This is a genomic window from Janthinobacterium sp. GW821-FHT03C10 (assembly GCF_059420865.1).
Map to the genome: position 1 here is coordinate 57,182 of NZ_JBWKUN010000012.1, position 52,691 is coordinate 109,872.

General features: G+C 62.9%; 48 protein-coding genes, 4 tRNA genes, 1 other RNA gene and 1 riboswitch (1 of these 54 cut by a window edge). Of the genes, 29 read left to right on the forward strand and 24 right to left on the reverse strand.

Annotation, left to right across the window (positions count from 1 at the left end; all coding sequences use genetic code 11):
- The 3 genes from AC07VH_RS28470 to AC07VH_RS28480 all read left to right on the forward strand — a co-directional run.
- Positions 1-669 carry the 3' portion of an efflux transporter outer membrane subunit gene (locus AC07VH_RS28470; protein ID WP_494789345.1) on the forward strand. It extends 810 nt beyond the left edge of the window, so the window shows 669 of its 1,479 coding nt (coding positions 811-1,479); the start codon falls outside the window, past its left edge; its stop codon occupies positions 667-669.
- Between the two features lie 73 nt (positions 670-742).
- A complete protein-coding gene (locus AC07VH_RS28475; protein WP_494789346.1) occupies positions 743-1,921 on the forward strand; it encodes an efflux RND transporter periplasmic adaptor subunit in 1,179 nt (392 codons plus the stop codon).
- 9 nt (positions 1,922-1,930) lie between these two features.
- Positions 1,931-4,990: an efflux RND transporter permease subunit gene (locus AC07VH_RS28480; RefSeq protein WP_494789347.1), complete on the forward strand. Its 3,060-nt coding sequence runs from the start codon at positions 1,931-1,933 to the stop codon at positions 4,988-4,990.
- Positions 4,991-5,112: 122 nt separating this feature from the next.
- Here AC07VH_RS28480 and AC07VH_RS28485 read toward each other — a convergent pair whose 3' ends face one another.
- The 6 genes from AC07VH_RS28485 to AC07VH_RS28510 form a co-directional block, all read right to left on the reverse strand.
- Positions 5,113-5,448, reverse strand: a complete 336-nt coding sequence (locus tag AC07VH_RS28485) for a hypothetical protein (protein ID WP_489628372.1) — start codon at positions 5,446-5,448, stop codon at positions 5,113-5,115.
- Positions 5,449-5,707: 259 nt separating this feature from the next.
- Complete coding sequence (locus tag AC07VH_RS28490) at positions 5,708-6,631, reverse strand: SAM hydrolase/SAM-dependent halogenase family protein (RefSeq protein WP_489628371.1); 924 nt, start codon at positions 6,629-6,631, stop codon at positions 5,708-5,710.
- Between the two features lie 18 nt (positions 6,632-6,649).
- Entirely contained in the window at positions 6,650-9,154 is a 2,505-nt protein-coding gene (locus tag AC07VH_RS28495) for a TonB-dependent receptor plug domain-containing protein (protein ID WP_494789348.1), read from the reverse strand.
- 131 nt (positions 9,155-9,285) lie between these two features.
- Positions 9,286-10,164 (reverse strand): NAD(P)H-hydrate dehydratase, encoded by an 879-nt coding sequence (locus AC07VH_RS28500; RefSeq protein ID WP_494789349.1) that lies wholly within the window; start codon positions 10,162-10,164, stop codon positions 9,286-9,288.
- A gap of 17 nt (positions 10,165-10,181) precedes the next feature.
- Entirely contained in the window at positions 10,182-10,946 is a 765-nt protein-coding gene (locus AC07VH_RS28505; protein WP_494789350.1) for a histidine phosphatase family protein, read from the reverse strand.
- A gap of 239 nt (positions 10,947-11,185) precedes the next feature.
- A complete protein-coding gene (locus tag AC07VH_RS28510; RefSeq protein ID WP_494789351.1) occupies positions 11,186-12,586 on the reverse strand; it encodes an L-cystine transporter in 1,401 nt (466 codons plus the stop codon).
- A gap of 257 nt (positions 12,587-12,843) precedes the next feature.
- On the opposite strand from AC07VH_RS28510, the gene AC07VH_RS28515 reads away from it, so the two are divergent.
- Both AC07VH_RS28515 and AC07VH_RS28520 read left to right on the forward strand, forming a co-directional pair.
- A complete protein-coding gene (locus AC07VH_RS28515; RefSeq protein ID WP_475416315.1) occupies positions 12,844-13,221 on the forward strand; it encodes a nuclear transport factor 2 family protein in 378 nt (125 codons plus the stop codon).
- Between the two features lie 13 nt (positions 13,222-13,234).
- Positions 13,235-13,624, forward strand: a complete 390-nt coding sequence (locus AC07VH_RS28520) for a hypothetical protein (protein WP_489628365.1) — start codon at positions 13,235-13,237, stop codon at positions 13,622-13,624.
- Positions 13,625-13,889: 265 nt separating this feature from the next.
- Here AC07VH_RS28520 and AC07VH_RS28525 read toward each other — a convergent pair whose 3' ends face one another.
- From AC07VH_RS28525 to AC07VH_RS28535, 3 genes are all read right to left on the reverse strand, one after another.
- On the reverse strand, positions 13,890-15,035 hold the full coding sequence (locus AC07VH_RS28525) for a YncE family protein (RefSeq protein WP_494789352.1): 1,146 nt from the start codon (positions 15,033-15,035) through the stop codon (positions 13,890-13,892).
- A gap of 884 nt (positions 15,036-15,919) precedes the next feature.
- On the reverse strand, positions 15,920-16,528 hold the full coding sequence (locus AC07VH_RS28530) for an IMPACT family protein (protein ID WP_494789353.1): 609 nt from the start codon (positions 16,526-16,528) through the stop codon (positions 15,920-15,922).
- Between the two features lie 66 nt (positions 16,529-16,594).
- Positions 16,595-16,852 (reverse strand): hypothetical protein, encoded by a 258-nt coding sequence (locus tag AC07VH_RS28535; protein WP_494789354.1) that lies wholly within the window; start codon positions 16,850-16,852, stop codon positions 16,595-16,597.
- Between the two features lie 123 nt (positions 16,853-16,975).
- Here AC07VH_RS28535 and AC07VH_RS28540 point away from each other — a divergent pair, with 123 nt between their 5' ends.
- Entirely contained in the window at positions 16,976-17,689 is a 714-nt protein-coding gene (locus tag AC07VH_RS28540) for an AraC family transcriptional regulator (protein WP_494804041.1), read from the forward strand.
- 168 nt (positions 17,690-17,857) lie between these two features.
- On the opposite strand, the gene AC07VH_RS28545 is transcribed toward AC07VH_RS28540, so the two are convergent.
- The 3 genes from AC07VH_RS28545 to AC07VH_RS28555 form a co-directional block, all read right to left on the reverse strand.
- The gene (locus tag AC07VH_RS28545; protein WP_494789356.1) at positions 17,858-18,784 is read right to left on the reverse strand and encodes a hypothetical protein; all 927 of its coding nucleotides are present in this window, start codon (positions 18,782-18,784) and stop codon (positions 17,858-17,860) included.
- A 172-nt stretch (positions 18,785-18,956) separates the two neighbouring features.
- Positions 18,957-19,032 (reverse strand) — tRNA-Lys (locus AC07VH_RS28550).
- 71 nt (positions 19,033-19,103) lie between these two features.
- Positions 19,104-19,179: transfer RNA gene (locus AC07VH_RS28555), tRNA-Lys, on the reverse strand.
- A gap of 130 nt (positions 19,180-19,309) precedes the next feature.
- Between AC07VH_RS28555 and AC07VH_RS28560 the strand changes: the two genes are divergently transcribed.
- Positions 19,310-19,768, forward strand: a complete 459-nt coding sequence (locus tag AC07VH_RS28560) for a MarR family winged helix-turn-helix transcriptional regulator (protein ID WP_494789357.1) — start codon at positions 19,310-19,312, stop codon at positions 19,766-19,768.
- Positions 19,765-21,264, forward strand: coding sequence for an MDR family MFS transporter (locus tag AC07VH_RS28565; protein WP_494789358.1), 1,500 nt, complete (start codon positions 19,765-19,767; stop codon positions 21,262-21,264). The genes AC07VH_RS28560 and AC07VH_RS28565 overlap by 4 nt, the downstream gene beginning before the upstream one ends.
- On the opposite strand, the gene AC07VH_RS28570 is transcribed toward AC07VH_RS28565, so the two are convergent.
- On the reverse strand, positions 21,258-22,346 hold the full coding sequence (locus AC07VH_RS28570; RefSeq protein WP_494789359.1) for an NADH:flavin oxidoreductase/NADH oxidase: 1,089 nt from the start codon (positions 22,344-22,346) through the stop codon (positions 21,258-21,260). The two genes, AC07VH_RS28565 and AC07VH_RS28570, sit on opposite strands and share 7 nt — an antisense overlap.
- A 106-nt stretch (positions 22,347-22,452) precedes the next feature.
- Between AC07VH_RS28570 and AC07VH_RS28575 the strand changes: the two genes are divergently transcribed.
- From AC07VH_RS28575 to AC07VH_RS28590, 4 genes are all read left to right on the forward strand, one after another.
- Positions 22,453-22,770, forward strand: coding sequence for an ArsR/SmtB family transcription factor (locus AC07VH_RS28575; protein WP_070224713.1), 318 nt, complete (start codon positions 22,453-22,455; stop codon positions 22,768-22,770).
- Positions 22,771-22,858: 88 nt separating this feature from the next.
- Positions 22,859-24,247 (forward strand): hypothetical protein, encoded by a 1,389-nt coding sequence (locus AC07VH_RS28580; protein WP_494789360.1) that lies wholly within the window; start codon positions 22,859-22,861, stop codon positions 24,245-24,247.
- 129 nt (positions 24,248-24,376) lie between these two features.
- Positions 24,377-25,507 carry an acyltransferase family protein gene (locus tag AC07VH_RS28585; protein WP_494789361.1) on the forward strand — a complete coding sequence of 377 codons (1,131 nt, stop codon included), beginning with the start codon at positions 24,377-24,379 and terminating at the stop codon, positions 25,505-25,507.
- Positions 25,508-25,626: 119 nt separating this feature from the next.
- Positions 25,627-25,926 carry a BrnA antitoxin family protein gene (locus tag AC07VH_RS28590; RefSeq protein WP_494789362.1) on the forward strand — a complete coding sequence of 100 codons (300 nt, stop codon included), beginning with the start codon at positions 25,627-25,629 and terminating at the stop codon, positions 25,924-25,926.
- Between the two features lie 45 nt (positions 25,927-25,971).
- On the opposite strand, the gene AC07VH_RS28595 is transcribed toward AC07VH_RS28590, so the two are convergent.
- From AC07VH_RS28595 to ybgC, 9 genes are all read right to left on the reverse strand, one after another.
- Positions 25,972-26,047, reverse strand: a tRNA-Lys gene (locus AC07VH_RS28595).
- Positions 26,048-26,136: 89 nt separating this feature from the next.
- Positions 26,137-26,212 (reverse strand) — tRNA-Lys (locus tag AC07VH_RS28600).
- Positions 26,213-26,279: 67 nt separating this feature from the next.
- The gene (gene ybgF, locus AC07VH_RS28605; RefSeq protein ID WP_489628350.1) at positions 26,280-27,038 is read right to left on the reverse strand and encodes a tol-pal system protein YbgF; all 759 of its coding nucleotides are present in this window, start codon (positions 27,036-27,038) and stop codon (positions 26,280-26,282) included.
- A 135-nt stretch (positions 27,039-27,173) separates the two neighbouring features.
- Positions 27,174-27,695: a peptidoglycan-associated lipoprotein Pal gene (pal, locus tag AC07VH_RS28610; RefSeq protein WP_034759187.1), complete on the reverse strand. Its 522-nt coding sequence runs from the start codon at positions 27,693-27,695 to the stop codon at positions 27,174-27,176.
- A 43-nt stretch (positions 27,696-27,738) separates the two neighbouring features.
- Positions 27,739-29,007, reverse strand: coding sequence for a Tol-Pal system beta propeller repeat protein TolB (tolB, locus tag AC07VH_RS28615; protein WP_475417593.1), 1,269 nt, complete (start codon positions 29,005-29,007; stop codon positions 27,739-27,741).
- A 5-nt stretch (positions 29,008-29,012) separates the two neighbouring features.
- Positions 29,013-30,032 carry a cell envelope integrity protein TolA gene (tolA, locus tag AC07VH_RS28620; protein WP_475417584.1) on the reverse strand — a complete coding sequence of 340 codons (1,020 nt, stop codon included), beginning with the start codon at positions 30,030-30,032 and terminating at the stop codon, positions 29,013-29,015.
- A 48-nt stretch (positions 30,033-30,080) separates the two neighbouring features.
- A complete protein-coding gene (locus AC07VH_RS28625) occupies positions 30,081-30,521 on the reverse strand; it encodes an ExbD/TolR family protein (protein ID WP_223278896.1) in 441 nt (146 codons plus the stop codon).
- Positions 30,522-30,536: 15 nt separating this feature from the next.
- Complete coding sequence (gene tolQ / locus AC07VH_RS28630) at positions 30,537-31,226, reverse strand: protein TolQ (RefSeq protein WP_475417583.1); 690 nt, start codon at positions 31,224-31,226, stop codon at positions 30,537-30,539.
- Positions 31,227-31,272: 46 nt separating this feature from the next.
- Positions 31,273-31,674, reverse strand: a complete 402-nt coding sequence (gene ybgC / locus AC07VH_RS28635) for a tol-pal system-associated acyl-CoA thioesterase (protein WP_326457785.1) — start codon at positions 31,672-31,674, stop codon at positions 31,273-31,275.
- A 311-nt stretch (positions 31,675-31,985) separates the two neighbouring features.
- Positions 31,986-32,110: riboswitch (ZMP/ZTP riboswitch) on the forward strand.
- Positions 32,111-32,221: 111 nt separating this feature from the next.
- Here ybgC and glyA point away from each other — a divergent pair.
- The 11 genes from glyA (at position 32,222) to AC07VH_RS28690 (ending at position 44,704) form a co-directional block, all read left to right on the forward strand.
- Positions 32,222-33,469: a serine hydroxymethyltransferase gene (glyA, locus tag AC07VH_RS28640; protein ID WP_058050318.1), complete on the forward strand. Its 1,248-nt coding sequence runs from the start codon at positions 32,222-32,224 to the stop codon at positions 33,467-33,469.
- A gap of 143 nt (positions 33,470-33,612) precedes the next feature.
- Positions 33,613-34,074, forward strand: coding sequence for a transcriptional regulator NrdR (nrdR, locus tag AC07VH_RS28645; RefSeq protein ID WP_034759169.1), 462 nt, complete (start codon positions 33,613-33,615; stop codon positions 34,072-34,074).
- Between the two features lie 221 nt (positions 34,075-34,295).
- A complete protein-coding gene (pilV, locus tag AC07VH_RS28650; protein WP_494789363.1) occupies positions 34,296-34,886 on the forward strand; it encodes a type IV pilus modification protein PilV in 591 nt (196 codons plus the stop codon).
- Positions 34,883-35,857: a PilW family protein gene (locus AC07VH_RS28655; RefSeq protein WP_494789364.1), complete on the forward strand. Its 975-nt coding sequence runs from the start codon at positions 34,883-34,885 to the stop codon at positions 35,855-35,857. The genes pilV and AC07VH_RS28655 overlap by 4 nt, the downstream gene beginning before the upstream one ends.
- Before the next feature lie 11 nt (positions 35,858-35,868).
- Complete coding sequence (locus tag AC07VH_RS28660) at positions 35,869-36,543, forward strand: pilus assembly PilX family protein (RefSeq protein ID WP_494789365.1); 675 nt, start codon at positions 35,869-35,871, stop codon at positions 36,541-36,543.
- Positions 36,540-40,421 (forward strand): pilus assembly protein, encoded by a 3,882-nt coding sequence (locus AC07VH_RS28665; protein ID WP_494789366.1) that lies wholly within the window; start codon positions 36,540-36,542, stop codon positions 40,419-40,421. Before AC07VH_RS28660 ends, AC07VH_RS28665 begins: the two co-directional genes overlap by 4 nt.
- An 89-nt stretch (positions 40,422-40,510) precedes the next feature.
- On the forward strand, positions 40,511-41,011 hold the full coding sequence (locus AC07VH_RS28670) for a type IV pilin protein (protein WP_494789367.1): 501 nt from the start codon (positions 40,511-40,513) through the stop codon (positions 41,009-41,011).
- A gap of 9 nt (positions 41,012-41,020) precedes the next feature.
- On the forward strand, positions 41,021-41,596 hold the full coding sequence (locus tag AC07VH_RS28675) for a GspH/FimT family pseudopilin (RefSeq protein WP_494789368.1): 576 nt from the start codon (positions 41,021-41,023) through the stop codon (positions 41,594-41,596).
- Positions 41,597-41,661: 65 nt separating this feature from the next.
- Positions 41,662-42,735, forward strand: a complete 1,074-nt coding sequence (gene ribD, locus AC07VH_RS28680; RefSeq protein WP_494789374.1) for a bifunctional diaminohydroxyphosphoribosylaminopyrimidine deaminase/5-amino-6-(5-phosphoribosylamino)uracil reductase RibD — start codon at positions 41,662-41,664, stop codon at positions 42,733-42,735.
- Positions 42,736-42,763: 28 nt separating this feature from the next.
- Complete coding sequence (locus AC07VH_RS28685) at positions 42,764-43,399, forward strand: riboflavin synthase (protein WP_230522560.1); 636 nt, start codon at positions 42,764-42,766, stop codon at positions 43,397-43,399.
- A 96-nt stretch (positions 43,400-43,495) separates the two neighbouring features.
- Entirely contained in the window at positions 43,496-44,704 is a 1,209-nt protein-coding gene (locus AC07VH_RS28690) for a hypothetical protein (RefSeq protein ID WP_494789369.1), read from the forward strand.
- On the opposite strand, the gene AC07VH_RS28695 is transcribed toward AC07VH_RS28690, so the two are convergent.
- Positions 44,701-45,126: an OsmC family protein gene (locus AC07VH_RS28695; RefSeq protein WP_489628339.1), complete on the reverse strand. Its 426-nt coding sequence runs from the start codon at positions 45,124-45,126 to the stop codon at positions 44,701-44,703. The genes AC07VH_RS28690 and AC07VH_RS28695 overlap by 4 nt on opposite strands.
- A gap of 296 nt (positions 45,127-45,422) precedes the next feature.
- Between AC07VH_RS28695 and ribBA the strand changes: the two genes are divergently transcribed.
- From ribBA to nusB, 3 genes are all read left to right on the forward strand, one after another.
- Positions 45,423-46,541 carry a bifunctional 3,4-dihydroxy-2-butanone-4-phosphate synthase/GTP cyclohydrolase II gene (ribBA, locus tag AC07VH_RS28700; protein WP_494789375.1) on the forward strand — a complete coding sequence of 373 codons (1,119 nt, stop codon included), beginning with the start codon at positions 45,423-45,425 and terminating at the stop codon, positions 46,539-46,541.
- Positions 46,542-46,719: 178 nt separating this feature from the next.
- Positions 46,720-47,202, forward strand: a complete 483-nt coding sequence (gene ribH / locus AC07VH_RS28705) for a 6,7-dimethyl-8-ribityllumazine synthase (RefSeq protein ID WP_099664961.1) — start codon at positions 46,720-46,722, stop codon at positions 47,200-47,202.
- A 202-nt stretch (positions 47,203-47,404) separates the two neighbouring features.
- On the forward strand, positions 47,405-47,875 hold the full coding sequence (gene nusB / locus AC07VH_RS28710) for a transcription antitermination factor NusB (RefSeq protein ID WP_152254358.1): 471 nt from the start codon (positions 47,405-47,407) through the stop codon (positions 47,873-47,875).
- A 120-nt stretch (positions 47,876-47,995) separates the two neighbouring features.
- Here nusB and AC07VH_RS28715 read toward each other — a convergent pair whose 3' ends face one another.
- Positions 47,996-48,916: a transglycosylase SLT domain-containing protein gene (locus tag AC07VH_RS28715; RefSeq protein WP_494789370.1), complete on the reverse strand. Its 921-nt coding sequence runs from the start codon at positions 48,914-48,916 to the stop codon at positions 47,996-47,998.
- Between the two features lie 478 nt (positions 48,917-49,394).
- On the opposite strand from AC07VH_RS28715, the gene ubiD reads away from it, so the two are divergent.
- The 3 genes from ubiD to dnaX all read left to right on the forward strand — a co-directional run.
- Positions 49,395-50,879 (forward strand): 4-hydroxy-3-polyprenylbenzoate decarboxylase, encoded by a 1,485-nt coding sequence (ubiD, locus tag AC07VH_RS28720; protein ID WP_071650179.1) that lies wholly within the window; start codon positions 49,395-49,397, stop codon positions 50,877-50,879.
- 196 nt (positions 50,880-51,075) lie between these two features.
- Positions 51,076-51,174: signal recognition particle sRNA small type (ffs, locus tag AC07VH_RS28725), an RNA gene on the forward strand.
- Between the two features lie 239 nt (positions 51,175-51,413).
- Positions 51,414-52,691, forward strand: a 1,278-nt coding sequence (gene dnaX, locus AC07VH_RS28730) for a DNA polymerase III subunit gamma/tau (protein ID WP_494804042.1), incomplete at its 3' end; no start/stop codon positions are given.

A 52,691-nucleotide genomic window follows, 5' to 3' on the forward strand; every position in this document is an offset into this window, starting at 1 on the left:
GAGCCCGGCATGCCCGAATTCGACCTGGCGTCGCTGCGCCTGCCGCAGGACTTGCCCGTTTCCCTGCCATCGGCCCTGGTGCGCCAGCGCCCCGACATCCGCGCCAGCGAAGCGCTGCTGCAGCAGGCCAGCGCGCAGATCGGCGTCGCCACGGCAGCCATGTATCCCCAATTTACCTTGACGGGCAACGTCGGCGCGCTGGCCACCAGCGTTCCCGCGCTGCTGCATGCCGGTTCTGCCGTGTGGGGCGTGGCGGCCGGGCTGGCCCAGCCCATTTTCAATGGCGGCGCGCTGCGCGCCGGGCGGCGTGCCGCCGTCGCCGCCTACGAGGGCGCGGCGGCCGATTACCGCGCCACCGTGCTGGGCGCTTTCCAGAATGTGGCGGACAGCCTGCGCGCCCTCGAAGCCGATGCGGCCGCCTTGCAGCAGCAAGCCGAGGTGGCGGCCATGGCCAGCGAATCGCTGGCGCTGAGTACGCAGCAATTCAAGCTGGGCGCCATCAGCTACCTGAGCCTGCTGGACGCCCAGCGCACTTACCAGCAGGCCAGGGTGGGCCTGGTACAGGCGCAGGCGGCCCGCTATGCCGATAGCGCCGCGCTGTTTCAGGCGCTGGGCGGCGGCTGGTGGAACCGTCCCGCACTGCAGGCCGTTTCCACGGCAGCGGACTGACGGGCCGGCACGGCAAGGCCTGGCAATACGGCACGCGCAATGGCAGCGGGACGCAATGACAAGGAGCGCATCCATGACGAAACGCACGAAACGCATGCTCATCATGCTGGGGGCGGTGGTGCTGTTGATTGCCCTGCTGGCGCTGGGATTTTTCCTGCACATCCGCCAGCTCATGGCCAGTTCCCCCAAGCCCACGCCGCAGACGGTATCGGCGACCATCATCCGCAAGGCCGAGTGGCAGCCGCACCTGGCGTCCGTGGGCACCCTGGTGGCCGTGCGCGGCGTCGACGTGACGAGCGAAATCGCCGGCCTCGTCAGGTCCATCCATTTCAAGTCCGGCCAGGAAGTGACGGCGGGGCAACTGTTGCTGCAGCTGAACGCCGATGCCGACCTGGCGCAGCTGCGCGCCCTGGAGGCGGCCGCCGAACTGGCCGCGTCCGTGCTGGCGCGCGACCGCCAGCAATTTGCCGTGCAGGCGATCAGCCAGGCGCAGGTCGACAACGATGTGGCCGACCTGAAAAGCCGCAAGGCGCTGGCGGCCCAGCAGGCGGCGCTGGTGGAGAAGAAGACCATCCGCGCGCCGTTTGCGGGAAAACTCGGCATCACCACCGTCAATCCGGGCCAGTACTTGAATCCCGGCGACAAGATCGTCACCTTGCAAACCATCGATCCCATCTATGTCGACTTCTATATTCCGCAAAAGCAGCTGGGCGGCCTGCAGGTGGGCCAGGTACTGAACCTGTCCAGCGATGCGCATGCGAACACGGTGTTTGCGGGCAAGATCAGCGCCATCAGTTCCAAGGTCGACCCCGCCACGCGCAATGTGCAGGTGGAAGCCACGGTGGCCAATCCCAAACGCCAGCTGTTGCCGGGCATGTTTGCCAACGTCCATGTGGAAGTGGGGGGGAAGAAGCAGTACCTGACCTTGCCGCAGACGGCGATCACCTACAACCCGTATGGTTCCACCGTCTTCGTCGTGCAGCCGGCCCCGGTCCCGGCGCCCAGGGACGCCGCGCCGGGCGGCGCCGCTCCCGCCGCCCCACCGCCGAAGACGGGCGACCTGGTGGTGCGGCAGGTGTTTGTCACGACGGGCGAGACGCGCGGCGACCAGGTGGCCGTGCTGACCGGGCTCACCGAGGGGCAGCAAGTCGTCACCAGCGGGCAGATCAAGCTCAAGAACGGTAGTCCCGTGGTGATCAGCAACGTCGTCGAGCCGCGCAACAATCCGCGGCCCACGCCGCAGGAACACTGAGGCGCCGCCATGAACTTCACCGATCTCTTTATCCGCCGGCCCGTGCTGGCCATGGTGGTGAGCCTGCTGCTGGTGGTGCTGGGCTTGCGCTCCCTGTTCAGCTTGCCCATCAACCAGTATCCGAAGACGCAGAACGCCGTCGTGACGATCTCCACCACCTATTACGGCGCCGACGCGCAGACGGTGGCCGGTTTCATTACGCAGCCACTGGAATCGGCCATTGCCCAGGCGCAGGGCATCGATTACCTGTCTTCGTCCAGCAGCAGCGGCGTGTCGACCATCACGGCCACCTTGCGCCTCAATTACGACGCGAACCGGGCTTTGACGGAAATCAACACCCAGGTCAGTTCCGTGAAGAACCAGTTACCGGCCCAGGCGCAAACGCCCGTGCTGACGGTGCAGATGGGGCAGACGACGGACGCCATGTACCTGGGCTTTTACAGTAATACCTTGCCGACGAATAATGTGACGGATTACCTGAGCCGCGTCGTCAAGCCCAAGCTCGACTCCGTCAGCGGCGTGCAGACGGCGGAACTGCTGGGCGCGCGCCAGTTCGCCCTGCGTGCCTGGCTGGACGCGGACAGGATGGCCGCGTTCGGCGTGACGGCGGCCGAGGTCAGTACGGCCCTGGGCAATAACAATTACCTGGCCGCGCTGGGGGCCAGCAAGGGCCAGATGGTGACCGTCCCCCTGACGGCCGGCACGGACCTGCATTCGGTCGAGGAATTCAGGAAGCTCGTCGTCAAGCGCAGCGGCGACTCCATCGTGCGGCTGGAAGACCTGGCCACCGTCGTGCTGGGTTCTGAAAACTATGATTTCAACGTGGCCTTCAGCGGCGTGCGCTCCGTCTTCATCGGCATCAAGGTGGCGCCGGAAGCCAATATCCTCGACGTGGCCAAGCGCGTGCGCGCCGTCTTCCCCGGCATCCAGTCCCAGCTGCCGGCCGGGCTGACGGGCGAAATCGTGTACGACTCGACCTTCTTCATCAATACCTCGATCAAGGAAGTCATCAAGACCCTGGCCGAGGCGCTGCTGATCGTCACCATCGTCATCTATCTGTTCCTGGGCAGCCTGCGGGCCGTGATCGTGCCCGTGATCGCCATGCCGCTGTCCCTGATCGGCACGTTTACGGCCATGCTGGCGCTCGGCTATTCCATCAACTTGCTGACCTTGCTGGCCATCGTGCTGGCCATCGGCCTGGTGGTCGACGACGCCATCATCGTGGTGGAAAACGTGGACCGCCACATGAAGCAGGGCCAGCCGCCGCTGGAAGCCAGCCTGCTGGCGGCGCGCGAACTGGGCAGCCCGATTCTGGCCATGACGGTGGTGCTCATCGCCGTGTACGTGCCCATCGGTTTCCAGGGCGGCCTGACGGGGGCGCTGTTCACGGAATTCGCCTTCACCCTGGCCGGCGCCGTGGCCGTGTCGGGCGTGGTGGCCCTGACCCTGTCGCCCATGATGTGTTCACGCTTTTTCCGTCCGGAACAGGACAGCGGCCGCTTCGTGCAAGCCATCGACCGCGTCTTCGGCAAGGTGCACGACACGTATCAACGCCTGCTGCATGCGCTGCTCGACACCTGGGTGGTGCTCATCGTCATGGCGGCGCTATTGATGGTGGTGCTGGGGCTGATGTTCAAGATGTCGCAGTCCGAGCTGGCGCCCGAGGAAGACCAGGGCGTCGTGCTGTCGCAGGTGGTGGGCGACCCGACGGCCACGTCGGACCAGATGCAAGTGTATGCGGAGCAAATCTACCAGGTGGCCAAGGCCATGCCCGAATACAGCCAGATGTTCCAGATCACGGGCGTGCCGACGGTCAACTCGGGTTTTGGCGGCATGCTGATGACGCCCTGGGACCAGCGCACGCGCAGCGCCCAGGAAGTGCAGCAAGACTTGCAGGCGGGCTGGAACAAGATCGCCGGCGCGCGCGTGGCCGCCTTCCAGTTTCCCGCCTTGCCCGGTTCCTCTGGCTTGCCCGTGCAATTCGTCATCGCTACCACGGAACCGTTTGAAAACCTCGATGCCATCGCGCAGCAGGTGCTGGAGAAGGCGCGCGCATCGGGCAAGTTCTATTTCATCGATACGGACTTGAAAATCGACAAGCCGCAAGCCACCGTGGCGGTCGACCGCGACAGCGTCGCCGCGCTGGGCATGACGCAGCAGGATGTGGGGCAGGCGCTGGGCGCGGCCTTGGGCGGCGGTTACGTCAATTACTTTTCCATCACCGGGCGTTCGTATAAAGTGATCCCGCAGGTGCTGCAGGTCGACCGCCTCAATCCGTCGGCCGTGCTGGATTTCCATATCAAGACGCCCAACGGCACGATGATACCGGCCAGTACCGTCGCGCATATCCAGTACGATGTCGTGCCCGAGTCGATCAACCGCTTCCAGCAGCTCAATTCCGTGACGCTTTCCGGCGTGTCCGGCGCCTCGCAGGGCGAGGTGCTGGGCTTCATGCGCGAGACGCTGGCCCAGGTGGCGCCCAGCGGCTACACGGCCGATTACGCGGGGCAGTCGCGCCAGTTCGTGCAGGAATCGGGCGGCTTCATCGTCACCATGCTGTTTGCCGTGGTGATCGTCTTCCTGGCGCTGGCGGCGCAGTTCGAGAGCTTCCGCGACCCCGTCGTGATCCTCGTTTCCGTGCCGCTGGCCCTGTTTGGCGCGACCATGTTCATCTTCCTCGGCTTTGCATCGGTCAATATCTACACGGAGGTGGGCCTGGTGACCCTGATGGGATTGATCAGCAAGCATGGCATCCTGATCGTGGAAGTGGCCAATCAGCTGCAAAAGACGGGCAAGAGCAAGCGCGAGGCGGTGGAAGAGGCCGCCGCCGTGCGCCTGCGTCCCATCCTGATGACGACGGCGGCCATGGTGTTTGGCGTGCTGCCGCTGGTGATCGCTTCGGGCGCGGGCGCTGCCGGGCGTCATGCGATGGGGTTGGTGATTTTTACGGGCCTGTCCATCGGCACCTTGTTTACCCTGTTCGTGGTGCCTGCCATGTATCTGTTCCTGGCGGCGGATCACCAGGCGCTGAGCGCCCGGGCGGCTGGCAAGGCGGTGCCGGCCCACTGACGCGCCGTGGCAGGGAGAATTGATGTGATGTGATGTGCAAGAAAAAGAGCCTTCGTCGGAAGGCTCTTTTTTGCGTATTGTGCTGAAGGCTTGCAGCCAGGTCGACCGCCGGGACGCGGTTGTTAGCTGCTGCGCGGCGGTGGCGTGGTGCCTGTCCCCGTTCCGGTTCCGGTACCCGGCGTGGTGCCATTGGCAGGCGGGGTGGTGGCCGGCGGCGTGGTCGTGCCGTCGGGATTGGTGGTCGTGCCCGGTGCTACGGATGGCGTGGTGGGCGTGGTGGTGTCCGGCGTGGTGGTGCCGCTGGTGCCCGAGGTGCCGCTGCCGCCCGTGCCGGGTGTGGCGGCCGGCGTGGCCGGGGCGGTGGTGGTCTCGTTGTGCTTGTTGCAGCCGCCCAGCAGCGCGCACACGATGGCGGTGCCGAGGACAAGCTTGCTGGTGCTAAGGAATGGAGCCGTCATGATTGTTCCTTTCTCGTTGGAAAGCTGTCGTGGGTAGTCATACCTCGCCAGTTGCCTGCCACGGTGCGGGCAGGCCGTCGTAGCAAGGCTGGCATCGCTTGCAAAAATTAGAGTGGGCAGGCGCGCGCAGGTTCACGGGATTTACAAATCAGTGGCCATCGGCAGCAGGATCGGCGATCCGTTTTGATATGGCGCAAACGCGCCACGTGAACGAGAAAGAAAGGGCCAGGACAGGACGTCCCGGCCGCGGGCAAGGGCCTTATTTGGCGGCAGGGACCTTGCTCACTTCCACTTCCCAATCCACGCCCGACGCGACGTGGTGTTTGGCGGCAAAGTCGCCCTGGCTGATGGCCACGGCCACGTCGAGCAGGCTGTTCAGGTAGACCAGCGGCTTGCCCTTGGCGACGCCGCCAAACGTGTGTTCGAACGGCGCCGTGACCTTGGCCACTTGCTTACCCTTGTGCAAGATGCGCACTTGCAGCGGATCGTGCAGTTTCACCTGCAATTCGTCGAGCAGGGACTTCGGGATATTCGTCCAGACATTGCCATATTTCACATCGAGCACGGGCACGATGCCACGGATGGTATTGCCGTCGCGCACAGGTTTTTGGTACGCGATCTTGACCACGGATTCGCTGGGCAATGGCGGGCCCACCTGTTCGTACGTGATGGCGCCCGACGCCAGGCGCGCGCCCACGTAGGCGTACACGTCGCGGCCATGGAAGGTGTACGACTCGGCGGAGCCCGCCAGGCGGTTGACCTGTTCATCGATTTCGCGCAGTTCCGCCACGCCGTCGCGCTCGGCGATCAGGGTGAACAGGCCGTTGTCCGGGCCCACGAAGTAGCGTCCGCCCTTGGTTTTCAGCACCACCGACTTGCGCGCCGTGCCTACGCCCGGGTCGATGACGGAGACGAACACGGTGCCTTGCGGCCAGTAATTGGCCGTCTGGTACAAACGGTAGGCGCCCAGCCAGATGTCGTAGTCGGGAATCTGGTGCGTCAGGTCCGAGATGGTGAGCTGGGGATCGACACCATAGGCGACGCCATGCATGGCGGACACGGCGCCGTCGGCCGTGCCGAAGTCCGTCATCAGCACCAGCGGCGCGGCGGCCTGGGCGCTGGACAACAGGAGGGCGCTCAGGCAGGCACCGGCGACGAGGTGGGAGATTCGTTTGATGATCATGATTTATCCTTGTCCGTGTCAGAACGTGTAGCTTAATTTAGCGTAAAAGTAGGCGCCATTGACGCCGATGGGGTTGATGAAATTGTAGGGCAGGGCGCCGCCATATGTGGCGTTGTTCGTTTCCCGCACGCGCTGCGGATAGCGGTCGAGGATATTGTTGCCGCCCACGCTCAGGGTCAGCTGCTTGCTCAGTTTTAACTGCCCTTCCAGGTCCAGCGACCAGACGGCACCGAAGCGCTGCGCGGGGATGCCGTCGATCAAGGGCGCATCGCTGTCGTAGGAAAAATCTTTCAGCTCGCCAAAGCGCGTGGCGCGCGCCTGCACGCCCCAGTCGGCCGCCTGCCAGTCGGCACCGAGGATCAATTTGCTGGCGGGTGACGCATGTTTGATGCGGAACAAACTCGTCTCCGTCAGCAGGGTCAGACTGGGATCGATGGCGGCCAGCGCGGTGGAACTTTGGCGCACCTTGTCGAGACTGGTCTTGTTCAGGTTCAGGGCCGCATTCAGGTTCAGCTTGCCTGACGTGAAGGCCAAGTCGTGGTTCAGCACCACGTCCAGGCCTTTTGTCCGCGTGTCGAGCAGGTTGGCCAGGTAGGCCACGGACTGGATATCGCCGCGGCCATTCGCGGCCAGGTAGGCCGTGACGGCGTCGCTTTGCAAGTCGCTCGAGCGCGTGATGCGGTCGCGGATGCGGATCACGTAGGCGTCCACCGTCACGCTGGTGGCGGCGGCCGGTTTCCAGGCCAGGCCCAGGGACAGGTTGGTGGATTTTTCCGGCTTCAGCTGTTGCGCGCCGAAGCTGCGCGCCAGCGGGTCGCTGGCCGGCAGCAGGGCCGCCGTTTGCAGGGCCGTGCCATCGGCGTTGAAGTTCAAGGTGGCGAAGCGGAACCCCGTCTGCACGAGGGCGGGTGCGCGGAAGCTGTTCGACAGCGAGCCGCGCACGAGGAAATTCTCCGTCACTTTATAGCGCGTGGACAACTTGCCCGTGCTGGCGCTGCCGAAGTCGCTGTAGCGGGAATGGCGGGCAGCGGCGCCCACCAGCAGGCGCGGCGTGAGATCGCTTTCCACGTCCGCATACACGGAGCGGATTTGCCGGCTGCCGTCATAGGCGTCCGATGGGCGCAGTCCGGGACCGGCCTGGGCGCCCGGTGGCGCATCGGTGAAGCTGCCGGCCGCATACGAAGCGGCGTCGCCAGCCGAGCTTTGGTAGGTTTCGCGCATCCATTCGGCGCCCACGGCCACGCTCAATGGGGCGGGCAAGCCGATGTCGAGGCTGCGCGTGGCATCAAGGTTCAGGGCGTTCTGGCGGAAGTCGAAGCCGGCCAGCTTGAAACGCGTGGGGCTGGCCGCGCCCAGCGAGGCGTTGACGGAGTGGCTCACGCCGTAGTCAAAACGGTCGCTGCCATGGCGTGCGCTGGCATCCCAGTTCCACTCGCCCGCGCTGCCGCGCACGCCGGCCACGATGCTGAGGTCGCGCTTGTCGCCGTTGGTGACGGGGCGGTAGCCGTGCGGATACAGGGCCAGTACATTCGACGGGTCGCCCGGATAGCGGAAGTAGGCGCTGCCGTCGGACTTGCGTTCGTTGAGCGTGGCAAACGAGTACAGGTCCAGGCCGTTGGCCAGGGTGAGCTGGGTGTTGTAGAACAGGTAGTTGTTGCGCTGGCGCGAGTCGCCCGACTTGAACAGCACCTTGCCGTCGAGCGCCTGGTCGGCCGGCGTGAAGTTGTAGGACGTCCAGCCGGCGTCGCTGGGGCCGGCCCGCTCCGTGGGCGAGCGGCGCCGCGTTTCCGCGCCGAAGCGGAAGAATCCCGCCTCGCCCAGCGGCACGCCGTAGTCGGCGTTGACGATGACGGTCTGGCCATCCGTCAGGGTTTGATCGGTGGGGGCGAAATGCGTGTGGTTGGCGCCATAGCTGACGGAAGCGGCGCCGCCCGTGCGCGCCTTTTTCAGCACGATGTTGATGACGCCCGCCACAGCGTCGCTGCCGTACTGGGCGCCCGCGCCGTCGCGCAGGATTTCGATGTGGTCGATAGCGTTCGGCGCAATGGCGTTGATGTCGACCGGCACGGTGCCGGCAAAGCTGCTTTCCGTGTCCAGCACGGCGCTCGTGTGACGGCGCTTGCCGTTGATCAGCACCAGCACCTGGTCGGGCGCCAGGCCCCGCAACTGGATGCCGCGCACGGAGTCCGACGCGCCGCTCGATTCGATGCGGGGGAAGTTGATCGACGGCGACAGGTTTTGCAGGGCCGCGCCCACGTCGCCCGTCGACAGGGCATTGCTCACTTCGCGCGCGCCGAAGCGGTCGATGGGCACGCTGCTGTCGAATACGGTGCGGTTGCGCGCGCGCGAACCGACGACGGTGACCTGGTCGATGCTGGCGCTGGCTGGCGTTGCAGTACTCATGGCCGTGTCATCAGCCTGAACCCAGGCGGGCGCGGCGCCCAGCATGGCGCAGGCCAGCACGATGGCGCGCAGCGGCGTGGCGGGAAGGGAGGGCGAGGCGTATGAATGGCGCGGATGCAAGGCGGTGTCCTTTAAACTTAGTCATCTGGAAACAGTTGAATGAGCTTAAGGGAGACCGTTGCCCAGGCTAACGATTCTTTCTGGATATGCTTATGCTGTTGTTTCCATGCTGCGCCGCTCAGGGCGCCAGCTCAGGGCGTCAGATTACGCAGCAGGGCGGGGATCTCGGCGGGGATTTCGCGCGCCAGGTAGCCGAGCATGCCGCAGCGCAGGGCCAGCTGTTCGCCCGCCAGCGCATGCAGGGCGATGCCCCAGGCGCACGCCTGCTCCAACGGTGCGCCGCGCGCGGCCAGGCCCGTGATGATGCCGGCCAGGGTGTCGCCGGAACCGGAGATGGCCAGGCCGATATTGCCGCCCGCGTGCGTCCACGTGCTGCCATCGGGCATGGCGATGACGGTCAGCGCGCCTTTCAGGGCGACGATGGCATGCCAGCGCCGCGCCGCTTCCACGGCGCAGCCATGCGGGTCGGCCAGCACGGCATCCTTCGACAGGCCCATCAGCTGGGCCAGCTCGCCCGCGTGCGGCGTCAGCAGCGCGGGCTGGTCGAAGCGGAAGTTGGCGGGCTGGCGCACGACCTGCATGGCGCAGGCGTCGAGGATCAGCCGGCTGCCGGCAAACAGGGGCAGCAGGTGGCGCATCAGTTCGCAGCTGGCGGCCGTGTCGCACATGCCTGGCCCGACGAGCACGGCATCGACCTTGCCGGCCAGCGGCGCCAGCTGGTGCCGCGCTTCGTGGCGAAAGCCGCCCTGCACCGTTTCATCGAGGCCGATGACCCGCGCCTCGGGCATGGCGACGGCCACCTGCGCCGCCACCGACGCGCCCGTCGCCAGGGTCAGCTTGCCCGCGCCCGCGCGCAGGGCGGCCGTGGCCGCCAGCACGATGGCGCCCGGCATTTCCTCGGAGCCGGCGACGATCAGCAGGTGGCCGCGCACTTCCTTGTCGCCGTCGGGCTGGGGCATGGGCAGGGGCCAGGAGCGCAGCAGGGAAGGCGTGATGTCGATGGCGTCCATGGATGACCTCCGAAAGATCAGGATTTCGGCGCCGCCGGCATGTCGGGCTGGGCCGTGACGGGTGTGCCGGCCGCTTCCAGCGGCGCGACGAAGTTGCACAGGTCCAGCTGCAGCTTGCCGTGCCTGCCCAGGGCGGGGTTGAAGGCATACGAGGTGATGCCGCAGTTGGGCACGTCGGCCGCCTTGTCGATGGCCAGGATGGCTTGCTCGTCACAGCGCTCGAGCAGGTAGCGGAAGCAATTGACGATGACCTGGTGGCCGACGATCAGCACGCGTTCGCCCCGGTATTCGCGGGTGATGGTGTCGAGCACGCTGCGCAGGCGCAGGATGACGTCGCACCAGCTTTCGCCGCCCGGCGGGCGGAAATAGAACTTGCCCACGTGCTGGCGCTGTTCGTACAGTTCCGGATATTTGCTGGCGATGCCGTGCACGGTCAGGCGGTCGAGGATGCCGAATTCCTTTTCGCGCAGGCGCTCGTCGGCCACCACGGCGCTCAAGCTGTCCGCATCGATGCGCGCCAGCACGGCTTGCGCCGTCTGGTGGGCGCGCACATACGGCGAGTACAGCACGACGGTCGGTTGTTGTTCAGGGGGGAGGGTGGCGAACCAGTCGCCGAGGGCGTGCGCCTGGCGCGCGCCAAGCTCGGAGAGGGGGACATCGACATCGCGCTCGGCGATGGCGATTAATAACTGTTTTTCCGCTTCGGCGGCATCGCGCGCCACGTTGCCGGCGCTTTGGCCGTGACGCACGATCCAGATTTGCTGCGGCCATTTCTGCTCCATCGCCTCGCGCCTTCCTCCATATTGATTGCGATCCAATATAGACGAAAGCGGCAGGGCGCGGCGCGCCGCTGGTGTGGCTGGACGCGCTTAAGAACGCTTAACAAAACCGTAGCGAGCGGAAGCGAGGCTCGGCGCCCCCGTTGGCTTGAGAAGCGGAACTGTGCGAAGGTACGGGGGCGCCGAGCCAGTGAGCATCGGAAACCGCAACCCGCGACGCGCAGTAGGTTTGGTTATGCGTTCTAGGCGGCGTGTTCCGCCTCATCCAGGTCAGGCGCGTCGTCGCTGTTGTAGACGGCCAGGTCGGTTTCGCCCATGACGCGGCTGGTGACGGTGCCGGCCGTAATCGAGCCGCTCACGTTCAGGGCCGTGCGGCCCATGTCGATCAGCGGTTCGACGGAGATCAGCAAGCCGGCCAGCGCGACGGGCAAGTCCATCGCCGACAGCACGATCAGGGCGGCAAACGTGGCGCCGCCGCCTACGCCGGCCACGCCGACGGAACCGATGGTGATGATGGCCAGCAGCGGCAGCAGGAAGCTGAGCGTAAATGGATCGACGCCGACTGTCGGGGCGATCATCACGGCCAGCATGGCAGGATAGATGCCGGCGCAGCCATTCTGGCCGATGGTCGAGCCGAACGAGGCGGCGAAGTTGGCGATGCCTTCCGGCGTGCCCAGGCGCTGGGTTTGCGTCTGCACGCTCATCGGGATCGAGCCGGCGCTGGTGCGCGAGGTGAAGGCGAAAGCCAGCACGGGGAAGACTTTCTTGACGAAGCGCAGCGGGTTCAGGCCCACGCCCGCGATGATGGCCAGGTGCACGAGGAACATCAATATCAGCGCGCTGTACGAGGCGACGACGAAGTTGATCAATTTCAAGATGTCCGTGTAGCTCGACGAGGCCACCACTTCAAACATCAGCGCGAACACGCCGTACGGCGTCAGGCGCAGCACCAGGGTGACCATGCGCATGACGATGGCGTGCGCCACTTTCATGAAGTGCTCGAAGGAGGCGAAGATTTCCGGCTTTTTCGCGGCGATGCCCGTGGCCGAGATGCCGATGAAGATCGAGAACACCACCACGGCGATGGTCGACGTCTTGCGCGCACCCGTCATGTCGAGGAAGGGATTGGTCGGCACGAAGCTGACCAGCAGTTTCGGCAGGGACAGGGCTTTTGCCGTTTCCAGCGAGCCTTGCAGCTGCACGCCGCGCGCCACTTCGGCCGCGCTCGACGTCAGGCCGATAGCCGTCAGGCCGAACAGCTTGGCCATCAGGATGCCGATCGCGGCGGCGATCGTGGTGGTGATGAGCAGGGTGCCGATGGTCAGCGCGCTGATCTTGCCCAGCGAACTGGCGTCCTTGAGCTTTAAAATGGCGGAAATGATGGACACCATGATCAGCGGCATGATGATCATCTGCAGCAGTTTGACATAGCCGCTGCCGACGATGTCGATATATTCATTGGTGCCCGCGATGATGGGCGAGCCGGCGCCGTAGACGGCCTGCACGGCCGCGCCCAGCAGCACACCCAGGCCCAGGCCCGTGAAGACGCGTACCGTGAACGTCGCGTGTTTGCGTTGCTGGTGGAACATGAAGGCGAAGACGACCAGCGCAACGAGCAGGTTCAGAATGATGTTAATTGCCATGTAGGGGCCTTATCTTGGTTTTATTCGAGACTGCGGAGAGCACTTTACTACAAGTCATTGCTGCCCCAGCCTGGGGCGAAAGGGCAAGCACTGTACAGTACTATGGGGGTGTTTTGCGCCATACCGCTGCGAATATTACGCTATATAAATATGCTCCACAGGCATAAGTCTTTCGGATGATTGTGAAATTGGCTATTTCGTGCCAGCATGGTTTTCCCGTTTGCTAATATGCGCCCGTTATTTTAATAAGGAAAAAGATGAATGCTTTAACGGAAGTACAGGTACTCGATGCGGAAGAACGCTTGCGCCTGGCCATGATGGCCTCCGACGTGGCCGTGCTGAACGATTTGCTGGCCGACGATTTGCTGTTTACCAATCACCTGGGCCATTTGCTGAGCAAGCATGCTGACCTGGCCGCGCATGAGCAGCGTCTGCTGACCATCACCGATCTGCGCGCTTCCGAGCGCCATGTGCGCATCAACGGCCACGTGGCCGTCGTCTCCGTGCGCATGCAGTTGACGGGCAGCTATCACGACGTGGAAACGCATGGCGACTTCCGTTTTACGCGCGTCTGGGCGCACAATGCGGCCGGCGCGCTGCAAGTGATCGCCGCCCATTCCGGCGTCGTGGCTTGAGGAGCATCATTTAGTGGATCATCGTTCCAAAGGGCAGCTGTTTGAAGCTGTCATCGCCGCCGGCCCGGCCACCCTGGCCATCACGGCCGGCTATCCCTTGCTGTTGTACAACCTGGTGCGCACCTGGGCCGACGCCCCCGGCACCAACGCGCTGGCCGCGCTGCTGCTGACGGGCGGCCTGTGGGCCTTGCTGGAATTCTGGCGCATCGCGCTGGCGACGGTGGCGCGCAAGGCCTATGCCTTCAACTGGCGCTTCTGGCTGGCCATCGCGAGTTTTCTTGCCTGCTTCGTGCGTTTCGTGCCGGACATGCCGGCCGGACTGATGCTGCTATTGCTGGTGCTGCCGGCGCTGGCGTGGACGCATTTCATCTTGCTGCAGATCAAGCGACCAGGCAGGACTTGATTGCTGGAAGTGTCGTAGCGGGAGCGATATATCATTATTGAAATCCAAAAACTGGGCGAGCAATTCCACGTGATAGCGTCGAAATCCGACTCTTTCATGGCGACTTATTCAGATGCCGTCAAACTGCGCGCGGCGCAAAAGCTGATTAAACATTGTTAGATGCGTGGAGGGAAAAACAGCTTGTGAAAAACCCATGAAATTGCTGGGAAGAGCGACGTTCATGGGCCAGCTAATGGCTATGATTCTGCATAGCCACGATATTTATTTAATTTGTCCGGGAACAAGAAGATGTTGGGTTCACAACGACTAATTCCGTATATGATGTCATCCAACTAGGGCGGGGGGCGTTATTTTTCCAGGCCGGAACAGTGACCGAAATAGTCTCGTTGCTGGGATCCATTGACAACAGCGGAAATTGACTTTCATTCATCATCCCAGCGCCAACTAAAACTCGATACCCATCTTTGCTCAATGCTATATTATTTATTAATCCCATGGATGGCGAGGTGATAGTTTTGGTGAGTATTGTATTTTCCGTATCAAACACGTATATAGCCCCCATGAGCCAGTTGGCCCTGCTAGCACCTGCAAGATAGAATTTTTTTCCATCCGGTGAAAAAGATGCGGCATAAATTGGAAACGCTCCATCGAGTGAAATGACATGGGAAATAGAATTGCTGCTTGCATCAATGATGACTAATTTCTTGATATAGTTACCTACTCCGTTAACTAGAAGATATGCCGATTTTCCATCGGGGCTAACTTTAAGTTGTTCAGGACTGCCGAGTGATTTTACATCGATAGTGGCGTAAACGCTGTCTGTTGCAGTGTCGATCACGCTTATCGATCCGTCGGAAAAATTAGGTACATACAGCCGCACACCGTCAGGCGAGATGGCAGAAGAAAATGGTGTTGCTCCAACTTTTATCACGCTCAAAACCTGACTCGCATTACCATCCATTACGACAACATTGTGTGATTCCGGTAATGGAATATAGAGTTTCTCCCCATTCGGCGTAAAAACAAATCCATAGATTCTGCCAGCTCGATCATTAGGCGAAAAACGATCATTGGGTAAGGAGAAACTTCTCTCGAAAGAATCTGTTTTTGCATTAAAAACAACAACATCATGCATGGCCGTGCCATCATTGGAAACAGTAGACCGAACTGCATAAATATGTTCGCCACTAGGATCTACCTCAAGTTTACTTAGGTATTCATTTTCCGGCACGGGAATGGTATTTATTATTTTCAAAGTTACCGCGTCAATTTTTTTGATTTCAGACGAGCCAAGCAGGTAGGAGTAAATAGCGCCTCCTGCAGGTATGTCAGCAAATGCAGCCGTGCATAAGGAGAAAAATAGAAAGAAAGAGAGGCTGATTTTTTGCAATGAAAATCGGAAGTATTTCATATTCTTTGTCGCCTTATGGTTTTAGTTGGGTGATGGTGTTTAATTTAAATGCAGTATTTTTATATATTATGTGCTGATGGGTAGGGGTGCCTATTCGTTGCGGGGCTAATTTTTTGCCCTATTGATAAATTTTTGGAATCTGCATCATTCGAAACATTATCTTGACACGCACGCGGATGAGGGTGATACCATAAATTCTCTTGCCAGTACGCGGAAAAATCAAGCTGCAGTACTATCCTGCGTAATATATTATGGGGGAATCAAGTGAAAATATTCTTTACGTGGAAACATGGCTATTCCCACGCTTTTGTACTCTACATGGGAATATTTTTATCGATATAGGAATACTCCTAAATGTATATATTTTCATGTGACCGAGTGCTGGTTTTCGGGGAAGTGACAGATGGTATGAGTAGCGTAGGCGCACTGGAAACTGCGATGGATGGTGCGTGCTCATGGCAATCTTGCGAATCAGCTTGTAAGGGTTGTCGGCGTTAGTCGATACCTTAGCCGGAGTGAGGTGTGCTGCACCTATTGCTCCAGTCTGCATTCATATCATTCTGGCAGAGGCCTTGACGTCTTTGCTTATCGACAGCTGAGGCGCTGGCACGATGCATGCGTTACCATCTGTCCACTGTGCGCGATGCGGTCGTGTTTGGAAAGCGGCTGAGTGACATTCGACTTAGGGTGGAGAAATCGATGTACAGATAGCCGCATCCAGGTCGTCAGGAAATTTTCTTGGCGGAATTTGGTGAAATTATTATTTCAAATAATGCAGTCCATGACTGGTGTTCAATTGAAAAAATAGAAATTTGTTGGATGTGTAGTGCCTGGATAAATGCTCGCTTGTTATCGGTGGCGCCCGGCAGCAATGCGCCTGTTGACTATGACTCGCCGTCGCTATCCTGCGCGTCCAGCCACTGTATCCGTCCATTGCCCGCCTCATGCAGATGGGCCAGCAGGGCGGTGGCCGCCGTTTCGGGCAGGCTGAAGTCGAACAGCACGGCGTCGCCGTGCTCCACGTTCAGCAAGGTGGCACCGGCGCCGTCGAGTTCGCGGCGCAGCATGCCTTCCATCGCATACGGCACCGTGCAGCGCAGGCTGCGCTGGCGCACGATGGCCGTTTTTTCCGCCTGCAACAACGCTTGCGCCACGCTGTCCGTGTAGGCGCGCACCAGGCCTCCCGCACCGAGCTTGATCCCGCCGAAGTAGCGCACGACGGTGGCCAGCACGCCTTCCAGGTCCTGGTGGCGCAGCACGTCGAGCATGGGCCGCCCGGCCGTGCCGCTCGGTTCGCCATCGTCGACGGCCGCCGACTGCCCGCCCGCCAGCAGCGCCCAGCACACATGGCAGGCGCCCGGATGCTGCGCCTTCAAGTCATTGACCACCTGCTGCGCGCTGGCGCGGTCCGTCATCGGCTGCACGCAACCGATGAAACGGCTTTTCTTGATGATCAGTTCGCTGTGGACGGGGGCGGCAATGGTAAACGGCATGGCGGGTGCGAAGGCGGGCAAAGCAGCATGATAGAGGAAATGCGCGCCGGGGACGAGTCACCCAGCTTACGCGGCGGACGCGGCCACCAGTTCGCGCAGCGCCGCATCGCGCACCTGCAGGATCTCGAACAGCCCCAGCGCATGCAGGGCGGGCAGGGCGTCGGCAATGTCGCGCTCGGCGATGGCCTTGTCGTCGATGCTGCTCGTATCGTCCAGCCATAGCCGGGCATTGGCGAGAAAGGCGCCCACCGTGCCCTTGCGCACGGTGACGCCATTGAACTGGCCCTGGTTTTGTTGATCCGGTAAGACGTCTTCTGCACGCATGGTGAACTCCTGAAGGTTGGAAAGACTTCACTGTATGATGGCCGGATTGTCTTGCCTGCGTTGTTTATGTCATTCGATACGTCAAATCCGCCAATCTTGCCGCCAGCACCGTTGCTGCGCGCCATGCGCATTGTCCAGCCGCAGGAAAGGGTGACGGCGGCGCACCGCCATGCCAGCGGCCAGCTGTTCGGCGCCATGCGGGGCTTGCTCTCCGTCACGGCCGACAGCGGCCAGTGGGTGGTGCCGGCCAGCCACTGCGTGTGGATGCCGCCCCATCATATGCACGCGCTGCGTTCGCACGGCCCGTTTGCTGGCTGGAGCGTGTATGTGGACGAGGCCAGCTGCGCCGGCTTGCCCGCCGCGCCGTGCGTGATGCGCGTCTCGGGCTTGCTGCGCGAGGCGGTGGGCCGCGCCAGCGCCTGGGACGATGGCGCGCTGGATGCGCGGCAGGCCCGGGTGGCGGGCGTGATCCTCGACGAGATCGCCACCGCGCCGCACGAATCCTTCGGCTTGCCCCTGCCCACGGACCCGCGCCTGCTGCGCGTGGCGCGCGCCGTGCTTGACGACCTCGCCGACGAGCGTGGCGTGGAAGCGCTGGCCGCCTGGGTCGGCGTGTCCCCGCGCACCCTGGCGCGCCGATTCACGATCGAGACGGGCTTTACGCCCTCCGCCTGGCGCCAGCGCGCCCGCATCCTGCGCGCCCTGGAACTCTTGGCCGCCGGCCAGCCCGTCACGACGATTGCGCTGGACCTGGGCTACGACAACGTCAGCGCCTTCATCGCCATGTTCAAGCGGGTGCTGGGGGTGACGCCGGGCAGGTATGGGGAAGGCAGCTAATCGAATAATATAGGTATTTGCTAAGGAGTAACTTGCTGTAGATAGAGATGGTCAAGGCTGAAATCGTGTACGAATGCCGGACTTGGCCCCAATCCTGACCCCTATCCCGCGATCCCAATAACGTCGTGCGTTGTATTGGCCGTCCTTTGGGAACGCTACTTCTTAACGCTACTTCTTTGATGGCCAAATCAGTTCCGTTGAAAGGCAGCAGATCAGTTGGTAATTGTCCATATGAAAAATGCTTGGGTCGGTAGGGTCCTGAGTGCCGACGAAGAAAACCCATCCTTTGATCTGCTTGTTATGCTTTGCTTGCTCGATGGCTTCTTCGCGAGTCGTGGTGAATTCGCGTAGCAACGTATTGCGACGGACCTTACTCCAACTTGCCCAGTTCACGCGCACTTTGCAAAGCGTCTTGTATCCCCCCGTTTCTTGGCTCCATTCACCTGCGTTAAGCGTCAGCTCGCAGTACTCTTCTGCTATCAGTGGCCTTGCTGTCCAGCGGATTGCAGCGTAATAAAGCCGGGTTGGAAGCTTGAATGGTTCTGGCTTTTTGCTACCCAGGTAAGTGAAGATTTTGGCATAGGTGTTGCCTGCGACACCAGGTATCTCGAGAGGCAGAAAGTCGCGGTCGTTTGGGAGCTGAATGAATGCACGGCATGCGGGTCGAATACTCTTTACTGAATGTCCGTGATACTTGCGTTGCGTGGCGGAATTTTTATCCGACGCGCTGCTTGTCCTTGTGCTGCCGGATAATCCTTGCGTAACGAGGTCTTTAGCTTCAACGGGACGGTTGTCGGTGAGTATCAATTTGCTGGGAAACGGTAGTGGAAACCCTTCCGGCGTGCCAACGCGCTCTTTCTTTGCGCGCTTGATGATCTTGTCCTCGCCGTCAATATCACAACCCGCCTGATGCTTGTTGCTCGGCCCTAGCGTGAAGTACGGACGCTTTTTGTTGTGCTCTTTATCGAACGACGCAGGAAATACCTGGGTGGTGCATCCACGGCAGATAAAACCGTTGCGATCCACTGTCTCCATGGTCCAAAGCTCCTCGCATTCGACCAAATCGAGGGTTCTTGTATCACGTGCCGTATCCATACATGGATTCCTGTGAGTGGTTTATCGGTGTTTGCCCGTGGAAGGTGGCGTTGTGTATTGGTTTTTCAATGAGAGTGGAGAGACTATTTTGTGGCGACGCCATGCGTAGCATGAGCATAGTGACAAAAAATGCAAAAAGCCAACCGCGAACGGTTGGCTTCTCTGAAGTATTTGGTAGGCCGTGCGGGATTCGAACCTGCGACCAACGGATTAAAAGTCCGCTGCTCTACCAGCTGAGCTAACGACCCAAAAACTTTTTACTACTACTGCGGTAACGCTGTGCCGTATCAACATGATTGCCATGATGACGGCTGAATCTTGGTAGGCCGTGCGGGATTCGAACCTGCGACCAACGGATTAAAAGTCCGCTGCTCTACCAGCTGAGCTAACGACCCAAGGGCGGCTATTATGACGGCCAATGGCGGTTTTGGGAAGGGCTGGACGGGGCAAGGACGGAAAAAAGCCTTGCGTGGCCCTCATGCACGGTCTAGTATAGGTAGATAGTCTACCTATTTAACTCATTCCATGCCCACTGCCGAAGACCTTCCCATCCCCGAGCGCGCGCTGGCGCTGTCCGATGACCTGCGCGTGGCGTTCAAGCGCCTGTTGCGCTCCATGCAGCGCGAAGGGGGCGAGCTGGAGGGCGGCGTATCGATGATGCAGTACATGCTGCTGGCCCTGATCCACGAGCAGCCCGGCATCGGCGTGGCCGCGCTGGCGCGGCTGCAGAATGTGCGCGGGCCGACCGTCAGCGCCCAGGTCAAGTCGCTCGAAGAGGCGGGTCTCGTCGAGCGCAGCGCGCCCGATCCGCAGGACCGCCGGCGTTCGGGTCTGCACGTGTCCGCGCAAGGTCTGGCGATCCTCGACACCTTGCGCGCGCGGCGCCGCGATGCGCTGGCGCGGCGCATCGCCCGCTTGTCGCCGCAGCAGGTCGATGCGCTGGAAGCCGCCATGCAGCCGCTGCTTGAGATCGGCCAGGCATGAGCGGCCACGATCGCACCGCAGGCGCAGACAAAGACGCCGCGAAACCCGTCACCGAGCGAGAAGTGCGCGCCATCTATCTTGGCCTGATGGCCGTGCTGGGCCTCGGCGCGCTGGACCAGAGCATCGTCGCCACGGCCTTGCCGCGCATCGTCGACGACCTGGGCGGCATGGCGCATCTGTCGTGGGTGGTCACGGCGTATGTGCTGGCCTCGACGGCCACCATGCCCCTGTACGGCAAGCTGGCCGACCAGTACGGCCGCCGTCCCATGATCTTCACGGCCCTGCTGACCTTTTTGCTCGGTTCCGTGCTGTGCGGGCTGGCGCAGAACATGACGGAGCTGATCATCTTCCGCGCCATCCAGGGCCTCGGTGCGGGCGGCTTCATGCCGCTGGCGCAAATCATCATCGGCGACATCGTGCCGCCGGCCGAGCGGGGCAAGCGGCAGGGCATGGTGCCCGTCGTGTTTGCCGTCACCAGCGTGCTGGGTCCGGTGCTGGGCGGCGTCATCACGGATGCCCTGTCGTGGCATTGGATTTTTTATGTCAACCTGCCCATCGGCGCGGCCGCCTTCGTCATCATCGCGCGCGCCATGCGCAAGCCGGCGCGCACGCATGCGCACAAGATCGACTACCTGGGTTCCGCCTTGCTGACGGGCGCCATCACGGCGGCCCTGCTGGTGCTGGCGCTGGGCGGTACCGAGTGGCCGTGGGACTCTCTCGCCATCAAGGTGTGCGGCGGCGTCGCCGTGCTGCTTGGTATCTGGCTGGCGGTGCACGTGGGCAGGGTGGACGAACCCGTGCTGCCGCCCGACCTGTTCGAGAACCGCACCTTCAATATCGCCAGCCTGGTGATGGCCATGACTTTCATGGGGCTGATGGGCGCCAGCGTCTTCTTCCCCCTGTTCTTCCAACTGGTGATGGGCACCAGCCCGGCGGAGTCCGGCGTGATGACGGTGGCGATGATGGTGGGGCTGGTGGCGTCGTCGATGTTCAACGGCCGGGTGCTGTCGCGCTCGGGCAAGTACAAGATGGTGCAGGTGGCGGGATTGGCCGTGGCGCTGCTGGCGTTTGCCGTGCTGGCCTGGGCCATGGAAACGTCGCGCGGTTACTGGATCATCGAGCCGGCCATCTTCCTGCTCGGTACGGGACTGGGACTGGTGATGCCGAACATGACGATCGCCGTGCAAAATGCCTTGCCCCTGGCACGCCGCGGCGTGGGCACGGCCATGCTGGCCTTTTTCCGCTCGCTGGGCGGCTTGCTGGGCGTGACGGCGTCCGGCGCCATCCTCGCGCACCAGCTGCACAAGCATGGCGTGGAAGCCGTGTCGGCGCTGGGCGCGCAGGCGGCGGTGCAGACGGTCGAGGTGTACCGTCATGCTATCGCCAGCGTGTTTGGCGCCGGCGCCGTGCTGCTGCTGGTGGGACTGGTCTTCCTGCTGTTCCTTCCGGAATTGCCCCTGGAGGGGCATCCGGCAACGGTGAAGGACGATCAGTAGCGCTCGAGCCAGTGCGCGTACGGCGCCGGCAGGGTCCACGAGGCGCGCTCCACGCCGAGTTCCTTGGCGGCAAAGTATGCCCAGTGCGGATTGGCCAGGTGCGCCTTGCCGACCATCACCACGTCCAGCTGTTCTTCCTTGATGACGCGCTCGGCGATGGCCGGCGTACCGAAGCCCCAGGCGGACGAGACGGGCACGCCCGCTCCGCGGCGCACGCGCTCGGCAATCGGTCCCATGAAGGCCGGGCCCCACGGAATCGACACGTCGGGAATGGTAAAGCCCATGCTGACGCTGATCATGTCCATGCCCGCATCCTTGAACTGGCGCACGAGGCCGATGGATTCGAGCAGGGTTTGCTCGTCGCGGCCGTCGAATTCCAGCACGCCGAAACGGATGGTCAGCGGCAGCTGCTCGGGCCACACTTCACGCACGGCTTTCAATGTTTCCAGCAGGAAGCGGCTGCGGTTTTCCACGCTGCCGCCATAGATGTCGTCGCGCTGGTTCGAGTGGGCGGAAAAGAAGCTTTGCGCCAGGTAGCCATGGGCGAAGTGCAGTTCCAGCCACTCGAAGCCCACTTCGCGGGCGCGGATGGCCGCGTCGACGAAGTTTTGTTTCACGCGGGCGATATCGTCGAGGTCCATGGCGCGCGGCACTTTCGGCAGGCCGCCGCCGAAGGCGATGGCGGACGGGGCGATGGTTTGCCAGCCGCGCGCGTCGCCTTCAGCAATGTGGTCGTCGCCTTCCCATGGGCGGTTGGCGCTGGCCTTGCGGCCCGCGTGGGCGATCTGGATGCCGGGCACGGAGCCGGCCGCCTTGATGGCTTTCACGACGGGCACGAAGGCTTGCGCCAGGTCATCGTTCCAGATCCCCGTGCAGCCTGGCGTGATGCGGCCTTCGGGCGCCACGGCCGTCGCTTCGACGATCACCAGCCCGGCGCCGCCACGGGCCATGCCCGCATAATGCGACAGATGCCAGTCGTTGGCCTGGCCATCGACGGCCATGTACTGGCACATGGGCGGCACGGCGATGCGGTTGCGCAAGGTGACGTTTTTGAGGGTGTAGGGTTGGAAGAGGGCGGACATGGTGGCCTTTGTGTTGGTTTTCAGAAAAGTAAGATTAAACTGATTCGGTAGTTCGTAAATATTCGAAGAATGGAATTAGTATAGCGCATGCTGTATGATTGTGCTCATGCGCCCACACAAACATCCTCCCGCCAGCGAATTCGTCCTCGAGCGCGTGCTCTACGCCTTGAGCGATTCCATACGCCTCGACATCGTGCGCCACCTGGCCAGAGTCGACGCGGCCGCTTGCGGCGACCTCGACGGCGGGCGGCCGAAATCGACCGTTTCCCACCATTTCAAGGTCTTGCGCGAAGCGGGCCTCGTCTACACGGAAAACGCGGGCACGACGCACATGAATACCCTGCGCCGCGCCGATATCGAGAGCCGTTTCCCCGGCTTGCTCGACGCCATCCTCGCGCAACAGCCGCAAACGAATCAGTCCTGAGCCAGTCCTGAATCTGCCGTAGAATGCCTGCAAGATTGCCGAATTTGCAGCATGGGCGGGCAGTCCTGACCTGAAGGGCTGACGACGCATGAAAATTTTCGCACGGTATCGCTGGTGTTGCGCCACCGCTTTCCTACTGCTGACTGGCTGCTGGCCTTACACGGAGCCGGCCACGGGCGAATATGCCGCCGTGCTGCGGCGCGGCGAAAAGGTGACCAAGGCCGATACCTACGGGCGGTTTGCCGCCTTGTCGGTCGAGTACCGCCAGGGCGGCGGCTCCCTGATGTCCACCGAGAATCACTCCATGCGGCTGATACATAAGGACAAAATCGTCGTCAAGGCCACCGATGGCATCGAACGCTGGACCGATTTCGCCCAGCCCGTGTATTTCGTCAAGCGGCAGGAAGACGATGGCATGCTGGCGCTGGTCCACGAGCAGGCGGGCAAGGCCGTGGTCGAGAAGATTGCGGCGTCGGAATACGGCTACCGTGGCAACGAGACGTATATGCATGGCTTCCCCCTGTCCCCGGGCGTGCGCTATTTCCCCGTCGATCAGCGTCCCGGTTTCCTGTTGCGTGGCCTGCCGCTGAAAACCACCGCGCTGCCCAGTCCGCCCGAAGGCGACGGCTACCTGCAAGCCTATGTTCTGGCGGCCATCTCGCCCGACGGGGCATCGTTTGCCTATGTCGACAGCGAATATGCGCCGTCCGTGGTGCTGGTGGTCGATGCGGACGGCAAGCGGCGCGAGCCGATCCCGCTGCCGAGAGTCTACCTGGCGGACGCGCCGATCTACCAATTCAACCCGTACGAGCGGCTGTGGGCCTGGTCGCGCACGGCGCTGGCATGGCACAAGAACGGCGCGGGCGGCTGGGAGGTCAGGCCGGACGGCGTCGTGCCGGGCGCGGCCGGCGCGCGCAATGCGGTCGAGGAATTGTTTATCAGCGATCAAACCGGCTACCGGACCTGTTTTGCCGCCGCCAATGCCGCCTGTCTGCCGGGCTGGCGCAGGCCGCACGCCGCCGAGCTGCGCCGGACTTTGCCGGGCGATGGCGACGCGCCGCCGTTTGCCTACGTGCCGTCAGCCCCTGTAAACGCCTTTGGTGCCGGGGTCGGTTTGCTGTTGCTGTCCAGGGGCTGCTGCCGTGTGCCGTCCTACCACCTGTATCTGGAAGGCGCACCGGCAGCGGTGGTGGCGCAATTGTCCGCGCGCTTGCGCGAGAGCAAGACGCCGTTCGTGCGCGTCGACGAGTGTCCGCGCCGCACGGGCAATGACGGCAAGTGCGCGGCGCAACTGGCGCAGCAGCTCAAGCGGCCGGAATCGCTGGGGCGCGAGCTGGAGCAGTTGCTCGACACCTGGGACGGGCAGGACGGCGTGCTGTTCGTCATGCCGTCGATGGCGGTCGCGGTGCGCGCGAACGCGCAGGGCGGCAGCATCGTCCAGACCCTGTTGCGTGCGGATTTTTCGCGCAAGGACTGATATCGCTCATCTGCCGCGCGTCACCGAAGTGCCAGGCTCGGCTATCATGTCGGCCTTTCGGTAAATCCTCAGCCGCGCGCCTGTTGCGCGACGGGCTGGCGACACTACCTGGCACGGCAAGGATTGGGAATGACGGCAGCAGCAGTGGTATCACAGGCGGACCTGGCACATCGTCCGCAGTTTGGCTGGATCAATGGTTTGAAGGCAGGCGCGGCGCAGTTGATCGTGTTGCACCATCTGGCGTTTTACGGGCCCATGTCCGACTACGTACAGCCCCTGTGGCCCGAGTTGCTGGGCTGGCTGGGCGGCAGCGCGCGCATCGCCGTGCAAGTGTTCCTCGTCATCGGCGGCTTCCTGGTCGCCAAATCGCTCTCTCCTGCCGGCCGTCCCGGCATCGCTACCCCGCTGCAGGCGATCTGGCGACGCTATGCCAAGCTGGCGCCGCCTTTCCTGGCCGCTACCTTGCTTGCCGCAGTGATTACGCCTGTGGCCGGCATCTGGATGATGCACGACTCCATGTCGGCCGCCGTCACCCTGGGCCAGCTGAGCGCCCATGCCTTGCTGCTGCACGGCGTGCTGGGCTATGAGTCGCTGTCGGCCGGCGCCTGGTACGTGGCCATCGATTTTCAGCTGTATATGCTGACGGTATCGCTGCTGTGGCTGGGCGGCCGCCTGGCGGGCCAGCGGCGCGGGCACTGGCTGATGCCGCTGGCCGTCACCGTGGGCATCACCTTTTCCCTGCTGTATTTCAATCTCGACGCGGACTGGGATAACTGGGCGCCGTATTTCTTCGGCAGCTATGGCCTGGGCATGCTGGCCTGGTGGGCCAGCGACCCGTCCCGCAAACCCGGCGCCATGACGGCGCTCATGGCCATGGCCGCCGTGCCCGTGCTGCTGGCCCTGGCCGTCGACTACCGCAGCCGGATCGCCCTGGCCCTGATCGTCGCCTGCGCCCTGTTTCTGTTCGGGCGCGCCCGCACGCCGTCGCAGGGCCGCGTCTGGAACATCGTCAACGCCCTGGGACGCATCTCGTATGCCGTCTTCCTCGTGCACTTTCCCGTCAGCCTGCTGGTGAATGCGCTGTTTATCAGCTATGTCCCGCTCGAACCGGAGTGGCAGGCGCTGGGCATGCTGACGGCCTGGGGCGCCAGTCTGGCGTCCGGCGCCGCGTTTTACCGCTGGGTAGAGGTGCCGCTGGGGCGGGTGATGGGCGCGGTGGTCGCGCATCTGGCTGGAAGGCCGGCGCTGGCGTCGCGTTAAGATCGATGGCGTAGTGTTCCGGCGGCACCCTTGCTCGAAAGAGACTGGTTGTTTCCATTATTTGTTACTGCAATAAATAATGAGAATCACTTTTGATGCCGTTAGGTTGACGAAAGCAAATGAACGCGAAATCGAAAAATACCGGCAAAGCCTCGGTTGATCCCGACGATGCGCCCGAATTGACGGACGGTTTTTTCGAGCAGGGCGTCTGGCAAGTGGGCGACAAGCCCGTTTCCCGTCCCGAGGCGCAACAGGAAGTGGCGCGCCGCCGCGGCAGGCCCGCCGGCACTGGCGGCAAAGTCAGCACGACCATACGCTTCGACGCCGAGATCCTTGATGCCTTCAAGGCCACCGGTGATGGCTGGCAAACGCGTATGAATGATGTATTGAAGGAGTGGCTGCGATCCAGGCAAGCCTAGAAAACAAAAAAGCCAACCGCGAACGGTTGGCTTCTCTGACGTATTTGGTAGGCCGTGCGGGATTCGAACCTGCGACCAACGGATTAAAAGTCCGCTGCTCTACCAGCTGAGCTAACGACCCAAAAACTTTTTACAACAACTTCGGTAACACTGTGCCGTAAAAAAATGCTTGCTATAACAACTCGCAAGCAGATCATTACTGCGTATTCGTGGTAGGCCGTGCGGGATTCGAACCTGCGACCAACGGATTAAAAGTCCGCTGCTCTACCAGCTGAGCTAACGACCCGAAGAAGAAAGATTATAGGGGGTGCCCGGGATTCTGTCAAACCTAACGGGCAACTTTTTCCCCGCTTTTACTTTTTGCCGGCCCGTTCCTTGGCGGCCTGGGCCGCGCTGGAGTCCGGGTAGCGCGCGATCAGGGCGTTCAGGGTCTTGGTGGCGTTCGGCTTGTCTTTCAGCTCCGTGTAGCAGCTGGCGATGTTGAGCATGGCGTCGGCCGCTTTCGGGCTGTCCGGGTAGTTCTTCAGCACGGCCTGCTGGGCCGTGATGGCGCTCTTGCAGTCGCGCTGGGCGTAATAGGCGTTGCCCAGCCAGTATTGCGCATTGGCCGCATAGGCCGATTCCGGATAGCGTTTCACGAAGCCGTCCAGGGCCGTGACGGCGCCCTTGTAGTCGCCCGACTTGAACAGGCCGAACGCGGATTCGTACGCGCTTTGCTCGGACACGCCCACGGCCGCTTCCTGGCCGTCGATGGTGACCTGGCGCGGTTCGAGCTTGCGCAGGCGCGCGTCGATGTCGGTATAGAAATCCTTCTGGCGCTTTTGCACATTCGCCAGGTCGTTGCCCAGCACTTCGATCTGGCCGCGCAGGCGGGCGATCTCCTGCATGGTCTGGTCGTGCTGGTTGAGCATGCTCAGGGTGCTGGTCTTGTCCGCCTTGGCGTCGATGCGGCCGTTCAGGTCGCGCGCCATGGCGTCGACCTTGGCGCGCAGCTCCAGGATGGCCTTGCGCGCTTCGTCGTCGTCGAACAGGGCGGCGTTGGCGTGCAGGGGCAGGTAGGCAAACGCGGCCATCAAGGCGGCGGCGACGCCGGCTTTCGAGAATGTCATCATGGGTCGGGCTTTCAAAGGTTACGCAAAACATGCAAACGGGGCGCCGGGCGGTGAATCACCGCGCTGCGCCCCATTATTATGCCTATGACTGGCCAGTTAGGTAAGCGTCAATGCTTGCGCGCTCACCCTTGAACATCAATAAACGATGTCAGCGCGGCGGTTTTCAGCCCATGCCGCTTCGTTGCTGCCTTGTGCTTTAGGCTTTTCTTTACCCAGCGACACGGCTTCCATTTGGCCTTCCGGCACGCCCAGGGCGGCCATCGACTTGCGCACGGCTTCAGCACGTTTCTGGCCCAGGGCCAGGTTGTACTCAGCGCCACCGCGTTCATCGGTGTTACCTTGGATCAGGATCTTGCGCGATGGGGTTTTCACCAGGTAAGCAGCGTGGTTTTGCACGACTGGGGTGTCCGCTTCACGCACGACGTACTTGTCGAAGTCGAAGTAGATGCTGCGGTTGGCCAGCACGCCTTTTGGATCGTCCAGTGGATCGACCGATGCGGTCGTTACTGGCTGAACTTGACGGGTGTCAACTGGAGCTGCGACTTTTTCAGGAGCGCGCTCAACCACTGGGGTCTCTGCCACTTTGACTGGGGTGCTGCAGGCGGACAGCAGGGCTGCGGTAGCGGCGATGAAAGCCAAACTTTTAAAGTTACTCATTTTTATTCTCCGGGTCATGGTTAAAGGTGAAACTGTACAGCATTTACTTCATAAAAGGACCCCAGGTGGGCTCCTTGATATTGCCAGCTTGCGTAGTCAAACGCTGTTTGACGCGGCCATCCACCGATACCACTGCCAGCGACTTGCGTCGTCCGGATTCGGTCGCGTACATGATATATTTCCCGTTGGGCGAAAAGCTCGGTGATTCGTCGTTGGCGGTGTCCGACAGGCGCAGTTCCTGGCCACTAGCCAGGTCGAGCGCGTAGAGCTGGAAATTGCCGTCGCGACGGGAAATATAAGCGAGTGTCTTCCCGTCGGACGAGATCCGCGGGCTGATGTTGTAGGAGCCGCCAAACGTCACGCGCTTGGCTTCGCCGCCGCTGGTCGACATGCGGTAGATTTGTGGTCCGCCGCTGCGATCGCTGGTGAAGTAAATGCTTTGGCCATCGGCCGAGAATTGCGGTTCCGTATCGATGCCGCTGCTGTTGCTGACGCGGCGCAAGCCGCTGCCGTCGGCATTGACGGTGTAGACCTGGGTATGGCCGTCGCGCGACAGGGCCACGGCCAGGCGCGAGCCGTCCGGGCTCCAGCTCGGCGCGGAATTGCTGCCTTTTTCGTTCGAGACGATGGTGCGCTGGCGCGTCACCAGGTTTTGCACGTAGACGATGGGCTTTTTCTTTTCAAACGACACATACGCCACCTTGGTGCCGTCCGGCGACCACGACGGCGAAATGATCGGCTCGTTCGAGCGCAGGGCGACCTGGATGCCTTCGCCATCGGCGTCGGCGATTTCCAGGCGGTATTCGCGGCCCGATTGCGTGACGTAGGCGATGCGCGTGGCGAACGCGCCCTTGACGCCCGTCAGCTTTTCATAGATGTCGTCGGCGATCTTGTGCGCCAGCAGGCGGTTGAACTGCGGCGCGGCCGCATTGTTCATGCTGGAGATCTGCGCGCCCTTGATGGTGTCGAACAGCTTGTAGCGCACGTCCAGGCGGCCATCGGCCATGCTTTGCACGCTGCCGGCCGCCAGCGCGTCGGCGCCGCGCGACTTCCATTGCTCGTAGCTGACAGGCGCCGTTTCCGACACGGGCGCATCGGCGTCGATCAGCTTGAACACGCCGCTGCGCGCCAGGTCGGCCTTGATGATGCTAGATAACGATTGCGGCGCCGCCGATTCATTGGCAAAGGTGGCGACCGCCACCGGGATCTGGTTGCTGCCGATCCCTGTAATTTCCACGCGCAGCTGCGCCTGGGCGCCGGCCGCGCCCAGCATCAGGCCGGCGCAGAGCACGACGTAGCTCATTTTTTTCATGGTCATCATTTAGGCAAATCCTTCATCTCGAATATGAGTTCAATCTCGCGTTCCACAGTGCCGTCTTTTTTCTTCGGCAGTGGCGACGATTTGTTAATGGCGTTTTCCACCGAGCTGTCATACGCCGGCAGGCCGCTACTTTTTATCTTTCGGACCGAAATAATTTCCCCAGTTGGCAGTTGCTCGATCTTGAACACGGCGCGCGGGTTGCCCGGCACGTCAGTGCTACCGCTGTACGCGATATTGCTCTTGATCTTGCTCGTCAGGGCAGCGACATAGCCGCTGTCCTTGCGTGGCGCGGTCGCTTTCGCGGCCGTGCCCGTTGTACCGGCGCCCGCCGCACCCGTGATGCGGCTCATTTCCGCGGCGCGCGCCTTGTCGGCGGCTTTTTTCTCTTCCGCCGCTTTTTTCGCCTTGGCGGCTTTTTCCGCCGCCGCTTTTTTCTCGGACAGTTCTTTCTCGGCTTTTTCTTCCGCCGCTTTTTCTTTCTCTTTGGCCAGCTTGGCTTTCTCCAGCTTGTCGGCCTTTTCCTTCTCGAGCTTTTCAGCCTTGTCTTTTTCTTTCTGCTTCTGTTTTTCCAGTTCGCGCTTTTCTTCCTCGCGTTCCTTCTGTTCCTGCTTGCGGCGTTCTTGCTCTGCCGCTTTCTCTTTTTCTTCTTTCAGCTTGGCCTTCTTGCGTTCCAGGGCGATTTCCGCCTCGCGCAGGTCGACCTTCGGCTCGGGTGCGGCCACGGGCGGCGGTGGCGGCGGGGCCGGCTGTTCCACTTGCGGTTCCGGCGGCGGGGCCGGTGTCGGCTCCGGTTCCGTCGCCACGTCGGGCGGCGGCGCGGCCGTCTGCACCTTCATGTCCCACACTTCCGCTTCGACGGCGACAGGTTCCGTATTTTGCCAGTGTACGCCCACCCACAGGAAAAACAGCAGGCCAAGGTGCATCGCCAGCGCCAGGCCCAGCGAGGGCCAGCGGCTGCGTTCGCGCGGCACGCTGTAGGGCTTGCCGAGTACATGGTCGATTTGTTTGTTCTGCAAAGTCTAGTCTATCTAAAAACGGTCAAGTCTGGAAACAGGGTGCTGCGCTTACTTGGTGGCCAGGCCGACGCGGGTAATGCCCATCTTTTTCGCTTCCGAAATGAGCTGGATCACATCGTCGTACTTGCTTTCCTTGTCGCCCGCGATCATCACGGGATAGTCGGGATTGCTTTCGTGCAAGCCACGCAGCTTGCGCAGCAGGGCGTCGCGGTTCGGTTCCGTTTCCGGCGACAGCTGTTCCTTGCCGATCACGCCGATCGACAGCGAACCATTCGGTTTCAGCACGATCTGAATATAGTCATCGGGCGGTTTCGCCGACTTTTCCGCGTTGGGCAGGTTCACCACGCTGGGATTGTTCGACGACGGCATCACCATGAAAATGATCAGCAGTACCAGCATCACGTCGATGTACGGCACGACGTTGATCTCGGACTTGAACTTGCGGCCGCGGCCGCCGCGCATGCCGCCGCTATTGAATGAGGAACCCATGGACGCTGCTCCCTCTTAGCGCGACTGGCGCTGCAGGATGTTGGAGAATTCCTCGACGAAGCTCTCGAAGCGGATCGCCAGGCGGTCGATGTCGTGCGAAAAACGGTTGTAGGCGACGACGGCGGGAATCGCCGCGAACAGGCCGATGGCGGTGGCGATCAGCGCTTCGGCAATGCCGGGCGCGACAGCGGCCAAGGTGGCTTGCTGCACGTTGGCCAGGCCGCGGAAGGCGTTCATGATGCCCCACACGGTACCGAGCAGGCCGATGTACGGCGAGACGGAGCCGACGGACGCGAGGAAGGCCAGGTGCGATTCGAGCACGTCCATTTCACGCTGGAAGGCGGCGCGCATGGCGCGGCGTGCGCCGTCGAGCACGGCGCCGACGTCCAGCGCGTCGCGCGAACCGTAGGAAGCCTTGCCCTTGATGAATTCACCCATGCCGGCATCGAAGATGCGGGCCAGCGCGCCGCTCTGGTCGCGGTTGCCGCTGGCGTTCTGGTGCAGCGCATGCAGGTTGCCGCCGGCCCAGAAGCTGCGTTCGAATTCGATGGTTTGCTTGCGCGCCTGGCGCACGGCAAACATCTTGCGGAAAATATAGGTCCAGCTGGTCAGGGAAATCAGCAGCAGCAGGGCCATGATCAGTTGCACGATCAAATGGGCATTGGTGATGAGCGCGAGGAAAGAAAGATCTTGTGTAACGTTCATTGGCTGGCAGTCTGTTGGGTGAATTATCCGGGAGTGGCGGTAGGGCTCAGGCGGCGCGCATGCGGGCCGCGACGGCATCGGGCACGGCGCGCGGGCGCAGTGCCGAGTCGACGCAGCCGATCTTGACGCGGGCAGTGTTGAGCAGGCGGTCGCCGCACCAGGCTTGTTGCAGGAAAACGATGGAGGCGCGCCCCATTTTTTCTATGCTTAGGGTCAATCTTACCGTGTCATCGAGCCTGGCTGGCGCATGATAGTCGGCGTTGACGCTTTTGACAACGAACATCGCGTCGTGCTGTTCCAGCAATTGCTGCTGGCCCACGTCGATGGCGCGCAGCCATTCGGTGCGCGCGCGTTCGAAGAATTTCAGGTAATTTGCGTAATAGACGATGCCGCCGGCGTCGGTGTCTTCATAGTAGACACGTACGTTCCAGGTAAAGACTGAAGGCATGTTTATTGCGCCAGTAGTGAGATTGAGCAACATTTTACGCGATTTTTCTTCTTGTGACTGTGGGCGCTTGCTGGAAAGCCATGCAAAAGCTGCATATAAGTTGCACCGCAGCATTGTAAATCCGGCGTGTGCAATGGCAAGCCTCGTAACATACGCTTACAAGCCGCAGCCAGGTTTAAGCCCAGCTTAAGCACCGCGCGCGCCGGGGCGGCCTGCGGCCGTGCCCTGGCTGCGGTGGCGCGCGGCGATTATAGCTGCACGGTTGCATTCCTTGCTCAATTTGGGCACTTAACTTACAATTTGACTTCCATTACGTCTCACGTGACTGGCGAAAAGTCGGGCGATCTCCATGAGTGGCGATCGGCAAACCGGCGAAAGGTGGGCACCCACCGGGAAACGTGAGATTTTTCATAAGCCGTTCGCCTGGGTAGCCACTATGGAAAAGCACGAAGAGGCTGCCCGTCCAATGTTGTTATTCACTTAACGCCGGCTCCCCTCATTCGATCCAACCTGCCAGTACAAGCACCCTCATACTTGGAGTTTTTACATGTTTGCAAAAGATCATACCCTCGCCAACGTCGATCCTGAATTGTTCGCCGTCATTCAAAAAGAAAACACGCGCCAGCACGACCACATCGAACTGATCGCGTCGGAGAACTACACGTCGCCAGCCGTAATGGAAGCGCAAGGCTCGCAGCTGACGAACAAGTACGCCGAAGGCTATCCAGGCAAGCGCTACTACGGCGGCTGCGAATACGTCGACGTGGCCGAGCAACTGGCCATCGACCGCGTGAAGCAGCTGTTCGGCGCCGAATGCGCGAACGTGCAGCCGAATTCCGGCTCGCAGGCGAACCAGGGCGTGTTCTTCGCCATGCTGAAACCGGGCGACCTGATCATGGGCATGTCGCTGGCCGAAGGCGGCCACCTGACCCACGGCATGCCGCTGAACATGTCCGGCAAATGGTTTGACGTCGTGTCGTATGGCTTGACGGCGGAAGAAGACATCGACTACGAGGCGATGGAGCGCCTGGCCCGCGAGCGCAAGCCGAAGCTGATCATCGCCGGCGCGTCCGCGTTCTCGAAAAAGATCGACTTCGAACGCTTCGGCAAGATCGCCAAGGAAGTGGGCGCCTACTTCATGGTCGACATGGCCCACTACGCGGGCCTGATCGCCGCCGGCCTGTACCCGAACCCGGTGCCGTTCGCCGACTTCGTCACCTCGACCACACACAAATCCTTGCGCGGCCCGCGCGGCGGCATCATCCTGATGAAGGCCGAACACGAAAAAGCCATCAACTCGGCCATTTTCCCCGGCATCCAGGGCGGCCCGCTGATGCACGTGATCGCCGGCAAGGCCGTCGCCTTCAAGGAAGCGCTGAGCCCTGAATTCGTCGAATACCAGAAGCAAGTGATCAAGAACGCCGACGTGCTGGCGAAAACCCTGATCAAGCGCGGCCTGCGCATCGTGTCCGGCGGCACCGAGTCGCACGTCATGCTGGTCGACCTGCGCGCCAAGAACCTGACGGGCAAGGAAGCCGAAGCCATCCTCGGTTCCGCGCACATCACCTGCAACAAGAACGGCATCCCGAACGACCCGCAAAAACCTTTCGTCACCTCGGGCATCCGCCTGGGCAGCCCGGCGATGACGACGCGCGGTTTCAAGGAAGCGCAAGCGGAAGAAGTGGGCAACCTGATCGCCGACGTGCTGGACAATCCGCATGACGCCGCCACCATCGAGCGCGTGAAAGCGGCCGTGAAGGTGCTGGCCGACGCGCACCCTGTGTACGCAGCATAATTATTTGTCCAGAATGTGTCATACGGAGTAAGATTCTGTATGACACATTCCTTCGTGCCCCAGGGCGCCCGGAGTGATTCGGGCGCCCTTTGTACAAGGGCGGCGATTTCCCGCAATTATTACTATAAAGTTGTAGCCAGCCCATGAAATGTCCATTTTGCCAGCACGGCGACACCCAGGTTCTCGATACGCGCGTATCGGAGGAAGGGGATGCCATTCGGCGCCGCCGCCGCTGCGGCAAATGCGACAAGCGTTTCACGACCTACGAACGCATTGAACTTATCATGCCTGCCGTCGTCAAAAAGAATGGCAGCCGGACGGAGTTCGCTGCGGATAAGTTGCGCGGCAGTTTGATGCTGGCCTTGCGCAAGCGTCCCGTCGCGGCCGCCTCGGTGGATACGGCCATCGCCTCCATCCAGGAAAAACTGCTGACCAGCGGCTTGCGTGAAGTCGATTCCGGCTATATCGGCGAACTCGTCATGCAGGAACTCAAGCGCCTCGACAAGATCGCCTACATCCGCTTTGCCTCAGTGTATAAAAATTTCGAAGACCTGGCCGAGTTCCAGGATGCGATTGCCGAAGTGGGGCAGGCGCGCAAGCCCTGACGCTCACTTTATCGGCGACGGGGCCGCTCATGCGCCCCGTTTTGCGCCCCGTTTTCACCACGCCAGCGTTCGCCTGGCAAGCGGTCTGATCAATCCCTACGCTGTTCTTCCCACCTTATCGCCATGCTGTTTGCGCCAGCGCAGATCCGGATTTTTGCGCGCGCCTATCTTGTAGCTGGGCCGCCTGTTCTTGCGACTCTTTCTGCGGAAGGGAGCAAGGCATGCGCAATGGCGGTCGCGACAAGTTTCTGGCCGGTGGCAGCAGCCTCGTCGAGGTGTTGGTGTCGCTGCTGCTGTTGGCGCTGGGCCTGCTGGGAGCCAGCATTTTGCAACTGCATTCCCTGCGCGCGCGCCACGAGTCCGCGCTATTGTCGGCGGGCGCGCAGCTGGCCGCAGGCATGGCCGAACGCATGCGCGCGAACGGCGTGCTCATGTACGGTCCCGATGCCAGCAATCCCTATTTGAACGTAGCCTACGCGGCGGCGGACGGCGCCGACGCTGGCGGTGGTGCACCGGACTGCTTCGGCGCTGCTGCCTGCGGCGCGGCCGAACTGGCGCAATTCGACATCGCCGAGTGGAAACAGCAACTGCATGCGGCCTTGCCCGGCGCGCGCCTGCATATCTGCCGCGATGCCTCTGCCTGGGATGCCGCCGCGCAAGGCTTGCACTGGGCGTGCAGCGGCGGCAAGGGCGCGCCCGTCGTCATCAAGCTGGGCTGGCGCGCCCGCCTGCCCGATGGCCAACCCGCCGTGGATGCGGCAAACGAGTCGCTGCCCAGGCTGGCACTCCAGTTGGGCGGAGGCGGCGCATGAGCGGCACGCACGCCAGTCGCCGGCAGCGCGGCATAAGCCTGGTCGAGCTGCTGGTGGCGCTGTCGCTGGGCGCGCTGCTGATGCTGGCCGCCAGTAGCGTGTTGCTGGCCACCAGCGGCAGCTATGGAGACCAGTCCGCCAGCGCGCGGCTGGACGACAATGGCCGCTATGCGCTCGACACCATCGCCCGAGCCGTGCGCCAGACGGCATATGTGAACTGGGACAGCAGCGCCGCGCCCGTCGCCCATGCCGATGACGACAGCGCGAATGTCGCCGGGCTCGACGCGCGCAGCCTGGGCAAGAACAGCGACGGCATCAGCGGCGCCTTGCCCGGCGCCCTGCATGGCAGCGACGTGCTGGCCCTGCGCTATTACGGCGCCGGCAAGGAGGAGGGCGGCGACGGTTCCGTGCTCAATTGCGCCGGTTTCGGCGTGGGCGCCGCGCAAATGGAGGCGCAGCGGGGCTGGAGCATCTTCTATGTGGCGCAGGGCGCCGATGGCGAGGGCGAACTGCGCTGCAAATACCGTGGCGCGAACGGCTGGGGCGCGGACGCCGTCATCCGTGGCGTCGACGCTTTCCAGGTGCTGTATGGCCTCGACACGGATACGCCGCCCGATGGCGTGGCGAACCGCTATGTCAATGCCGGCGCGCTCGACGCCTACGATGCGGCGCTGGTGCTGGCGGGTGCCGACGTGGCCGCGCGCCAGCGCGATTTGCGGCGACGCACGCACTGGAAGCGCGTGGCCAGCGTGCGCGTGGCGCTGTTGCTGCATGGTGAGGCGGGCCAGGCGGACAAGATGGCGGAACTGGGCCCGGCGCAGTTCGACCTGTTCGGCAAGGCATATGCCGAGGCGCACGGCGCCGGCGACACGGGCGTGCGCATCGCGCGCGCGTCCTTGCCCGCCGCGACGCGCTCCCGGCTGCGGCAACTGGTGCAGACGAGCATCATGCTGCGCAACGGGCCGGCCTAGGCGGTGCCGCGATGGCTGGCGCGGGCGTCCGCTGTTGCGTACCTCGTTGTGTGCCTTGTTGTTCACCTCGTGCGCGCCAAGGTGGCGCCAGCCTCGTGTATGTGCTGTGCCTGCTGGTAATCATCTTGCTGCTGGGCATATCGGCAGCGCAGATGGCCTTGCAGGGCGAAAAGGCGGCGCGCGGCGAGCGCGACCGGCAGATCGCGTTTCAGGCGGCGGAGGAAGCATTGGTGGATGCGCAGAACGATATCGAAGGCTTGCCCGGCGCGCCGGGACGCAGCAGCCTGTTCGCGCCTGGCAGCGCGGCCGGGTTCGCGGACGGCTGCGGCGAGGCAGGCACACTGGGCCTGTGCCTGCCCGCGCCCCCAGATGCGCCGGCCCTTTGGCTGAGCATGGACCTCGATGGCGCCGAGGGAGGAAGTGGCAGCCACGCGGTGCCGTATGGCCAGTTTACGGGCGCCGTCATGCAGACGGGGCAGGGTTTCCTGCCGTCGCGCCGGCCCCGCTATCTGATCGAATTGCTGCCGTTTCACCCGCCCGGCGCGCAGGCGGCGGCAGTGGCTGGCGGCCTGGCCACGGAAAGCTATGTGTACCGCATCACGGCCATCGGTTTTGGCGCGCAGGACAGCACGCAAGTCGTGCTGCAAAGTTATTACCGCAAGCAGGCGGCGGGAGCGGGGCCATGAGGATTTGCTCATCCGCTTTAAGGGCCGCCTGGCTGCTGCTGATCGGCCTGGTTTGCCTGGTTTGCGGCGCCGTCCTTGCGGCCGCACCTCCCGTGGCGCTGGCGCGGGCCGACGCGGGTTTGCATGGCGCCAGGGTGCCGCCGAATCTGCTGCTCAACCTGTCGCTCACGCATGCGGCGGCGGCCGCCGCGTATGGCGGCGAGTATGCGCCGCAGCGCGAGTACCTCGGTTACTTCCATGCGCGCATGTGTTACAGCTATCCCTACCGCAGCAAGGACGGCGTCATGCTGCCGGACTTGCGCGTAGCGACCGCTTACTTCTCCGTGCTGAAGCCGGCCGATGCGCAGCACGGCTGCGGCGGCGATAGTTTTAGCGGAAACTTTCTGAACTGGGCCAGCGCCAGCATACTCGACATCGTCCGCTATGCCCTGACGGGCGGCGACCGCGTCATCGACGAGGTGCGCAAGACGGTGCTGCAGCGTGCCTACCTGCCCGATGCCGGCAGCCCCATCGACTTCTATGCCCATCCCGTCTTTTTCCCGCGCAAAGTCTTGCACACCGGCGTGGCGGCGGCGACACCGTTTGCGCTGGCGCAACTGGCCATCGTTTCCTGCCGCAACCGCCTGCTGTTCGGCGATGCCAGCCTGCCTCCTGGCGGCAGTTGCGACGCGCCCGGCTTTGCTGCCACGCACGGCGTGTTCCTCGCGCGCGTGCGCGTTTGCGACACGGAGGAAGGGCCGCTGCGCGACGACCTGTGCCTCGCCTATGGCAAGAACTACAAGCCGGTGGGTGCCGTGCAGCGCCATGGCGGCCGGGTGCGCGTGGGCGTGTTTGGTCTGTTGAATGGCATGTCCTCCAGCGGTCCCGCGTATGGCGGCGTGCTGCGCGCGCCGCTGGCCCATGTGGGACGGCAGCGCTGGACGGCGCCCGACTTTATGCCGCAAGACAATGCCGGGACCGAGTGGAATCCCGCCACTGGCGTGTATGCGGTTCAAACTGCGGACCAAGCTGCGGGCTCTGGCGGCGGGGTGACCGCTTACATCAATGCCCTGGGCCGCAGCAACGGCGCGCATCCCGGCGCGTACGCCAGCGCCGCGCCGCTGGCCGAATTGCTGTACGAATCGCTGCGCTACCTGCAGGGGCGGCAAGCGAGCGCCGCAGTGCCTCCCGCCACGGCGCCGCCTGCCGTCGACGACGGCTTGCCGGTCGTGATCCCATGGAGCGACCCGCAAACGGCCAGTTGCCAGCGCCACGTCGTCGTCAGCCTCGGCGACGCGGGCATGGCGGGCGACCGTTACGTGCCCGGCAATGTCCCTGTTGTGCCCGCCTCGCCCGGCGACCGCGCACGCGCCGCCGATGGTTTTGCGCAGCCGCCGTTCGATGCGATGGCCTGGACGCACGCAGTGGGCAGCCTGGAAAGCGGCGGTGCGCTGGGCAATCCTGCGCCACGGCCCGAACTGGCGGCACTGGAACTGCTGGCCGACGGGGCGGGCGGCGCCAGCTACCATGCGGCGGGCCTGGCCTATTGGTCGCATGTGCAGGCGCTGCGTCCCGGCGGCAAGAATGACGGCCTTGCCAAGGTCGAACACTACGCGGGTGACTTGCGCCAGGGCGACCCGGCCGGCGAATCTGCAGCCACTCCCGCCGCGACGCCCTTGCTGCTTACGGCCAAATATGGCGGTTTTCTCGATGGGAACGGCGACGCCAATCCGTTCAAAAGCGCGGTGGGCGGCGCACTGGAGGAATGGAGCCTCGACGGGCGCTGGCCTACCCATTACCTGCCTGGCAGCGACCCGGCCGCCCTGGTCGCGGGACTGCGCGCAGCCTTTGCGGCCGCCGACAAGGGCAGCTTGCCGGCGGCGCTGGCAGGGCCGGCCCTGATGGCGCTGGCCAATGGCACGGAAGAGGCGTACTGGTTCCAGACGCAACTGCGCCTGGCCGATGGCAGCATGACCTTGTCGCGCACCGCGTTTGCCGTGGGCGCCGATGGCGCACTGCTTCCCGGCGAGCCATGGTGGCGCGTGGGCGGACAGGCGCAGCCCGCGCAGGATGGAACGCCGGCGGCCTTGCGTCCCGTCTACACGCTCGACGCCAAGGGCGCCCTGATGCCGCTGGCCTGGACGCGGCTGGACGCGGAACAGCGCGGCGCGTTCGACGGCGGCGATGGAAAAGGCGACGCGCGCCTGGCATATCTGCTGGGCCAGCGCACGCACGAGGCGGGCCAGCCGGGCGGCTTCCTGCGGCGCAGGTCCGGCAGCCTGGGCGCGGCGCCATACGGCAATCTCGTGTACGTGGGCGCGCCGGGGCTGGGCATGCCGGGGGCGGGATATGGCTTGCACCGCCAGGCGCTGCTGCAGCGGCGGAAAATGCTGTACCTGGGCGCCAACGATGGCTTGCTGCATGCCTTCGATGCCCGCACGGGCAGCGAAATGTTTGCCTATCTGCCGCAGGCGCTGCTGCGCTCCACGGCAGCCGCTGCGAGCACTCACTACAGTCCCGGCCCGCTGCTCGACGGCGCGGCGGCCACGGCGGAAGTGCTGGCGCTGGGGCACTGGAAGACGGTGCTGGTGTCGGGCATGGGCGGCGGGGCGCAAGGCGTGTTTGCGCTTAACGTCACCGACCCGGCGCGCTTCGCGCAGGATGGGGCGCTGTGGGAATTCACGGAACGCGACGACAAGCTGATGGGCAACGTGCGCGCGCCGCCCGCCTTTGCCCGCATCAACATGGGTGGCAAGGAGGGGGCAGTGGCCTACCGCGATTTCGTCATCGTCGCCAGCGGCTACAACAATTATGTAAATGATGGCAAGGACACGACGGCGCCCGCAGCGGCCGCCGCCATCTTCCTGCTGGCGCTGGACAAGGCGCCCGGCACGCCGTGGCTGTTGGGAAGTAATTACTTCCGGCTCAAGGTGCCCGTGGCCAGCGGCAGCAGTGGTGGCGATGGAGGCCATGACACTGATGCGGGCGCGGGCACCATGCCCCAGGCGCTGGGTCCGCCCGCCGTGGTGCCGGGCGGTGACGGCGCGCTGGCGTATATCTATGCGGGCGATTTGCAGGGCAATATCTGGCGCCTCGACATGGCTGGCGGCCCGCCGTGGCAGGAGGGGCAGGGGCGCAAGCTCGTCTTTGTCGCGCGCGACGCGCAGGGCAGGCGCCAGCCCGTGGCGCAGCAACTGAACGTGGCATACGCGCCCGGTGGCGGTTATCTGTTGCTGTTCGGCACGGGCAAGCTGGCCGAGGCGGGCGATACCTGGCCTTCCGCCTTCCTGTCCCAGTCGTTTTATGCCGTGCACGACGATGTGCGTGCAACATCTCCCACGCGCAGCCGGGCCGACCTGGAACAGCGCAGCCTGGGCGAGGCGGCGGACGGCGTGCGCGTCGACGGCGCCGAGCTGCGCTACATGGGCAGCGACGCCAGGCGCGGCTGGTACCTCGACTTTCTCGATACCGCGCAGACGGGCGAACGCAGTATCCATGGTCCCGTACTGGCCGCCGGCAAGGTACTGTTCAATACCGTCCTGCCCGGACGCGATGCTTGCGCCAAGCCGGCCACGCGCCTGTACGTGCTCGATGTGCTCAGTGGCTTTGCCGCCGATGGCGCCGGTGTCGTGCAGGCGGGTGAGCAGACGGGGCGCTTGTTCGATGGCCTGGCGCGCGCGCCGCCGCTGGCGCTGGAACTGAACAGCACGGTGGGCGCCGTGACGGCGGCAGGGCGGGCCGAGGGGCGCAAGGAACTGGCGGTGCTGCAACCGGGCTTGCCCGGCGCGGCCAGCGGGGCGGGGCTCAAGGTCGTCAGCGCGCCGCTGCCCGCGCGGCGCCTGAGCTGGCGCGAAGTGGCGAACTGGCGCGAATTGCACGAGGCGGCCAAGAAGAAATAGGCGCGGGCATGGCTGGCGTGTCGCAAGTGGCAGGCGTGCAGGCTGGCCACTTGCGGCGGCTGGCGGTTTTTGCGAAGAGGGGAGGTCAGATGGAAACGCTGGCAAGGCAAAATTGGCACGCTACAAACGGTGGCGCCCATGCCACCACCCAGGGTTTCAGCCTGGTCGAACTGCTGGCCGCCTTGGCGATCATGAGCCTGCTGCTGGCGCTGGCCGTGCCCGCTTATCACGGCCATGTCGTGCGGGCCAAGCGGGTGCAGGGGCAGGCGGCCCTGCTGCGGCTGATGCAGCAGCAGGAGCGCTATTATTCGCAGAACAACCGCTATCTGGCCTTTTCCTCGGCCTCGCCGGCGCCGCAGGCGCAAGCGTTTCCATGGTGGTCCGGCGACGGGGGCGCGGCCGGCAGTGCGTATGAAATCGAGGCGCTGGCCTGTCCCGGCCTGGCGATCGGGCAATGCGTGCTGTTGCGCGCCACGCCGGGCACGTCCAAGGTCGATGCGCAGTTCCAGGATGCCGATTGCGGCGTGCTGTCCCTGAGCAGCACGGGCCAGCGCGGCAGCAGCGGCCCCGCCAGCCATTGCTGGTTCTAGACCATGGCCATGCGCAAGCGGCCAATGTGGAGCAGGCGCACCTGCGGGCATACCTTGCCCGAATTGCTGGCCGTGCTGGCGATTACCGCCCTGTTGGCGGCCGCTGTCATGCCAAATTTGCAGCAACTGCTGGCGCGCCAGCAGGTGCGCGCGGCGGCCACGGACTTGTTCTCGGCCATCGAATTGACGCGGGCGCAGGCGATGGCGCGCGGCCGGCGCGTGCTGCTGATGCCGGCCGGGCCCGGCGGCACGGACTGGCGCACGGGCTGGCTGGCATTCATCGACCGCAATGCCAACCTGGCGTTCGACGACGGGGACGAATTGCTGTTCCGCCAAGGGCCGCTGCCGGCGGGCATCACGGCCCAGTTCGTGTTTTCGTCGGCCACGGCGCCGTTTTATATCGCCTACAATGGCGCAGGTCGCAGTTGCAGCGCGACCAATAGTCTGGCGGCGCGCTGGGGGACCTTGTCCCTGGCTTTGGGAAAGCAGGTACGGCATATTAAAATCAATATGCTGGGCAGGGTGCGCGTGTGCGACCCGCAGCAGCAAGCGGCCAATTGCAGCGGCGTGGCCGACAGTTCCTGACACGATTTACCAATTATTTACCTCAAGCAAAGAAGCCCGTGGAAATACTCAACGATATCGATGGCATGCGCCTGGCGCTGGAATGGGCGGCGCGCGGTTTATACACGACCTCGCCCAATCCCCGCATCGGCTGCGTGATCGTCCGGGATGGCCAGGTGATCGGTGCCGGCGTGACGCAGGCGGCCGGGCAGGATCATGCCGAAGTGCAAGCGCTGGCCAATGCGGCGGCGCGCGGCAACGACGTGCGCGGCGCCACGGCCTATGTCACGCTGGAACCGTGCAACCACCATGGCCGCACGCCGCCATGCTCCGATGCGCTCGTGCGCGCGGGGCTGGGGCGCGTCGTGGCCGCCATGACGGACCCGAATCCGCTGGTGGCGGGGCAGGGACTGGCCAAGCTGGAAGCGGCCGGTATCGCCGTCAGCACGGGCGTGCTGGCCGACGAGGCATATGAAATGAATATCGGCTTCTTTTCGCGCATGCAGCGCGGCAAGCCGTGGGTGCGCATGAAAACGGCGGCCAGCCTGGATGGCATGACGGCCTTGCACAATGGCCAGAGCCAGTGGATCACGGGGCCGCAGGCGCGTGCCGACGGCCATGCGTGGCGCGCGCGCGCCTGCGCCATCCTGACGGGCATCGGCACGGTCAAGGCGGACGACCCGCAATTGAATGTGCGCGCCGTCGAGACGCCGCGCCAGCCACGCCGCATCGTCGTCGACAGCCGGCTCGACATCAGCCTCGACGCGCGCATCTTGCAGGGCGGCGGCACGTGGATCGTGGCGGCCGTGGCCAACCCGGAAAAGGAAGCGCAGCTGCGCGCCTTGGGCGCGGAAGTCATCATGTTGCCGAACGCGGCTGGCAAGGTCGACCTGGCCGCGCTGATGCTGGAGCTGGGACGCCGGCAAATCAATGAAGTCCACGTCGAGGCGGGCTCCAAACTGAACGGCTCGCTGATCCGCGAAGGCTGCGTCGACGAACTGCTGGTCTACCTGGCGCCCACCTTGCTGGGTGATGCGCAAGGCATGTTTGCCTTGCCGGCATTGACGGATATCAAGCAGCAGCGCACTTTGCAATTTCACCAGGTTCAGCAAGTGGGCGAAGATTTGCGTATCCTTGCAAGATTCGCGCAACGAAATTAACATTTTTACATTTTATAGGGTTAGCTCCATGTTTACAGGAATTGTTGCCGCCATTGGCAAGATTGAAACCGTGCAAGCACTCGAAGGCGGCCTCGACGCAGGCGTGCGCCTGAACATCCACGCGGGCGGCTTGCCGCTGGCCGACGTGGCCCTGGGCGATTCGATCGCCATCAATGGCGCCTGCATGACGGTGGTGGAAAAGTCGGACACGGGCTTTGCCGTCGATGTCTCGCGCGAAAGCCTCAATTGCACCGTGGGCCTCGATACGACGACGGAAGTGAACCTGGAAAAAGCCCTGACCTTGGCCGAGCGCCTGGGCGGCCACCTGGTGTCCGGCCACGTCGACGGCCTGGGCATCGTGCGCAAGTTCGAAGCCGTGGGCGAATCGTGGGAACTGGTCATCGAAGCGCCGCACGAACTGGCGAAATACCTGGCCTTCAAAGGTTCCGTCGTCGTCAATGGCGTATCGCTGACCGTCAACCGCGTGGAAGACCTGGGCGCGGGCGCCGTCAACGGCTGCCGCTTCTCGATCAATTTGATCCCGCACACGATCGCCATGACGACCTTGAAACACTTGACGGTCGATGGCAAGGTCAACCTGGAAATCGATTTGATCGCCCGCTATGTCGAGCGCATGTTGTCGCTGGACAAGGCTGCCGCCTGATATAAGAACACCGCAACACATTCTCGCCTTGCCAAGCGTGTGTTGCTTTTCTTTCAGACGCGCATACTATGAAGCTTTCCGCAGTGGAGGCTAGCCATGGACCCGATTTCGCGCGCAACCGTGCCCAACACCATCCCGGCCACGTCCCGCGTGGGCGAGACGGCGCCGCTGGCGCCGGCGCTGCCCGTGCCGCCTTCCGGCACGGCGGCGGCCCTTGCCGCTTTGTCATCGACCCAGGTCGACATCTCTCCGCTGGGCCAGTTCCTGTCCGGCGTGGCCTTGTCGCGCCGGCAACTGCTGGCCTTGCAGGGCGCCACGGACGAGGCCAGGGCGGAAAATACCCCCGTGAATGTCAATGACGACTTGCTGGCGCTGGCGCGGCAGCTGACGGAATCGTTTGCCCAGCTGCAAACGAGCGGCATCGATGCCAGCCAGCTGGCGACGGCGGGCGATACGCCGGGCAGCCTGGCGCAGCGCTACGATTTGCTGTCGGGCGACGGCACGACGGATGCGGCCGCCGCGCTGGCGCAGGACGGCAGCCTGCTCACGCAAGCGCAACTGGCCCGCATCGGCATCGACTTGCGCAATGAAGATGTCGATCCAATCACGTTGCAGGCCGCCTATGCGGCCGACAGCAATGCCACCCTGGATGCCTTGCAACAGGGAACGGACGTGCTGGCGCAGGTGGGCGCCGTGCTTGCCCAGCGGCAGGGCGCGCCGCTGGCCGCCGTGGTCGAAGCGGATTTGACGGGCGAAGCACTGCCGGCCAGCGCCGCGCAGGCGCCGCAAGCCCCGCAGCCGCAGCCCATCGACGAGGCGCCGCCGCAAACGGCGGCGATTGCACAGCGACAACTGGAATTGCAGCAGCAGCTGGAAGCGGAAGAGCTGAACCTGGATTTGCAGGCGCAGCGGGCAGACAGCCAGCGCGTGGATGCCCTGCGCATCGACAGCGAGCGCATGAATACCGAGCAGCTGGCGCGGCAGGAGGACGCCGCGCGGACGGCCCAGGCGCAAGTGCGCGCGGGGCAGGGACCAGCCGATGCGGGCCTGGCGACGGCGCAAGCCACGCAGGCGCAGGAAAATGTGCAGGCGCAGCAGCTGGCCGCGCAAAACGCGGGCATGGCCGTGCCGCCCCCGTCATCGCAAGACCCGTCCGTGGCGGCCGCCATCGCCGCGTATAACCTGAACAATGCAGCCCTGAACCCCGGCTTGATGAACCGGCCATTGCCGGCCAGCGACTCGCGCCTGCCGCTGGTGGCGCCCGTGGCCCCCGTGGAACCCGTCAAGCCCGTGACGAAAATCTAGGGCAGCAGGGTGGCATCCAGGGTGATGTTGGCTTTAAGCAGCTTCGACACGGGGCAGCCGGCCTTGGCCTTGCCCGTCAATTCTGCGAATTTCGCCTGGTCGGCGCCCGGTATCTTCGCTTTCAGGATTAAATGGACGGCCGTGATGGCAAAACCGTCGTCGGCCTTGTCGAGGGTCACTTCGGCCGTCGTTTCCATCTTTTCCGCCGTCAGGCCCGCTTCGCCGAGGATCAGCGACAGGGCCATGGTGAAGCAGCCCGCGTGGGCGGCGCCGATCAGTTCCTCGGGATTGGTGCCGGGCTTGCCTTCGAAGCGGCTGGCAAAGCCGTAGGGATATTCCTGCAAGGCGCCGCTGCGCGTGCTGATGGCGCCCTTGCCGTCCTTGATGCCGCCTGACCAGATGGCCGATCCATGGGTTTTCATGTTGCCGCTCCTGTGTGGGGTGTCGCTGCGAGTGGATGTCAGCGCCGTGGCGGTGACTGGCTGATCTTATGCTCTTCGCAAGGCCGGCGGCGCGCGCCATGCCGCCGCCGTGTGCGCCGGATCGGGGAATCGGTACTTTGCGGGGCAGGCCGCGGCGCCCATGCCGCAAACCTGTCTTATTTCAGGTCTGCAAGCGCTAAATCCTTTAAAATAGCAGGTTATAAGAAAATTCCCGGAAATTCGCGGAATATTCGCACGCGATGTTTCAGTTTTTAGTCTCACTAAGAGGATCAATGATGTCTATTTCCAGCACCGAAGAGATCGTCGCTGAATTACGCGCCGGCCGCATGGTGATACTGGTCGATGAAGAAGACCGGGAAAATGAAGGCGATCTGGTGCTTGCCGCCGATTTCGTGACGCCTGAAGCCATCAATTTCATGATCACGCATGCGCGTGGTCTGGTCTGCCTGACCCTGACGGAAGAGCGTTGCGACGAGCTGAACCTGTCGATGATGACGTCGCGCAACGGCACGGCCTACGGCACCAACTTTACCGTGTCGATCGAAGCGGCCGAAGGCGTGACGACGGGCATTTCCGCCGCCGACCGCGCCAAGACCATCCAGGTCGCGGTTGCCAAGGGCACGCAGCCCAGCGATATCGTTCAGCCTGGCCATATCTTCCCGCTGAAAGCGCAAAAAGGCGGCGTGCTGATGCGCGCAGGCCATACGGAAGCCGGCTGCGACCTGACGGCCATGGCCGGCTTGACGCCCGCGTCCGTGATTTGCGAAATCATGAAGGACGACGGCACCATGGCGCGCCTGCCGGACTTGCTGGTGTTTGCCGAGCAGCATGGCCTGAAGATCGGCACGATTGCCGACCTGATCCATTACCGCAGCCAGACGGAGTCCCTGGTCGAGCGCGTTGCCGAGCGTACCCTGCACACTGCGCACGGCGAATTCCGCCTGATCGCGTTCCGCGACAAGCCCAGCGCCTCGGCCCATTTAGCCCTCGTGCATGGCGACCTGGCGCCCGGCCTGGAAGCCCTGGTGCGCGTGCACCAGCCCGTTTCCCTGCTGGACTTGCTGGAAAGCGAAGCGACTACCCACTCATGGACGGTGGCTGCCTCGATGGCCGCCATCAAGCAGTCCGAGCGGGGCGTGATGGTCTTGCTGAACTGCGGCGAGACCTCGAGCGAGCTGTTTGCCCAGTTCGCCGCGCTCGATACGCCGCAAGCCAAGCCGAAAGGCCGCGCCGCCAGCATGGACTTGCGCAGCTACGGCATCGGCGCGCAAATCCTGCGCGACCTGGGCGTGAGCAAGATGCAATTGCTGGCCAGCCCCCGCAAGATGCCGTCGATGGTCGGTTTCGACCTGGAAGTCACAGGTTTTCAGTGCCATCCAGGCCAGGACGCCTGACCAAATCTACTGCGCGTCGCGATTTGCGGCCTGCGATGCTCACTGTACTATCCGTACAGTTGCGCTTCTTGACCACAACTCGCTGCCGCTCGCTACGATTTTGTCAGGCGTCGATGTAAGAGTAAACGATGGCGGCATGTGCATGTCGCCCTGAACCACCAGATTAAAGAGGCATATGATGACCGTAGGAGCATACGAAACCAATTTTGCCGGCGAAGGTTTGCGCGTCGGTATCGTCCAGGCACGATTCAATGAAATCGTCGGCGGTGGCTTGCTGTCGGCATGCCTGGAAGAGTTGAGCAAGCTGGGCGTGGCCGATGAAGATATCCTGCACGTGACCGTGCCGGGCGCCCTGGAAATCCCACTGATTCTGCAAAAAATGGCGGAAACCGAGCAATTCGACGCCCTGATCGCACTGGGCGCCGTGATTCGCGGTGAAACCTACCACTTCGAGCTGGTATCGAACGAATCGGGCGCGGGCATCACGCGCGTCGGTCTCGATTACGGCATCCCCATCGCCAACGCAGTGTTGACGACGGAAAACGACGAGCAGGCGGAAGTGCGCATGCTGGTCAAGGGGGCGGAAGCGGCACGCGTGGCAGTGGAAATGGCTAATTTAGCGCAAGCGCTAGAAGAGTTGCAAGAATCCGAGGAGGACTAGCCGTGTAGTGAACGTCCGATAAAACGCCCATAGCTGCGTTGCAAGCCCTCGCCGTACATTCGTACTGTCTTCGGGCTCGCGCCTTGCTCTGAGCATTTTCTCGAACGTTCTGACACGCGCTTGGCTGCGGCGCGTTGAAAAGCGCGCCGTGCTGTCTCGCCGGAATTTGTAGTGAACACGTACTTAAGAACAGGTAACAATCATGACTGAGAAAAATTTGCTCGCCAATCCCAGCAAAAACCGCACGCCGCGTCACCGCGCGCGCGAGTTCGCGCTGCAGGGCTTGTACCAGTGGCTGCTGAACAATGAAGACGCGACCACCGTCGTGAACAATATTCGCGCGGCCCACGGCTTCGACAAGGCCGATGGCGATCATTTCACGGTGCTGCTGTACGGCACCATCAAGGATTCGCTGGCGCTGCGCGACAGCATGGCCCCCTTGATCGACCGCAATATCGCGGAACTGTCGCCCATCGAACACGGCATCCTGCTGATCGGCGCGTTCGAGCTGAAGAACAACATGGAAATCCCGTACCGCGTCGTCATCAACGAAGCGGTCGAGCTGGCCAAGTCGTTTGGCGGCATCGACGGCCACAAGTATGTGAACGGCGTGCTGGATAAATTGGCAGTGAAGTTCCGCGAGGAAGAAGTGGGCGCCAACAAGCGCAAGTAATAGAGCAGGAGTTCCTGCGGCTGCTGCCGCAGGGCAATAAAAAAGCCACCGGCACTTGCGTGCGGTGGCTTTTTTACTGGGCGCTGCTTTTCGGATGCTGCTGTGAGGGCTTTTAAAGGGTCACAGGCCGGCGATCTCGTTATGCGGTGCAATCTTGATGGTAATGTTGCCGCTTTCCGCTGCAGGCGCCTTGGCTGGCGCTGGCGTGTTCGATGCCATCACCGGCGTGCTGGTCGGCACGCGCTGGCCGGCCGACACTTGCTTCAGGCGGCGGTATTCGGCCAGCACGCGCGAGCCGTAGCCCGAGTCGGTGGCGAAGTTGGCGGCGCCCACATAGGTTTTCAAGCCCGCTTCGACGGAACCGCCACGCGTGACGTAGTCTTTCAGGATCAGGGAGCCGACGCGGATGTTGGCGACGGGATTCAAGGCAGCTTGCACGCCGCCCATTTCCTGGAAGCGCTCATGGTGCACTTTCGACATGACCTGCATCAAGCCTTGCGCGCCGACGGGGCTTTCCGCGAACGGGTTCAAGCCCGATTCGATGGCCATCACGGCCAGGATCAGCAGCGGGTCCAGCTTGATTTCGCGCGCCGTCAGGTAGGCCGTCGAAACGAGCATATTGGTCGCATCGTTGGCCACGCGGTAGCGTTTGGAGAGCCAGTTGGTGACCCATTGCTGCTGCTTTTGCGTGCCCAGCAAGGCTTTTTCTTCCTTGGTCAAAGGTGCTTCGCTGGCGGCGGCCGTTTGCACGGATGCCGGCGCTTCCATCAGGGCCGACAGGGCCGGCGCTTCGACGGCTTGCGCCTCTGTCATCGGCAGCGGGAACAGGCTGTGCGTCAGTTGCTTGCCCAGGTCGGGGCGGAACATCAGCAGGGCGATCAGTGCCAGGGCGGAAATGCCGAAGACTGTCAGAGTGTGTTGTGCGGTGGTCAAAACGCCACGTGCCGAAATGGCTTGTGCGCGGGCGCGCAAACGCGCCAACGCTGGCTGGCCAGCCACGGTTGAAGCAGGCAATGCTGCTTCAGTGCTACGATGAGTCATAGAGTTCCCCGAAATGTCGCGTCAACAGGCAGCCCCTCCGCGGTGTCGCGGTGTTGTGGGTACTGCCAATGCCGTGCATCAGAAATATCATCGTTTCCGCCGCGTATGGATGCGTGCGAGAAACGCCGTCATTGCTTGCTTGAGCTGATCGGTCCCATGCTGGTATTGGATCAGTCGCAATACAACTTTTACCGGGGGTAAGGCAGACGCCTTTTGAAAACACTCCTTAAAATGTCATGTGGAGCCCCGACTCCGTGAATGAAAGAGAAACGCTAAAATCAAGCTCTGGGCCGGCGTGCTCTTTCAAGTTGGGCGAATTGTAGAAGCCGTTTTATATCAAGTCAATACTAACGAATCGATTCTTTATTACTTTTATGTCTTACTTTTTGACTTGCATTGTGCCAAAAGCCAATAAAATCAATTACTTGGCATAGATCCTTCAGCAACGGCGTCCGACGTCAAAAAAAATTAAAAACACATGAAATATTCAGATTTGCGAGATTTTATTTCTCAACTGCAACAAATGGGTGAACTTAAGCCCATTTCGACCCCCATTTCACCGATTTTGGAGATGACGGAAGTGTGCGACCGCACCTTGCGCGCGGGCGGACCGGCCTTGCTGTTCAACAATCCGACGGGATACGACATGCCGGTGCTGGGCAATCTGTTCGGCACGACGCGCCGCGTGGCGCTGGGCATGGGCGCGGAAGACGTCAGCGAGTTGCGCAAGATCGGCCATGTGCTGGCGCGCCTGAAGGAACCGGAGCCGCCGAAGGATTTCAAGGATCTGCTGGGCCTGGGTTCCTTGGTGAAATCCGTGTGGGACATGTCGCCGAAAGAGTTGCGCGGCGCCAAGTGCCAGGAAATCGTCTGGGAGGGTAATGACGTCGACCTGGCGCGCCTGCCCATCCAGCATTGCTGGCCCGGCGACGTCGCTCCCCTGATCACCTGGGGCCTGGTGATCACCAAGGGCCCGAACAAGAAGCGGCAAAACCTCGGCATTTACCGTCAGCAAGTGCTGGGACGCAACAAGGTCATCATGCGCTGGCTGGCGCACCGGGGCGGGGCGCTGGACTTCCGCGAGCATGCGATCCAGAGCAAGGGCAAGCCGTATCCGATTGCCGTCGCACTGGGCGCCGATCCCGCTACTATATTAGGCGCCGTCACGCCGGTGCCGGACAGCCTGTCCGAATACCAGTTCGCCGGCTTGCTGCGCGGCAGCCGCACGGAGCTGGTGAAAGCCATCGGCAGCGAGCTGCGCGTGCCCGCATCGGCCGAAATCGTGCTCGAAGGCCATATCTACCCGGACGAAAACCATCCGAGCGGCTACGAGCACGCGCTGGAAGGGCCGTATGGCGACCACACGGGCTACTATAATGAGCAGGACAGTTTCCCCGTGTTTACCATCGACCGCATCACCATGCGCCGCGATCCGATCTACCATTCCACGTATACAGGCAAACCGCCGGACGAGCCGGCCGTGCTGGGCCTGGCCCTGAACGAAGTCTTCGTGCCCCTGCTGCAAAAGCAGTTCAGCGAAATCACGGATTTCTACCTGCCGCCCGAAGGCTGCAGCTACCGCATGGCCGTGGTGCAGATCAAGAAACAGTACGCGGGCCACGCCAAGCGCGTGATGTTCGGCGTGTGGAGCTTCCTGCGCCAGTTCATGTATACCAAGTTTATCGTGGTGGTCGACGAAGACGTGAACATCCGCGACTGGAAAGAGGTCATCTGGGCCATCACGACGCGCGTCGACCCCATCCGCGACACCACCCTGGTCGACAACACGCCCATCGATTACCTGGACTTCGCCTCGCCCGTCAGCGGCCTGGGCAGCAAGATGGGCATCGATGCGACGAATAAATGGCCGGGCGAAACGACGCGCGAGTGGGGCACGACGATTGCCATGACGCCGGAAGTGAAGGCCAAGGTGGATGGGATCTGGCAGGAGCTGGGTTTATAGTTGCTGCGTAGGTCGGGGTAGGTCGGGTTAGCGCTTGCGCGTAACCCGACGTTGCGGCTCGGCAGTGTCGGCCGCGTACTCAGCAGTGTCGGCTTACGGCCTACGGCCTAAGCCGACCTACGCCGACCTGCGCCGACGCACACAGCATTGACACGGCAATTTCCCAATCTTGCGCAGGTCGGTTATAATTGTCCCCGGCGGGCCCCTGCGCATCGTGGCATGGCTAACCTGGTCAGGTCGGGAACGAAGCAGCCACGGCTATTAACCATGAGTGCCGCAGATCAGGCTCGCCTCCTTCGGGAATGTTTTAATCAGGTTCAACAATCAAGCTGCCATGGGCAGCTTTTTTGCTTTTGCGGCACCATTTTTTTGTGATGCCGCAGCATTGCCGGGCTTGCCGTGTTTTCCATATTTCCAGCTGGCCATGTTATACAATTGCTGCTTTGCCGCGTTTGCCAGGTTTGCCTGGCCCGGCCATGAGGCTTGCGCCCGCCGCGCAGGATCACCCGCAAAATCGCATGGTAAAATCTCAGCATGTCCTATCAAGTCCTCGCCCGTAAATACCGCCCCAAGAATTTCGAGACGCTCGTCGGCCAGGAGCACGTCGTGCGCGCGCTCACGCATGCCTTGCACAGCGGCCGATTGCATCACGCCTACCTGTTCACGGGCACGCGCGGCGTCGGCAAGACGACGCTGTCGCGCATCCTGGCCAAGTCGCTCAATTGCATCGGCCCCGACGGCACGGGCGGCATCACGGCTCAGCCTTGCGGCGTGTGCGAAGCGTGCACGGCAATCGATGCGGGACGCTTTGTCGACTATATCGAGATGGATGCGGCATCGAACCGCGGCGTCGATGAAATGGCGCAGCTGCTGGAGCAGGCCGTCTACGCGCCAAGCAATGCGCGCTTCAAGGTCTATATGATCGATGAGGTGCACATGCTGACGAATCACGCGTTCAATTCCATGCTGAAGACGCTGGAAGAGCCGCCCGAGCACGTCAAGTTCATCCTGGCCACGACGGACCCGCAAAAGATTCCCGTGACCGTGCTGTCGCGCTGCCTGCAGTTCAACCTCAAGCAGATGCCGCCCGGCCACATCATCAGCCACCTGGACAATATCCTGGGGCAGGAGGGCATCGCCTTCGAACAGCCGGCCTTGCGCCTGCTGGCCCAGGGCGCCCACGGTTCCATGCGCGACGCGCTGTCCTTGACGGACCAGGCCATCGCCTACGCGGCCGGCGAAGTCACGCTCGATGCCGTGCAAGGCATGCTGGGCGCGCTCGACCAGTCGTATCTGGTGCGCCTGCTCGACGCGCTGGCGCAGCAGGATGGCGCGGATCTCTTGGCCGTGGCCGACGAGATGGCCTCGCGCAGCCTGTCGTATAACGGTGCCTTGCAGGATTTGGGCACTTTATTGCACCGCATTGCGCTGGCGCAAACCGTGCCCGCCGCCTTGCCGCAGGATTTGCCCGAATACGCGGACATCGTGCGTCTGGCCGCCGCCTTCGACGCGGAAGAGGTGCAGCTGTTTTACCAGATCGCCGTGCATGGCCGCAATGAACTGGGCCTGGCGCCCGACGAATACGCGGGCTTTACCATGACCTTGCTGCGCATGCTGGCCTTTCGGCCCGGCATAGGCGGCGCCGATGGCGTGCCGGCCGCCGCGCCCACCGCCGCAACGGGCAACCGTCCCGCCGCCGTGGCCGCCGCGCGCGCCGCAGCTGGCGCTTCCGCACCGGCCGCCCGCGCCGCCACGAACAGCGTGGCCAGCCATGCCGCCGTGACGCCGCCCGCCGTGGTGGCCGCCGCTGCC

Coding starts and splice junctions, on each gene's coding strand:
- AC07VH_RS28660 (WP_494789365.1), top strand. CDS start 35,869: ATGGCTGGCGCGGGCGTCCGCTGTTGCGTACCTCGTTGTGTGCCTTGT.
- AC07VH_RS28685 (WP_230522560.1), top strand. CDS start 42,764: ATGTTTACAGGAATTGTTGCCGCCATTGGCAAGATTGAAACCGTGCAA.
- AC07VH_RS28715 (WP_494789370.1), bottom strand. CDS start 48,916: ATGACTCATCGTAGCACTGAAGCAGCATTGCCTGCTTCAACCGTGGCT.
- ybgF (WP_489628350.1), bottom strand. CDS start 27,038: ATGATGACATTCTCGAAAGCCGGCGTCGCCGCCGCCTTGATGGCCGCG.
- pal (WP_034759187.1), bottom strand. CDS start 27,695: ATGAGTAACTTTAAAAGTTTGGCTTTCATCGCCGCTACCGCAGCCCTG.
- AC07VH_RS28570 (WP_494789359.1), bottom strand. CDS start 22,346: ATGTCCGCCCTCTTCCAACCCTACACCCTCAAAAACGTCACCTTGCGC.
- AC07VH_RS28540 (WP_494804041.1), top strand. CDS start 16,976: ATGCGCATTGTCCAGCCGCAGGAAAGGGTGACGGCGGCGCACCGCCAT.
- AC07VH_RS28480 (WP_494789347.1), top strand. CDS start 1,931: ATGAACTTCACCGATCTCTTTATCCGCCGGCCCGTGCTGGCCATGGTG.
- tolQ (WP_475417583.1), bottom strand. CDS start 31,226: ATGAACGTTACACAAGATCTTTCTTTCCTCGCGCTCATCACCAATGCC.
- AC07VH_RS28535 (WP_494789354.1), bottom strand. CDS start 16,852: ATGCGTGCAGAAGACGTCTTACCGGATCAACAAAACCAGGGCCAGTTC.
- AC07VH_RS28515 (WP_475416315.1), top strand. CDS start 12,844: ATGAATGCTTTAACGGAAGTACAGGTACTCGATGCGGAAGAACGCTTG.
- AC07VH_RS28510 (WP_494789351.1), bottom strand. CDS start 12,586: ATGGCAATTAACATCATTCTGAACCTGCTCGTTGCGCTGGTCGTCTTC.
- nrdR (WP_034759169.1), top strand. CDS start 33,613: ATGAAATGTCCATTTTGCCAGCACGGCGACACCCAGGTTCTCGATACG.
- ubiD (WP_071650179.1), top strand. CDS start 49,395: ATGAAATATTCAGATTTGCGAGATTTTATTTCTCAACTGCAACAAATG.
- AC07VH_RS28655 (WP_494789364.1), top strand. CDS start 34,883: ATGAGCGGCACGCACGCCAGTCGCCGGCAGCGCGGCATAAGCCTGGTC.
- AC07VH_RS28490 (WP_489628371.1), bottom strand. CDS start 6,631: ATGATCATCAAACGAATCTCCCACCTCGTCGCCGGTGCCTGCCTGAGC.
- AC07VH_RS28590 (WP_494789362.1), top strand. CDS start 25,627: ATGAACGCGAAATCGAAAAATACCGGCAAAGCCTCGGTTGATCCCGAC.
- AC07VH_RS28545 (WP_494789356.1), bottom strand. CDS start 18,784: ATGGATACGGCACGTGATACAAGAACCCTCGATTTGGTCGAATGCGAG.
- AC07VH_RS28565 (WP_494789358.1), top strand. CDS start 19,765: ATGAGCGGCCACGATCGCACCGCAGGCGCAGACAAAGACGCCGCGAAA.
- tolB (WP_475417593.1), bottom strand. CDS start 29,007: ATGAAAAAAATGAGCTACGTCGTGCTCTGCGCCGGCCTGATGCTGGGC.
- AC07VH_RS28530 (WP_494789353.1), bottom strand. CDS start 16,528: ATGCCGTTTACCATTGCCGCCCCCGTCCACAGCGAACTGATCATCAAG.
- ribD (WP_494789374.1), top strand. CDS start 41,662: ATGCGCCTGGCGCTGGAATGGGCGGCGCGCGGTTTATACACGACCTCG.
- nusB (WP_152254358.1), top strand. CDS start 47,405: ATGACTGAGAAAAATTTGCTCGCCAATCCCAGCAAAAACCGCACGCCG.
- AC07VH_RS28695 (WP_489628339.1), bottom strand. CDS start 45,126: ATGAAAACCCATGGATCGGCCATCTGGTCAGGCGGCATCAAGGACGGC.
- AC07VH_RS28675 (WP_494789368.1), top strand. CDS start 41,021: ATGCGCAAGCGGCCAATGTGGAGCAGGCGCACCTGCGGGCATACCTTG.
- AC07VH_RS28525 (WP_494789352.1), bottom strand. CDS start 15,035: ATGAAATACTTCCGATTTTCATTGCAAAAAATCAGCCTCTCTTTCTTT.
- AC07VH_RS28580 (WP_494789360.1), top strand. CDS start 22,859: ATGAAAATTTTCGCACGGTATCGCTGGTGTTGCGCCACCGCTTTCCTA.
- glyA (WP_058050318.1), top strand. CDS start 32,222: ATGTTTGCAAAAGATCATACCCTCGCCAACGTCGATCCTGAATTGTTC.
- AC07VH_RS28625 (WP_223278896.1), bottom strand. CDS start 30,521: ATGGGTTCCTCATTCAATAGCGGCGGCATGCGCGGCGGCCGCGGCCGC.
- AC07VH_RS28690 (WP_494789369.1), top strand. CDS start 43,496: ATGGACCCGATTTCGCGCGCAACCGTGCCCAACACCATCCCGGCCACG.
- AC07VH_RS28560 (WP_494789357.1), top strand. CDS start 19,310: ATGCCCACTGCCGAAGACCTTCCCATCCCCGAGCGCGCGCTGGCGCTG.
- AC07VH_RS28670 (WP_494789367.1), top strand. CDS start 40,511: ATGGAAACGCTGGCAAGGCAAAATTGGCACGCTACAAACGGTGGCGCC.
- AC07VH_RS28475 (WP_494789346.1), top strand. CDS start 743: ATGACGAAACGCACGAAACGCATGCTCATCATGCTGGGGGCGGTGGTG.
- pilV (WP_494789363.1), top strand. CDS start 34,296: ATGCGCAATGGCGGTCGCGACAAGTTTCTGGCCGGTGGCAGCAGCCTC.
- ribBA (WP_494789375.1), top strand. CDS start 45,423: ATGTCTATTTCCAGCACCGAAGAGATCGTCGCTGAATTACGCGCCGGC.
- ribH (WP_099664961.1), top strand. CDS start 46,720: ATGACCGTAGGAGCATACGAAACCAATTTTGCCGGCGAAGGTTTGCGC.
- AC07VH_RS28500 (WP_494789349.1), bottom strand. CDS start 10,164: ATGGACGCCATCGACATCACGCCTTCCCTGCTGCGCTCCTGGCCCCTG.
- ybgC (WP_326457785.1), bottom strand. CDS start 31,674: ATGCCTTCAGTCTTTACCTGGAACGTACGTGTCTACTATGAAGACACC.
- AC07VH_RS28665 (WP_494789366.1), top strand. CDS start 36,540: ATGAGGATTTGCTCATCCGCTTTAAGGGCCGCCTGGCTGCTGCTGATC.
- AC07VH_RS28585 (WP_494789361.1), top strand. CDS start 24,377: ATGACGGCAGCAGCAGTGGTATCACAGGCGGACCTGGCACATCGTCCG.
- AC07VH_RS28485 (WP_489628372.1), bottom strand. CDS start 5,448: ATGACGGCTCCATTCCTTAGCACCAGCAAGCTTGTCCTCGGCACCGCC.
- AC07VH_RS28505 (WP_494789350.1), bottom strand. CDS start 10,946: ATGGAGCAGAAATGGCCGCAGCAAATCTGGATCGTGCGTCACGGCCAA.
- AC07VH_RS28575 (WP_070224713.1), top strand. CDS start 22,453: ATGCGCCCACACAAACATCCTCCCGCCAGCGAATTCGTCCTCGAGCGC.